Here is a 40,875-nt window from a genome sequence, read left to right as displayed (position 1 = left end):
GGCAGAAACAGCGAATGAAAGTCGCTCGTATTCATGAACGAATTAAACAGGCAAGAACGGACTATTTGCAAAAACTCTCTACTAGGATCATCAAAAACCACGATGTGATTGGGATATAAAATTTGCAAGTATCGAATATGTTACAGAATCACAACCTAGCGAAAGCGATTCAAGAAGTATCATGGTCACAATTCAAAGCGATGTTGTTGTATAAGGCACACTGGTATGGGAAACAAGTGATTGTAGTGTCGAAAACATTCGCTAGTTCCCAAACTTGTTCGCATTGCGACTACAAAAATAAAGACGTGAAAAGCCTGAACCTGCGTGAATGGAAGTGTCCTTCTTGTGGTATGTATCATGATAGAGATGTGAACGCAGCGGAAAATCTGAGAAAAAAGGCCGTAAGGCTCCTAACCGTAGGGATTACGGGGATCGCCTACTCATAAAACTGAGGGATACCTTGGTGTTCGTAGGAATCCCCCACTTCAAACAGCTCGTTAGAATGTTAAGTGGGGGTAGTTCAAAAATAAAGATCTCTACAGGCTGTTTTTGAGCAATCGTAATTTTTTTAAAAGGGATTAATCTATCAGATTTATTAAATGAATAAATCATGATGTCTCCTTTCATGATTATATTTTGAGAAATCTTATCTAGTAGGCTGTTATATATTTTAGTGTATGCAGTTTATTAAAATGTGTATATAACTAGATAAGTTTTTTTATTGTATTGATGCATAAAAAAGAACTTCGTCGAAATGACGAAGTTTTTTTGATTTCAGTTGAAGGACTATTTTTCACCACAATTTATTGTTTTCATATAATCATATGAAGACCTCTCTATTTTAAAACAATTTTATTTGAAAGTTGGTGTCATAATGGATTAGAACCATTTGCTGTTAATATCAATGAAGCAACAAAGCAAAGCAAAATAATACGTATCGTACTCTTAAAAGACTATATGGCATTTGAAGAACAGCTTAGAACAGAGGGAGGATAAAATATGGCTCAAACTTATTGGGGATCTGAGGTAGCCAAGAAATTAGGGATTGGCTCAAGTACTTTGCGTAAATATTGCCTTGCCCTGGAGGAAGTTGGGTATTTTTTTGAGCGTAGCAACAATAATTCTAGAATTTTTTATCATAAAGATATAGCAACTATAGAACGGTTGGTAGCAGCTACGAACAAGAAAAACATAACGCTAGAACAGGCTATAAATCTAGTAATAACGAGTGTTACAGAAAATGGGGTAGCAGCTGCTGTTACGGATAGCGTAGCAGATTCAGAACACATAAAAGCATTAAGAGAACGTATAGAACGATTAGAACAATTTAATTTAGAGTTAATTCAAAGGTTGGATCGACAAAGTGAAATTTTACAGGAAACCAATAATCAAAGAATAATGAAAGAAGAACAAAGAGATGTTCAATTAATGCAGGTATTAAAAGAAATACAAGATAGCAAGCGCTTAATAGTAGCTTCAGAACAGAAGAAATCATTTTGGATTCGTTTGTTTGGTAAATAAATTTAAACTTAATATGTTATTTGAATTAATAATGTTGTATGTTGGTAAATTATGATTAATTATTTTTTGAATTTTTGATAATGATAATTTTTTTGCACCAGAGTTATTGGCTAAGCAAATATTGTAATATTGAAATAGATTTCACTCACTTATTTCATGTTATCAATGATTTACCCTGTTAAGAGATAAGAGACTTTTCAGTTGAAAATCTTGCTTTTATCTCGCTATTAAAAGTATCTCAGTCTATTCTGGTAAAAATAAATAAAGTTCCATAAACGATTATTTTTAGTTTTTATGTTGAAATCCTTTTTGTATCAAAGGTTACAGTCTTAGCGTACAGAATCCGTGAAATATTGGTGTTACTCTAATAATAAAAAATGACAGCTATTTTAGATGTCATTTTTTATTGGCATCTTTTTTTTGTTATTTTACATTTTTTTGGGTGTTCTCTTTTAGGTACACCCTATATCTTATAAACCCTGACTATTACTGACTTTCTTCACTTTGCTACATCCGTGCAAAACTTTTTTCGGCTCGAGTTTTGGCTGCACCAAGCCGACACATCCAAAAGCAACTATCTAGGTTCATCGGCTTGAATTTATTATTATACGAGTCGAACCGCTAGTGCTCTCGAATGATAATTTCATTTACCGTATGGATAGATACATAGTACGTGGGATTTCGCTCCCACACGACGAACCAGCCTCTACTTCAAAAGTCAACGAAAACCCTTGGAAGATAAATCTAGTTTATGTTAAATTGGATATAGATTTGCTTTTCTTTTTTTATTTCGTTTAAACATTCAAGAGCCGTTTCGCGGTTCAGATTCAGACGCTTGTTTTGTGTCTATGACTCTGAGTCCAAAATGGCTCTTTTTATATATAATTATTTGTTTGTATTGAGATCATGAAAATGAATCAATGTATTTTGGGATTGAAAAATATGAAAAGGGAGTGAGGACCGAAAGGTATGGGGAAGCGCGGCGAAAATATGGGAAGACGGCGAGGATCTTCGAAAGTATCTTTTGTAAGGCAAATTGAAAATGTGCGGACTATGGGATTGGCCAAGAATTTAAAGCTATATATCAGCAAGTACAGGGTGTAATGAATATAGTTCATGAAGAATTTGGGCATGGAAAAGGAAGATTAGATTTAGCACGGGTATATTTAAAATAGATTTTTATGGATTTATTTGATTTTTTAGGTGGATAGGTGAATACTAATCTTAGTGAATTAGGTTAATAAAAACCTAGGTTTTTTATCCAGGTATTAAGGTGGATATTTTTCGAAATAACCATAGGTATTTCGAAAATCTTGGTTTTTATCTAGCTTTTAAAATTAAATAACTTTATTGTCATTTTACAACAGCTAGTTCAACGGTTAAGATATTTCATATTTTCAAATACAAAACGTAACAAAAACGAACATTTATGTTACACTTTTTTGCTAAGAAAGGCTTTTTATATAGTTCTTAACATTTCCCAAACAGCAACTTCCTTGAGGATTGTCTATCTCGCACCCACATCGGCTTTCTTTTATATTTTCACGAATGAATTCAATAGGTTTAGGAGTAAGGTCTTGTTTTACATATTTCTCAATTTTCACTTTTGTCCAACCAAAACAATAGCACACAGGCACAATGGTACAATTAAAGTCATGGAGGGATATTATGGCGTATATTGTATTTTATTATGGGGTACTGTTTCTTATAATTGGTACTGCAATATTTGTATTTATTAAGGCTGGGTCACCAAAAATTAAGGCTAAAAATCTGCCATTCGTAATGGTCGGTTTAGGGATAAATATACTTGCAAGCCCATTGGCACTTTTTATAGGTGTGATGGCAACAGATTCTCCTGACAGTACTGTACTTGATTTTTGGAAAGGCTTTCTCTTTATTCAGGGAATACCACTTATCATACTACTTGTATCTTTGGTATGGTGGGTTATTCGCAAGAACAAAGAAAAAGTCCACATGTAGAATTTTAAAATGACTTCCGCTAACGATAATTATGTAAATAAGCTGCCCATATGGGCAGCTTATTGTATTTTTTGCTTAGCGTGGTTTTTTCTAAAATGCTGGCGGTACCCCATGCCCATCAACTTAAGAAATCTCTTGTTCTCCAAAATGAAAAAATGAACTGAATTTTCGTAGACAACTATGCATTGTATGAAAGTTTGTTATCCCTATTAAGTAGAAACTTGCTATATAGAATAATTTTTTTATATGATAAAGTAGGCTTATACTTAAATGAAAAAAGGAGAGTGCCCCAGATGACAAACCAAAATGAAACGAACGCTTTACCACCAAAAACATGTACGATTGAACGTCTCATCACGATTCAGGAGGACATTGAAAAAGTGCTTGCAGGACAGAAAATGGCTACTCGCCGCAACGGGAGATATGCGGATGTCGGGGAAGTGATGGAGCTTCAAGGTCACCGGTATGTTGTGGAGAAGGTCTATTCGCAGTCACTTGGCGAATTGACTGATGAGCATGCCCGTCAAGAAGGCTATGCGAATGTGGGGGAATATAAGCAATCTATCCTGTCTCTTCACCCTGGCATGCCGTGGCTGCCAAATATGAGAGTTTGGGTTCATGAGTTCCGTCCCATTGAAGGTTAATGTGATATAAGGATGGACATGTTGTATCGACTGCTTCTGTATGTACATATTTTCAGTGTAATCTTATCCATCGGCCCGTTTTTTGTATTGCTTCCGCTCATCAAAAAACTGCGGGCTTCAGAGGCCCGAACACAGCAGGCTTATCTGGATGTATTCCGATTTTCGGTCAGGCTGGCCAAACATGCCGGACATGTGCTGGTTGCATCCGGGGTTCTGCTTGTACTGGCGGGCCCTTGGACTTGGAAGACCCCTTGGATAGTGATGACCCTTATTCTCATGGCGAGTTCATTATTTTTCCTGGCCCGCGCCTTTTCGCCGACCATTCGGAAATTCAGCGAAACGGGCCAAGACAAGGACGCCTTGATTCAATTGTTGCGGCGTTCTGTTTGGATTTATATTGTTCTTTTAATGGGGATGTTATGGTTCATGGTGACAAAGCCTGCGTTGTGGCAGGGATGATAGATCTAGGGCGAATAGCGGCTTTGTGTGATTGCCGTTTGAATTCGCCGGGCGGCATGGAACAAGGACAAGCCAAAACTGGCTTGTCCTTATTGTAGTTACGCTTTGAAGATGTGATGGAATAGCCTTTTACGATCTGGGCCTATTACCCCAAAGCAAGGTTTTTGCCTGAGTTGCTCAGTTTTATCATTTTGAGGTAGTTTATTTTTGTTAGGTTGATGGGCATGTGGTACCGCCACATACTCATCAACCTAGAAAATCAAAATTCCCCCATAACGAAAATTCTATCCATTGTTGACTACTGATAATGTCATCTTATGTTAATTAGAGCTGTATGGAATATCCTTCATCTTGTGCAACTAACGAACAGGTTAGTTGCACAAGATGAAGGATATTTGTTAATGTTTATCCAATATTGAACAATATAAGTAAAACCATTCATGTAAAGGAAAACATAGTAAAAAATTTATAAAGACAAAGGTGAGATTATTGAATATTTCAGTTCTTGGTTGTGGACGTTGGGGTACTTTTATAGCTTGGTATGCTAACAAAGTTGGTCATAATGTAATGTTGTGGGGGAGAGAAACCTCAAGAAATTACATTGAATTAAATGAAACAAGAAAGAATGATTATCTTAAGCTCTCAGAAGATATCGAGCTAAGTAATTCTCTACATAAAGCAACTTCATTTGCGGAGATTATTATTATATCGATTAGTGCACAGGAATTACGTTCATTTGCTAATCAATTAAACTTAATTAATGAAATACAAGGAAAAACCTTCGTCTTATGTATGAAAGGACTTGAAGCAACAAGTGGAAAGAGGCTTTCTCGAGTATTTGGTGAAATCGTTGGAAAAAATACCAATATAGCTGTTTGGGTAGGACCTGGGCATGTACAGGATTTTGTGAATGATATTCCGAATTGTATGGTGATTGGATCTGAGAATATTGGTATCACTAAGAAGATTGTACAAGAGTTTAATAGTGATTTAATAAGGTTTTACTACGGACAAGATTTGATTGGCAATGAAATAGGAGCTGCTACAAAAAATGTTATGGGAATCGCCGCAGGAATGTTGGATGGATTGAATTACAGCAGTTTGAAAGGTTCACTAATGGCTAGAGGGACCAGGGAACTTTCACGTTTGGTTACAGCTATGGGAGGAAATGATTTAACGATATATGGATTGAGTCATTTAGGAGATTATGAGGCAACATTGTTCTCATTACATAGTCATAATCGAAAATTCGGAGAAGCGTTTGTCTTAGGTCAAAAGTTTGAAAAATTGGCAGAAGGAGTTTCAACAGTAAAAGCATTGAAAGAACTATCTAAACAATATGATGTTGAACTTCCAATTAGTAACGCTTTATATGAGATTTTGTTTGAAAGTAAAGATGCAAAAGATACATTAGAAGAGCTTTTTTTAAGACCTGTTAAATTTGAATTCTAATGATAAGATGTTTTTTATTGAAAATCACTTCTTCAATAAACGAGTGCTTATATTAAACAAATCAAATTGATTTACTTCCGCTAACGATAATTATGTAAATGGGCTGTCCATATGGGCAGCTTATTGTATTTTTTTGCTTAGCGTGGTTTTTTTCCAAAATGTTCTACAGAGAGAATAACGTTTTTTCATTTTGGGATATTTGCTTTTCTTAGGTTGATGGGCATGGGCTGCCAAGCCTGCTTTGTCCTCGCCAAAATTCCCTATTTCTCCCTAATTTTAATAACAAAAATTCACCATCTTTCTTCAAAAAGATCTAACAACCACATGTGTAAGTTTACACTTATGTTGACGTTTTTACACTATAAGTGTTTTAACGAAAAACAAAATCTACATTTGGAATTCGAAAGGGAAAATATGTTGAAGAAACTACTTACAGTCAAAACAATTACAGCAATAATAATAATTTTATTACTAGTATTAATTTTCGATAGTGTAAAAAGCGAAATGATTTATACCGGTGTAGCTGAAAATCCTAGCTTTATGGATGTAATAAAACATAGTTATCATGGATTATTTTAATAACACACAATGTCTATTTAATACAACTTTTCTTTAAAAAAGGAGAGGACTAATGGATAAACAAGAATTCATCGCATCAGTAAGTACAAAATTAAAACTAGTCCGTATAGAAAATGACTTATCACAAGATAAAATGTCTGAAATCATTGGTTTATCAAAAAAACATTAATAGAAATTGAAAAAGGTAGACGCCTCCTCACATGGACGAATGCCGTTTGTCTTGTAACAATTTTCGAGCATAGTGAAACGATCCAAATGACATTTGGCAATGATGTAAATGAAATTGTTAAAATCCTCGCTTTTACAAATCAAAAAAACAATTCGCAAAAAACTTTAGGAGGAAAAGTCTGGTGGAAACAGATTCAAGAAAAAGGGGACTGTCGCTTACAACAAAATCTGATTAGTCAGCATTATCGTATCTTAGACAAACATGATTACCGTTGGTTTAATTCGTTTGATATAGAAGAAGCACTAGATCAACTTTATAAATTAACAGGGGATCCGGAAAATTAAATCATTTCTTAGAACTAAAGAAAGGGGGAAGAAATAGGTAAAAGATTAGAAATGCTCCCCAAATAGAATTATGTAAAAATAAATAAGTACATTCCTAATATACTATATTAGAATGGTTTTCCCTTTCTATGAGCGTACAGTAACGATTACATGTAGCATAAATTTGTCACTCAATTAATCTGCTGTACGTTAGAAGGTGTGGAAACACCACTCTTGCTCTTAAACGGAATATGTTATGCAATTAAAAAGTCCCATTGTTCCTATGAAGTAGGATGCATGGTTTTTTTCCATTATTATGTTTCATTTAACAATTGTTGAAATACAACTTATCAACTAGGAGGAAATTATATATGATCATCTTGAGCCTTCTTTGGATTTACTTTATGCCCATTTTCTTGCTATGTGGATTTATTGGTGGGATTTATTTAATTATTGCAGGGATTGAAAATCGTAAATTACTCGTAAGTGTAATGGGATTACTTAGCCTTTCCCTTGTCGTGCTACCTTTTGTGTGTTGGGGTATGGGGATTGATGCAGAATATCTTCTTTCACCCGTTCCATACTTTATCCTATACCCTTTAAGTGGGTTATTAGCAGGATTCAATGGACTACAAGCAAAAATTAAAAGTATACGAAATATGGGATTTATTATTTTTACTACTGGAATACTAGGGGCTTTTTTCTATTATTTAATGTCTGTACCTGATTCATTCTATATCAGATAGTTTTTTTCTAAACTCATATCATCTACTATTTAACAAATATAATTGAAGGAAGTTGTCACTTTATAAATACAAATATATTATACGTGTCATAAGGTTATATTAATAATAGGTTTAAACACTTTTGCTACATTGATCCCCTCGATAGATTCTTGTAATTTTATCTAAGTCGAATTTTATGGAAAAAAATATAGCTTATTACTGTGATATAGGTACATTAAAGTAAAAGAACCTATTTTGATGATTAAAATAGGCTCTTTCATTTTGAATTTTTATTAAGGCTACTTATATGACATTGGTAAAATTTAAATCTTTTTATAGGATTACTTTTTACTGTTATTATCTATGATTAAAGGTCCCTTCTTCCGCATTGTAAAATAAATAGGGAGACCAATTAAGGTTAAACCTATTCCTGACAGTGCTAGAAGTGTTTGAGTAAATAATGTATTAATAACGATGAATAGCCCACCGATAATGGCAATTATTGGTATTATCGGATATAGTGGAACTTTATAAGGTCGTACAAGTTCTGGCTCTCTTTTTCGTAAAATAAAGACAGCAAGGAATGTCATTGTGTAGAATATCCATATTACAAAGACTAGCATATCTGTCAAAGTGTTAAATCCACCAATGACCATCATGATAATAGATACAAATAACATAAATAAACCAGAGTTATAAGGGACTTTGCTATGTTTAGTTAATGTAGCAAACCATTTGCTAAATGGTAATTTATTTTCAACTGCCATAGCGTATGGAATTCTCATCCCAGTCATAATGTAACCATTGATTGTTCCAAATACGGAAATTAAAATACCGATTGTAACTAATTTACCACCCATTGCGCCAAAAATAATTGTTGCTACCTCAGAAGCAGGAGTATCAGTCGCTGCAAGTGATGTTGCGGACATGACCATAAGAAACGCAATGTTTATAAGTAAGTATATAACCATAACAGCTGATAACCCTAATACAATTGCTTTTGGTAAGTCCGTTTTAGGGTTTTTCATTTCTCCAGCGATATTTCCTACATGAATCCAGCCATCATATGCAAACATTGTTGCAAGTAAACCAGATCCAAGTGCAGATATAAACGATTTGTCTGGTCCAGCTTCAATAGGTAAGAGTTGAAAAGTAACATCGCCTTTGTGTAGTAATCCAAAAATGATAATAAGAGCTAGTGGAAGTAACTTACATATAGTAGATGCCATTTGGATTCCACCGGCGGCTTTTGCTCCTAAGAAATTCATAAGAGTTACAAATGTTGCAGTCGCTACAGAAATTCCGATAATCAACATTTTGTGTTCACTAATGTCTAAACCAAATAAACTAACTGTTTGTGTTCCGAAGATGATCGCAAGTGCTGCGATATTAGCAGGAAAGTAGATTACAGTTTGTGCCCATCCAAGTAGGAAAGCTGTTAAGTTTCCATAAGTACGCTTTAAATATGCCATCATTCCACCTGTTTCAGGGATGGCTGCAGATAGTTCAGCAGCGGTCAGACCCGCACATACTGTTAATACCCCACCAATGATCCAGGCAAGTAAGCCTAAACTGGCTGTACCAGTTACCCCATAAAGTGCTGTAGGTTTAAAAAATACCCCGGCTCCAATAACAGTACCAATAACAGTGGTTAATGCTGCAAAGAAACCAATATCCTTTTTTAGTTGTTGCTGTGACATTAAAATCACTCCTAGTTGAAAGAATGTATACTTATTTACAAATTTAACATTATGGTATGTGAAATGTTTCACAAAAGAAGAATATCATAAGGGGACCCTAGATTCAATTTTATTTGTTACATAAAAATAGAATTTTGAATAAAAAAGTCTACTTTGTGAACTTTTTCACAAATTGATTGACTCATAATTTTGAGTGGTGTTATCTTGTAGGTGCAACAGCAAGACGCAAAATGAATTATATTGCCATAACATTTTTATTGGTTTTTGCTACTTTAATGTTTATCAAATCATAGACAATATAATTTATATCTGAATCTAATAAAGGATGTGTTGTTATGAAAATTGGTGTAGTGAAAGAGATAAAAAAAGGAGAAGCTCGCGTAGGGATGACTCCAGAAAATGTTCAAAGATTAGTTGCAGATGGAAATGAAGTTTTAGTACAAAAAGATGCCGGATTAGGATCTGGTTATACAAATGATGAATATAAAAACGCTGGTGCAAGTATCGTGACGCAAGGAGAAGCATGGGATGTTGATATGGTAGTCAAGGTGAAAGAACCACTACCTGCAGAATATCATTACTTTAAAAAGGATCTTATTGTATGGGGATTCTTACATCTGGCCGCTTCTAAAGAGTGTGTAGAGGCAATGAGAAATGCTGGCACAACTGCAATTGCAGGGGAGACGATTAGTGAAAATGGAAATCTAGCATTATTAAAACCTATGAGCGCAATTGCTGGTAGACGTGCAGTATTTATGGGTGCTTATTACTTAGAAAAGCAGCATCAAGGAGAAGGCATTTTATTATCTGGAATTGAGGGAATCCCTGCCGGAAATGTTGTGATTCTGGGTGGAGGAAATGCTGCGATTAACGCTTGTGATATGGCAATTGGAATTGGTTGTAAAGTTACAATATTAGAAATAAATCAAGAAAGAATTTCTCATTTAAGAGAGAAATATGCGAAAGAAAATGTTGAAATCATTGAATCAAACACTGAAAACTTGGAGCGAATGATTCAGGAAGCCGATTTATTTATTTCAACAATTTTAATTCCAGGGTCTAGACCTCCAAAAATCGTAAAAGAGTACATGGTTCAATCTATGAAACCTGGAAGTGTTATTGTAGATATCGCAATAGATCAAGGTGGAACAGTTGAAACAATTGATAAGTATACAACACATGATGATCCGGTATTCATTAAACATGACGTAATACACTATGCAGTGCCAAATATGCCTGGTGCCACCCCACGTACCGCTACAATCGCGTTAGCGAATGGAAATATTGAATATTTACTAGCAATCGCTAAAGAAGGATTAGAATCCGCTATGCAGCATAAAGTATCATTAGCATCTGGGGTAAATATCTATAAAGGGGTCATTACTTACGCAAATTTAGGAATGACGCTAGGGTTAGATTATAAACAATTGAAAGAAGTGTTAGTATGATAACCAAAAAAATGCCATTAGATATTGTTGACATCAAAAAAGCCCAAAAGGTTCTTGATAAAAATGCTAGAAAAACGCCATTAGTTAAATCTTTCTATTTGACTAGTAAAACAGGTGGAGAAATTTATTTGAAATTAGAAAATATGCAATTAACGGGTTCTTTTAAATTCCGTGGTGCCTTTAATAAAATGTCACATTTGACAGATCAAGAAAAAGAACGAGGTGTTATTGCTTGTTCGGCAGGAAACCATGCACAAGGTGTTGCTTTATCCGCTCATTTACTTGGAATTAAGAGTAAAATTGTTATGCCAGTTTCTGCACCTCAAGCGAAAGTAGAGGCAACTAGAGGGTATGGATCAGAAGTTATTTTATATGGTGAAACTTTTGATGACGCCAAAGCGAAGTGTGAGGAAATTATACAAGAAACAGGAGAGACATACTTACATCCATATGATGATGTAGAAGTAATGGCTGGACAAGGAACAATTGGTTTAGATATTCTTGATGATTTGTGGGATGTTGATACTATAATTGTACCTATTGGTGGAGGAGGAATTATTTCTGGAATTGCTGTTGCATTAAAATCTTTTAATCCATCAATTAATGTGATAGGTGTTCAAGCGGATAATGTTCATGGAATGAAAGCCTCTTATGATAATGGAGGAATCGTGGAGCATTATCATGCACCGACTATAGCGGATGGTTGTGCAGTTAAAATACCAGGCAGCTTAACTTTCGAAGTTGTAAAGGAACTAGTAGATGATATTGTAACAGTATCGGAAGAAGAGCTAGAAGTGGCGATGAAAGATTTATTACAACGCGGGAAAGCTGTTGTAGAAGGGGCTGGAGCATTAGCTACCGCTGCGCTTCTTTCAGGAAAAGTTGATAAATATACAAAAGGAAAAAAAGTAGTTGCCGTTATATCCGGTGGAAATGTGGACTTGCAACGTATATCAAATGTATGTGAACACTTTTTTGTGGCTAATGAAGTGAAATAATGATTGAAGAATTGTAAAAATAAATCGATTTTACCAAGAAGGAGCTAAGGGCAAACATCTTAGCTCTTTTTTGGTAAAAGGGGATGGAATCTATGGACAATCTGTTAAAAAGGAATCGGTAACGCGGTGATTAAGAGAAAGTGAAGGGAGAAATTAGGGTTCTGTTGCAAAGTTTTCTAGAGTGTAGCTTCATGTAGAAAACTTTGCAACAGAACCAAGATAATTTATAAAAAGAAGGTTGCCGACAAAGTCAGTAAAACTGATTTTATCAGCAACCTTTTAATTATGTACCGGGCAGATTAATCATGTTTATATTCAATATAAATAATGAAAACTATGAATGCAGAAGTATTAAATGAATTGAAATTTTTCTTATCAGACATAATAACTTTTAAGAAATTCCATTGAGTGGGAAAGTTTCTATATTATATGTTGTTATAGGATGATTAAAATGTGGGAAACAATTGTTTTTTATATTCCAGAGTGGAAAGTTTTTATACAAGCCTTTATCGTACTTGTAATTCCATATATGATTTCAAGATTTTTTAGTTGGATTCGTACATTAGAAAAAGAATAATACAGCGAACTAATTGAGGGATTAATATTGTATTCAATCGAAGGGGGAATATGGATACTCAAAGAAGGGACGTACTAGGAAAAAAGTTAATAGCTCTAATGTACTGGAAGCTTTTTAGAGAAAGAGTGATGAAGGTGAAAGCAATGGATTCAATGGCTAATCAAACACAAGGACAGGGTAATACATATGAGGATAAGCCTACTAAAGTTTCTAAAGACTACTTTACAGGTGATTTTAACTTAGATTTGGAGACTATAAAAAAAGAAGCACTTGATAACTCGGACGTTTATTGTCGAGAGTTTAACATAGGTGGGACTAACATTCGAGCAGTTCTTGTTTTTATAGAAGGGCTGTCAAATAAAGATCTTATTGATATGCACATTATGAAATCATTAATGTGTAATTTTCCTGATGAGTATAAAGATGAATCATCTAATATGAAAGATAGTGTTTCAAAAGAGTTTATTAAAAACCGAGTTCTTCCTATTAGTGGGGTGGAAGAAGGGCAATCTGTGCAAAAAATGATGTCAAAAGTGTTAATGGGTTCAACGGCGCTATTAATTGAGGGAGTATCAGATGTATTAATACTTAATACAAAAAAAGGAAAAACACGCAATGTTGAAGAGCCGATATCAGAGGGGACGGTCAGAGGTCCACGGGTAGGTTTTACAGAAGTTTTGTCGGATAATACTGCTTTGCTACGGTTACATGGTGAAAACGAAGGGTTATCTTTAATAAAGTTTCATGTGGGAGAACGAGCAAAAAAAGAATTGGTTGTTGCCTTTATGAAAGAGATTGCTGATTCGGAATTAGTAGAAGAAGTTAAGAAGAGAATTCAGAAAATTAATATTGATAATGTGCCAGAGTCAGGTTATGTAGAACAATTAATTGAAGATAATTATCTTAGTCCTTTCCCGCAAGTACAGAGTACGGAACGTCCTGATAAAGTTATTGCTGCATTAATGGAAGGAAGGGTTGCAATTTTATTGGATGGAACACCTTTTGCATTAATTGTTCCGGTTACATTTAGTATGATGATGCAATCACCAGAAGATTATTATGAGCGTTGGATACCAGGTACGCTGATTCGGTTATTGCGCTTTGGAACAGCTATTATTTCTCTTTTTGCTCCCGCTCTGTACATTTCATTTATATCATTTCATCCTGGATTGATTCCGACTAAGTTAGCAATTTCAATTATAGGAGGTCGGGAAGGTGTTCCGTTTCCTGCAATTATAGAAGGGTTATTTATGGAAATTGCTATTGAAATTTTACGAGAAGCAGGATTACGACTACCTAAGCCGATTGGTTCAGCGATGGGAATTGTAGGAGGATTAATCATTGGCCAAGCAGCTGTATCAGCTGGAATTGTGAGTCCGATCATGGTAATTGTTGTGGCGGCCACAGCTATTTCTTCTTTTGCACTTTCTCATTATAGTACAGCAATCCCTTTACGTATTCTTCGCTTTGTAGCTATGTTTTTCGCTGCTATATTCGGATTATATGGAGTTATTCTATTTTTCCTATTTATATGCAGTCATATTGCAAGGCTTAAAAGTTTTGGTGTACCTTATGCTAGCCCGGCTGTCTTATATCAATTTACTGATTGGAAGGATTTTATGGTTCGTATGCCAATTCAGATGATGAAGCGACGTCCGAAAATGTTGAATTTAAAAGACTATGTACGGAAAGGCAGTGAAGAGGAATGATTACGAACTCAAAGGACAAAATTCCCACTTCCCAAGCAGCTGTTATTCTTATCAATTATATACTTGCTATCGGAATTCTCACCCTGCCTAGAACCGCGGCTGATAAAGTGAATACACCTGATGTTTGGATAACTGTTATTTTAGGTGGATTAATTGCGATGGTTGCGGGTGTAATTATCGTAAAGTTAAGTCAACAATTTCCTGAAAAAACATTTTATCAATATAGTCAAGAAATTGTAGGGAAATGGTTTGGGCTGTTACTTAGTTTATTGATTATTAGTTACTTTTTTACACTTTCTTCATTTGAACTTAGAACGTTGGAAGGTATAACAAGTTTCTTTCTACTAGAAGGTACGCCTGACTTGGCTATTCTTATGCCATTCATGTGGATAAGTCTTTATTTAAATCTAGGCGGAATAAATGCGATAGCACGTTTATTTGAAATTATTTTTCCGATTACAGTTTTTATTTTTTTAGTGACATCTTTTATGAGCATTGGAATATTTGAACTCGATAATCTTCGTCCTGTATTAGGATTAGGGATTGTTCCTGTACTAAAAGGTCTAAAAACAACAACTATGGCATATTCGGGAGCAGAAATTATGTTGTTACTTTTAGCATTTATGAAGAAACCGTCTCAAGCTGTAAAAGTTGTTATAATTGGCACTACGATTCCTTTACTTTTTTATGTTATTACAGTTGTAATGGTTATAGGAGCGTTTTCTATCGATGGTGTATTGGTGAGAACATGGCCGACAATTGACCTTATGAGAAGTTTTGAAATTCAAGGCTTAATTTTTGAACGGTTTGAATCTTTGTTACTAGTGATATGGATTATGCAAATCTTTGCAACATATACAATTTGCTATTATGCAGCTGCTTTAGGGTTAGCACAGCTCTTTAATAAAAATATTCATTCCTTTTTGTATGGATTACTTCCGGTAATATATATCGTTGCTGAAATTCCGAAAAATATCAATGAGTTATTTGAATTTGGAAATATGATTAGTAACGCAGCAATAATTTTATTTGGTATATTTCCGTTTCTTCTCCTTATGATTTCGAAGGGGAGGAAAAATGGGCATGAGCCAAAGTATTAAAAATAGGAAAAATTTCATAAGATTAACGTCAATTGTTTTTCTCCTATTACTTACAGGATGCTGGAGTAGTCATGAAATCGAGGAACTAGGTTTCGCCGTAGGGTTAGCAATAGATAAAGAAAAAGAAACAAAGATTGAAAAAGAAATCGAAGAAAAGGGCGGAGGATATAAGAAAAAGAATTTAATAACAACCACCTATCAATTTGTTAAAGCACAAGCATCATCAGATGGAGGAAAAGGTGGGGTATCACAACAAAAAGCTTATATGAATGTTGCAGAAACAGGAGATTCTCTTCATCAATCAATACGTGAAGTTGCATTGAGAAGGCAAAGGCCTATCATTTTTCATCACACGAAAGTAATAGTTGTAAGTGAAAGTATCGCCCGAACATATAATTTAACGCAGTTATTGGACATCTACGTTCGTGATAATGAGATGAGACCTAGTTGCTTTATTATGGTTAGTAAAGGGCTAGCTAGTGATGCGTTAAAATCAAAAGAACCTGGGGAAATTCCAGCATTTCGCTTGATTGAAATCGAGGATAATCAATATAGATCCTCACGAATTTTACCGCCGATGCCACTTGCAAAACTACCAGGAAAGGTGAAATCTGGAGCGAGTTTTCTTTTACCAAATGTAATTTCTATAAACGGAGAAGTGAAATATGTAGGTGCTGCTGTCATTAAAGGGGGGACAAAAAAACTTCGTGGCTTTTTAAACGAGAATGAATTGGAAGGGTTAATGTGGATAACTGGAAAAGGGAAAAGTGGGTTGGTAAAAAGTTATGATAAAAAAACAAAAAAATTAGTTATGTATGAAGTGAAATCAATGAAAAGTAAAATTACGCCCCATGTTAAAGGGGATAAAATCTCTTTCGATGTTAATGTACATTCTGTGGGACGGTTATCCGAAAACTGGTCTGAGTCAGAGGAAGCATTTAAAAATACATTTCTCAAAAGAGCGGAGCAAGCTGCTCAACAAGAAGTGAAGCGATTAGTGAAACATACATTACACAAAATTCAAAAGGAATATAAAACTGATGTCGCTGGCTTTAATACTAGTTTGAAAATCGAGTATCCAAAAGTATGGAAGAAAGTTGAAAAAGATTGGGATAAAGTGTTTAGTACGACTCCAATTAAATATAATGTGAAATTAACAATTGAAGATTATGGTACAGAAGGCGCTTAATAAATGAACAATATGAAATATACAAAAGCTCTGAAGCATGAACTTATTCGTGAATATGCGTCAGAGCTTTTTATTGTGTAGGTTTATTGTATTAAGTAAATTAATAAGAAGATATATATTCCGTTTAATATTCTTTATTTTATAATTATTTATAAGTGCTGGTAAATACAATCACTAAAAATAGGAGTGGGAAAATGACAATATTGCCTATACGAAAAGATGAAGCCATAATTATTAATATGGCAAAACTATATTGTAAAGTATTTAATAAAAGTAAACGTAAAGTAACTCCAAAATATACAATAAAAGTTGATTTTAGAGTTATTTTTTATTTAATTCACTTTTCTTCGGCACTCTGTATCTAGACGGTAAATCTGTTGACTACGGCAAGACTTTATCAATTTCTTCTTTATTGTTTAAATCGATATTGGGGAGTGTTTCAAACAAATAAAGAAGATAATAATAAGGACTTAAATTGTTCTCTTTTGTGGTTTCAACCACACTATACATGATAGCACTTCCTCTAGCACCTCGCGGTGTATTTGAGAACATCCAATTTTTTCTTCTGATTACAAACGGTTTAATAGAACGTTCACTTCTGTTGTTATCGATTTCTAAACGACCGTCTAATAAGAAAGCTTCAAGATGATTCCATTGATTCAAACAATAAGTAATGGCCTTTCCTAGAGCGCTTTTGGGTAGAACACGATCTTTCTGTTCATGAAGCCATGCTGAAAAAAGGTCCAGAATGGGCCTGCTTTTTTCCAGTCTCTGCTCATATCGCTCGGTAGAGTTGACATGTTTGAGCTTCCTTTCAATCGAATAGAGTTGATTACAGAAGTGTAAACCTTCGCTCGCCTTCATTTTTTTCCCCTTCTGTGAATCAGGTAAAGCCTTTAAAGCTCCCCGTCAAGTAAACAAGAATAAAAAGAGTTTTATGCCACGCCCTATTTCCGATATTCTATCGAGGATAGGCCGTGAAGTTTTTCTTGAAAACGTTCTTGATTATAAAATGTAATGTATTCTTCAATTGCTTGATAGGCAGTTTCGTATGTTTTTGTGCGCACTAAATAAAACTTCTCCGTTTTTAAATATGAGAAGTTAGTAGAAGAAAAAAATTTCTATATTTCTTTTTTAATTGGGAGCATCTCAAATATTTTTTCGGCTAAAGATTGAAGAGACTCCCTTGACGGTCTTTTGATCCAATCAATGAAGACATTAAAGAATCCACCAGCAAAAAATAATACTTGAGTTCTGCTCATGTTATTACTGATCGGATTGTCTGTTTCAAATATAGATTTTATTGCGGAATTAACATAATCAAGAAAAAGACCAGACATATTGGAATCTATTAGGTTTTTTAATAGGATACGCTCATTGGCCATAGCACTTAATAAACCTTCTATAAAAAGTTGAAGACTATCATGAGGATCCAAATAAGTAATTTCTTCTAAAAATTTGTCGACACTTTTTTGCATACACGCATTAATAACATCGTAAATGTTACGGTAGTATTTGTAAAATGTAACTCTTGCAACTCCAGCTTTTTTGCATAGATCCGTAACTGTTATATCCTCCAATTTTTTCTCTTGCAGCAACAGGAACAAAGCTTCTGTAATGTATTCCTGGGAATATACACCATCTTGACGTGAGTTTCTCAGAGCTAACACATCCCTTCATTTTGTTAGTTTTAGCTTCTATTTAACTAAAAGTACTTGAAAGAAAAAAATCCTCTATTATACTTACAAACGTAAGTACTAATGTTAATACAAGTGCTTCGATGATGACTATGCTTATTCTATAAAAGGAATTTGATTACTGTCAATATATACAAAAATTCGTTTTTCCTGTAGGAATAAAATTTAAATAGTACATAAAGGATACAAAAAAGATCATTTGAAACCATGTACTTACTATTGTAAATAACGAAATTGGAGGAGATTAAAATAGCAAAGTATCTTTACAAATTAGGTAATTGGACAGCAAAACACGGGAAGGGGATTGTTTTTAGCACCTTAGGAATTTTATTCATCTTGGGAGTACTAGCTGGAAGTTTAGGTTCCTCTTTCAATGGTGAGTTAACGATTCCAGGCACACCAGCTGATAAAGCAAGTAAGTTGCTAGAAAAAGAATTCCCTGAATCTCAAAGTGCTGGTGCCCAAATTAAAATAGTTTTTAAAGCTCCAAAAGATCAGACATTAGATTCGGAACAGCTAGATAAAGTAATTACAAATACTTTGTCTGATATTCAAAAAGATGATTCAAATGTTGAATCAATTGCAACCCCTATTCAACTTAAAAATTTAACCGAAGATAATACCATGGGTTATGCTGTTATAAATTATAAAAATGATGCTGAAGATATAAAGGAATCATCTAAGAAGAATGTATTAAACAAAATTGAACAAACTCGTGACGAGGGAATCCAAACGGAGTTAACCGGTGATGTAAAATTTACTGTAGTCGAATCAAATGGTGAATCGGAGGCTATTGGAATCGTTATTGCCTTTATAATTTTGGCGATTACCTTCACATCTTTCCTAGCAGCTGGGATGCCTATTATCACTGCTATTATAGGATTAGGAACTGGAATGCTCGTAGTAATGATAGGCTCGAATTATATTGAATTGCAGGATCTTTCGCTTTCAGTGGCTATCATGTTAGGAATAGCCGTTGGAATTGATTATGCTTTATTTATTATGACTCGATTTAGACAACAACTTGGCGAAGGACATTCCGTCAAAGAATCTATTGCTATAGCAACTGCTACTGCAGGGAGTGCCGTTGTTTTTGCTGGTATCACTGTAATAATTGGACTTCTTGGCTTATCTGTCATGCAGATTCCTTTTTTAACCAAGATGGGAGTAGTATCATCTATTAGTATATTATGTGCTGTATTGGTTTCCATCATCGTACTTCCAGCTACACTAGGAATAGTAGGGCATAGATTTCATCCTTCTACAGGAAATAAATTCCTGGAAAAAATTACAGGTGCAAAAGAAGGAAAAGTACCTTCGAATAAATGGGGAAAGCTTGTCACAAAACATCCGTTAGTTATGTCTTTCCTGGCAATTGCATTACTTGCTGTTATTAGTATTCCCTTTTTCCATATGAACCTAGGACTGCCCGATGACGGGGATATCATGTCAAAAGATACAACGGAAAGAAAAGCATATGATCTCATGACAGAAGCATATGGAGAAGGTGTTCACTCTACTCTAGTTGTGGCAGCAAAAATAGACAGTAAAAAACAAGACCCACAAGAGACACAAAAAGCAATGGCGGAAATTACAGAAGAAATTGGTGAATTAAAGAATGTTAAGAGTGTAACGCCGGCTTTCCCTAATTCTTCTGGTGACGTTTTTATTATCACTGTGACCCCAAAAACGGGACCAAATGATATAGAAACAAAGGATCTTGTGAAGCATATTCGAGAAAAATCGAATGCAACAAAAAAAGAAAATGACATTGAGTTATTAGTTACTGGTACAACGGCGGTCAATATAGATATAACAGAAAAGCTAAATGCAGCATTACCTATATTCGCAGTGCTTGTAGTAGGACTGGCATACGTTCTTTTAGTGCTAGTATTTAGATCCATACTACTTCCTTTAAAAGCAGTAGTAGGCTTCCTACTTTCATTGGCTGCAACACTAGGATTTGCCGTGTTTGTTATTCAAGATGGAAATCTTCTTGATTTATTTGGTTTCCCTTCTTCTAGTGCAATTCTTGCCTTCTTGCCAATCCTTACAATTGGTATTCTTTTTGGATTAGCAATGGACTATGAAGTGTTTCTTGCAAGTCGTATGCGGGAAGTTTACACGCATACAGGCAATCCAAAGGAAGCTGTACTTTCAGGGATGAGAGACAGCGGAAAAGTTGTAGCTGCAGCAGGATTAATCATGATAGCTGTATTTTTTGGCTTTATGCTTATGCCAGACCCAATGGTAAAGGCTATAGGTATGAGTCTAGCATTTGGAGTTCTATTTGATGCTTTTGTGGTTAGGCTGACTATTGTTCCGGCCGTTATGACATTGATGGGGAAAGCAGCTTGGTATATGCCAAAATGGCTAGATAAGATTCTTCCAAATATAGATGTTGAAGGGGAATCTATCTTGCATAAATCAGAAAGTAAAGATTAAAGAGTGGGATAAGGGTTCTGGTGCGAAAACTTCAAGATAATTGCAAGTAATCTCTAAATCTTGGACATACTGATACTATTACTCTAAAAAAGGTGCGTAATCAGTATGGAAAAACGAAATTTATTCAAGTGGAAGCATTATCATCATGATACTATTTTGCAAACAGTAAGATAGTACCTACGGTACAACTTAAGCTTTCGTGATTTGGTGGAAATGATGGAGGAACGGGGCTTATCCGTTTCTCATACAACAATTATGCGCTGGGTTCATCAGTATGGTCCTGAATTAGACAAAAGAATCCGTCGTCATCTCAAGCAAACCAACGACTCTTGGAGAGTCGATGAAACATATATCAAAGTAAAAAGTCAATGGATGTACCTGTATCGTGCTGTCGATTCGAAAGGAAATACCATCGATTTTTACCTAAGCAAAGCAAGAAACCACGAGGCTGCAAAGCGATTCTTCAAGAAAGCTTTGCAGTCTTTTCATATTTCTGAGCCTCGTGTCGTGACAGTCGATAAGAATCGAGCATATCCTATAGCAGTTGAAGAATTGAGAAAAGAAAAAAAGATGCCATTAGGCATCCAACTAAGGCAAGTGAAATATCTCAATAACATAGTGGAACAAGATCATCGGTTTATTAAAAAGCGAGTTTGTTCGATGTTAGGATTGAAATCCTTTGGCACAGCTACATACACTATTTCTGGAATAGAAGCTATGCATATGGTAAAAAAAGGGCAACTTGTTTTACTGGACAAGCCTGTCCAAAATCAAGTGAAGTTCATCTATCAACTATTTGAAATGGCTGCTTAAGACTAGATTCCACTAGGAAACTTTTCGCCTCTTTATATCTTTCCTAAGTATTTGCACCAGAACCCTAAAAATAGTGAACAAGATATTTTAATAAATATGTGAATTAATGGAAAAAATATAAAACGATATAATAGTTTACTATAAATTAATTATGGTAAACTATTGTATTTTATATAGTCTATTATAGACAGTTTAATCTTATTCAACTTTCATTTTAATATATAGTAAGAGAGTGAAAGGTGTACTGTTTCAACCCAATGGATATTTTTAACTAATGGGGTGTTTTTTCATATCTATAAACAGCCTGACTAGAAAACCAACAATAAAAACTTAGCGGGAATCCAACAGACATTATATCTGGGTAATATTTCAAACAAAGATTATTTGCAGTTTGAGCTAAAGCATTCTTGTATTTAACTCAAATGTTGGAGGATATTACTATGAACCAAAATTCTATTTTACAAAAAGCAATGGATAAGTGGAAACGGATGAGTCAAGATGTTTCTTTTCGACAAGCCTACGAACTGAGAAAAAAAGCATTAATGGATGACGCAGAAAGGTTTGCTCATGCTCGAAATAAAGTGGGACAACAAGGGAAGGTTCAAATGATTAAAGGAATACCTATCGAAACAATTGTAAAAGCAAGTAAAATATTTTTAAATGGATTCGGACCGTCAGCTCTACCCAAACTGTAATGTTTTTAGGGTGAAGTGTTGAAAATTATTTATGTAATAATGAATTTATAAAGGAGAATCAAGACTAAATTAAGCAATTTAAAAAAGCGTAGAAAGGTTTAATTTCTACACTTTTTCTAATTGATAACATATTTATTGCTGTTCTAAATTTGTTATATAAGATTTTACAGCTTGTAACAAAAAGTCTTCCTGCCCCATACCAGCATCATTAGCCATTTTAACTACTTTTTGTTTAAATTCATGATCTGCATGAAAAGTTAATGGCTCTACATTACTTTTAAAGTAAATCCCTTCTACATGTGGAAGTATCGAACCGGATTTCATATGAGAATGTAAGTATTTAATCTCTTCTTGAAATTGCAACGGATCCACCTGTAAAACGAATGGTTTAATTTCTAGTTTGATGGTATCAGGCATAGTAGTTAATCGCATATTTGTAACACCGAGTTCTTTATAAAATAAGTTTATTAAATTGTAAGAGATGGAATGAAATAATTGAGGCTTTTTAAATGTAAAAGATAAATAACCTCGTTTCGTTATGACTGCTTGCTTTTTAAAAGGTTTAAATGAATAGCCAAGTTCTTTATATTTTGATAAAGGAAAGATTTCTTCATCCTCTGTAATAATCTTTCCATCAATACCATTTATCTCTATTATACGAGCTGATTTTTCAGTGTGTTGGTGTGTTATTAATTGATATAGATAAATATCGGTGTCATGAATCTTCGTAATAAACGTCTTTCGTTCTTTTGTTGTTGTTTTTTTATAATTAAGCTGAAAAATTTCTAGCTCTTCTTCATCAATGACATATACTTGTTTACCACGCTTTTCTACCATTGTGGCTGGTAACTTTCCAGACTTAATGTATGTAAAGATAGTGGAAGGTGCTACGTTTAGAATTTCTGCTGATTCTTTTGTACTTAATCCTTTTACTTCCTCTTTATTCATTAACCGTTCAATATCTTCTAAATAGAATATTTTGCTACCGAATTGCTTCCAATTATCTTTATATACACATTCTATTAATCCTTCTTTTTCTTTCTTTAAAATGGTTTGAACGGTAACTCCCATTAAATCCGCTGCTTCTTTTGTTGTTACTGTAGGTTTTGTAATAAACAGTAAATCTTGTGTCATGAAAGTATACCTCCTTATTTATTTTCCTTAATTTATAAACTATGTATATATCATATCAGATTCCTAATTATATATAAAATAAGATTTCTATTTTTAAAAATAGAAAATTATTATTTTATATTAAAGTCATTCTATAAGTTATTTATATGTGAAAAAAATTTTATCTTTGTTTAATACTTAAATGTTTTATAATATTTAATGAAAATATAATATGTGTACATCTATTTTATAAAAAATTATTAAAAATTATAAGTATAAATAAATAGAGAAGAATGGTACCTTATTACAGAAATAATGTGATTTTTAATTTGTATAATTGATGTAAGTGATATGTAAATCATAGTATACTTAATAAATATATTAAGATTAAAAATCTATACAAGAAGAGGTGTAGTAGAAGTATGGATGATAAAAATCAAAAAGAATTATTACCTATTACAAACAATCAACAGGAATTTATAGATACATATTTAGAAGATATAAGAGGTATAGGTTCATTTCTGCATAATAATCGTTATATGAATGATGTGGAACAAAAGATGGAGGCAGCAGAAAAAGAAGGTAAGGGGAAATATGATTTTTTAAACGATCTTGAAGTGATTTATCATTTTGTACATTTGCCAAAAGATATGGATGAGAAAAAAAATAGAAAGAAGGATACAAAAAAGGGTTATGTGTCTGAAATCTTATCATTTTGCCAATGTATGGTGCAGCATGCAGAAGAGTTTGAAGTAAATGGGGAAGAGGTACAGCAAAATGCTTCCTTATTAAAAACATTGCGGCCTTGGCACATTCGTAAATTTAATTTCTGGTTGAAAAATGTACAAAATGGTCGGAATGGTAATACCTATGCAGTCGCAACACTCGCGAAGAAAACAGTATTAATTCGTTCTTTTTTTAAACACCTTCATGCATTTGGCTATATCGAAAAACCGCTTCATGAAGAACTGCAGCGAGCAAATGTAAATGAACAAGATCGGCCAAATCGTGATTTATCCTATGAGGAAGTTATGAAAATATTAGGATTTTATAAAGAGAGAGGACATTTAGTAAACTATACAATAATACTTGCATTGGCTAGTACTGGTGCACGTATTCAGGAGTTGTGTACTGCAAGTGTAAAAGATTTACACTATGACGGGAAGTATTGGTTAAAAGTTAGAGGAAAAGGGGACAAGGTACGTGAACTTTTCGTTTCAGAACATTTATATCAATGTATTTGTGAAATGAGGAGAAGAAGAGGTTTCCAAACGGTATTGGAAAAAGGGGATGAGAGTCCGTTATTTATAAATCAAAGAGGAAATGCTTATAACTCTAAAACACTATCTAATCAGGTAACAGATATGATAAAAAAGACAAACTTAGAGTTCTTACAATACCGTGAAAATCCAGTAACCGCACATACATTTCGACATGCCTTTGCAATTATGGCAGTAGAGCAAGGAAATGCAGATTTATATCATTTAATGCAAACACTTGGCCATGAAAATATTCAAACAACAAAGATCTATTTAGAGAAGCATATGAAGCGTAAAAATAATGTAGGATCCACTTTCGCTGATATGTTGATATAGAATTTATGACGTTAATACCAACAAATAATTATGTGTTTTTTACATAATTATTTGTTGGTATTTTTGGTATATCATACGTATAATCTCAGGATGATGTGAAAGTTGTGTGAGCAGAAACTGAATGGAAAAACTTACAAAAACAATGGGGAGTCAAGTAGACGTGTTAGATCCAATCTCTATTAATTAAAAATAATGAAGATATGTTTAATAAAGAAAAATCAATATGATTTTAGGAAGTTATCCTGGTTTTTTATTTTAGGTATTAATTTTCGAAAACATTTTTAGGTATTTTAGATAAATATAATTTCTTTAAGGAAAGTGGACTGAATCAATTCAAAAAGAATAGTGCGAAAAATTAAAAGTATGCTAGATTACTAAAATTAGAACGGGTATAATAATTTTGACGGATAATGAAACCGTTTTCGTAAATATTGAAGGGTGTGAACTTATTGAAAAGAGTAATAGCAGTATGTTTGTTATTTGCTTTATTTTCCCCTAATATATATGGAGAAAATAAAGCAAATGCAGCTACAGTGAACAATGGAACTTTAATGCAGTATTTCGAGTGGTACGTGCCAAATGATGGGGAACATTGGAATCGTTTGCGTACTGATGCTGAAAATTTAGCTCATAAAGGAATTACATCTGTATGGATACCACCCGCATATAAAGGAACTTCACAAAATGATGTAGGGTATGGAGTGTATGATGTATATGATTTGGGAGAATTCAATCAAAAAGGAACGGTACGGACAAAATATGGGACAAAAGCACAATTGAAATCTGCAATTGAGGCTTTACATAATCAAAATATCGATGTATACGGTGATATTGTTATGAACCATAAAGGTGGGGCAGATTATACTGAGGTTGTAACAGCCGTTGAGGTAGACCGTAATAATCGAAATATTGAAACATCGGGTGATTATCAAATAAATGCGTGGACGGGATTTGATTTTCCAGGACGCGGGGATTCATATTCTAATTTTAAATGGAGATGGTATCATTTTGATGGAACGGATTGGGATGAAGGAAGGAAATTAAATAGAATTTATAAATTTAGGGGCATAGGTAAAGCTTGGGACTGGGAAGTGTCTAGTGAGAATGGCAACTATGATTATTTAATGTATGCAGATCTTGATTTCGATCATCCTGATGTTGCAAATGAAATGAAAAATTGGGGAACCTGGTATGCGGACGAATTAAATTTAGATGGCTTTCGTTTAGACGCAGTTAAACATATTGACCATGAATATCTCCGCGATTGGGTAAATCATGTTAGAAAGCAAACGGGGAAGGAAATGTTTACAGTAGCTGAATATTGGCAAAATGATATTCGTGCTTTAAACAATTATTTAGGGAAAGTAAATTATAATCAATCTGTGTTCGATGCGCCCCTTCATTATAATTTTCATTATGCTTCAACAGGAAATGGAAATTATGATATGAGGAACATTTTAAAGGGTACGGTAGTAGAAAGTCATCCTACACTATCTGTTACTCTCGTTGAGAATCATGATTCTCAGCCTGGCCAGTCATTGGAATCTGTTGTGAGTCCTTGGTTTAAGCCGTTGGCCTATGCATTTATTTTAACACGTGCAGAGGGATATCCTTCTGTTTTTTATGGAGATTACTATGGTACAAATGGAAATAGTAGTCATGAAATTCCAACGTTAAAGGATAAAATTGATCCAATTCTGATGGCACGAAAAAACTTTGCATATGGTACGCAACATGATTATTTAGACCATCCAGATGTGATTGGCTGGACAAGAGAAGGGGACAGTATACATGCTAATTCTGGTTTAGCAACATTAATCTCTGATGGATCAGGAGGATCAAAATGGATGAATGTTGGAAGGAACAACGCAGGGGAAATATGGTACGATATTACGGGCAATCAAATAAATACCGTAACGATTAATAAAGATGGATGGGGGCAGTTCCATGTAAATGGGGGATCTGTTTCAATATATGTTCAGAAGTAAACTAGATATGGAGACAAAGAAGCAAACTTGAAAATAAGTCAGCTTCTTTGTTTTATTCTGTTCATTTAGAGGTATATTTTATCATATATAGTTCTTAAATCAAAAATATAATTACATTCTGGTAAACGCTTCTGAAAACTTCATATTAAACACATATCAATTCCATGAATAGCACATATTCAAATTATATAATTCACTTAAGGAATTATATAATTAATATCTAAACATAAGGATATTATGTAATTTAAAGATTTACAGTAAAACAAATAGTAAAAGGAGAGGAATTACTATGACGATATTTGTAGATCATGAAATGGAGTACATGAATTTAGAGGAAGATGCTGAACTTTTAAAATTAATGGCACATCCTATGCGTTTAAAACTAATTAATGAACTTTATAAACATAAAACATTAAATGTAACACAAATAACCCAAATCTTAAAACTCCCACAATCAACTGTATCCCAGCATTTATCTAAAATGAGAGGGAAAGTTTTAAAAGGAGATCGACAAGGTCTAGAGATTTACTACAGCATTAAAAATCCAAAAGCTGAAGAAATTATTAAGTTATTAGGCCCTATCCAATAGACTCTATATAATTGCATCCTATTTTCTAAAGTAAAATACAAAATATATATTCAATACGATAAAAGGACTTATGTTTTCATTTAATGTACGGAAGTGAAAAAGTAGTAAAAGTCCTTATAAAAAAGACGCTTTTTTAGCGTCTTTTTTATCTTTTAAGATACTTTACTTGAGTTCATTAGGTAGTTAGGGATTGAAAATCTGACTTTAAAGAAAAATGTTGAGCAGTTCTCTATTATTATTATACATAAATATTAAAGTAATAATTATGTAATTTTGCATAGATATATCTAAATCCTCTAATAAAATTTTGTTTCTATATTCCCACGGACAGCTATGAATGGATAAAACTTTTATTTTTTAATAATGATCCATTATATATAACCAGCATATCATCAGTAATATTAAAATAGTGTTATTTTGGTGGAAATAGGCTATTAAACCTGTGTATTATTAATTTCTCTTTCAGAATGCAATCTAGTTAAAGAAAAAATAGCACAAATCAGAGAGAGGACAATAATACTGCTACCAACCCAAGCCATTTGGGATATGTTTTGTACTTGATTTAAGCTAAAACCACCCACTGCAGACCCTAGAGCGATTCCAATTTGGAGAGCTGAATTATTAAAACTTTGTTGAATATCTGAGGTTTTTGGAGCGCTTTGAATTAAATAGCTTTGCTGTGGTGGTGCTATTCCCCAACTTAGTGCTGCCCAAATTATCATTACCGGAATAAATACAATAAGAGAAACTGTTGTAAAAGGCAATAAGAAAAGTGTTAAAGCAAACATTGTAATTATTATAATAATGCTTTTAGGAGCGCCTATTTTGTCTGATACGACACCACTGATGGCTCCTCCACTTACCGCAGCTAACCCGAAAATCAAATAGCATATACTAATCCAGTAAGGATTCATCTGGAAATTTGTTTCTAAAAAAGGGGTGAAATAAGCATATAAGGTGTAATGTCCAGCTAGCATAAACAATGTTGCTAAATGTGCAGATCCTAATTTTAGGCTACATACGGCTTTTAATTGAACAAGTAGTGGAATTTTATTTTCTTCACCTGGAATTTTTTCTAAAAATATTGAGATTAAAATGATTGAACCGACAGATAGAACTGTAATACATAAAAATATAATTCTCCAGCCAAAAACGTTAGAAATTAATATTCCTAATGGTACACCTAAAACAAGTGATGAGCTAATCCCCATATAGATTAGTCCTAAAGCTTTTGCTTGATGAGAAGGTGTAACAATTTTTACTGCAATAGTAAGTGAAAGTACTACAACTAAAGCTGTACTCATAGCAGTTATTACCCTTGATAACATCATGAAAGAAAAAGTAGGGCTAAAATAAGTAAGTACATTTCCAATTAAGAATACATAGAGGGAGAAAAGATATAATTTCTTTCTTTCAATTCTACTTGTTAAAATCAGTAAGATAGGTCCAGTTATTGCATAAATAAATGCAAAAATTGTTATTAATTGCCCAGCAGAGCTTAAAGAAATATTAAAGTCTTGGGCGATGTCTGGTAAAATACCACCGACAACAAGTTCGACAAGACCTACTGCAACGGTTGCTAAAGCTAAGATAAAAACTTTAAAATTCATTTTATCGTTTCCTTTCTGTTTAGAGTATTTTTATAAACAAAAAACTCCTGACTACAAAGCAGTTATTATGCTTTTTGTAGTCAGGAGTTTTAGGTTCCCGGTAGAGACCCCCTAGCCATATTCTTGGGGTTATACAAATATTTTCTAGTTATGTATTTAATTAATAATAAAACATATTCTACTAGAATACTTTTTTGTTTGCAATAACTATTTTTAATAAACTATTTATCTGTTTTCCGACAAAAGACTTCTTCCTAAAAAATGTGAAGGTGTGAAACACTCATTTTAGGTGGGAGATGAATGTCGGTAGGCTTAACCGGTTCTGGTGCAAACACTCCAAAACGCTTGTAAGTAACCTCCTAAACTTGGACATATTGATACTAGTACTCTAAAAAAGGATGTGATTGGTATGGAAAAGCAAAATCTATTCAAGTGGAAACATTATCAACCGGATATTATTTTATTAACCGTGAGATGGTACCTACGATACAACCTCAGTTTTCGTGATTTAGTCGAAGTGATGGAAGAACGCAGGCTATGCCTTGCTCATACAACTATCATGCGATGGGTTCATCAATATGGTCCCGAATAAGATAATCAAGTACGACGTCATCTTAAGTCAACCAACGATTCTTGGCGAGTCGATGAGACGTATGTGAAAGTCAAAGGTCAATGGATGTACCTATATCGTGCTGTTGATTCAAAAGGAAATACAATTGATTTGCATTTAAGCAAAACAAGAGATCATAGAGCTGCAAAGCGTTTTTTCAAGAAAGCTTTGCGGTCTTTTCATGTTTCAAAGCCCCGTGTGATTACAGTAGACAAAAATCCGGCCTATCCTATAGCGATTGAAGAGTTGAAGACAGAGAAAAAGATGCCTGTAGGCATCCAAATAAGGCAGGTAAAATACCTTAATAACATTGTAGAGCAAGATCATCGTTTTATTAAAAAGAGAGTTCGTTCAATGTTAGGATTGAAATCTTTTCGTACAGCTAAATCTATTCTTTCAGGAATAGAAGCGATGCATATCATTAAAAAAGGCCAACTTATTTTATGGGACAAGTCTGTCCAAAATGAAATGAAGTTTATTCATCAACTATTCGGAATGGCTGCATAAGGATAGATTCCATTAGGAATCTATATACCTCTTTCAAATAAATGCAATCTTTGCACCAGAACCAATAATATCTCGTTTGAACTGTTTCTCTTTAAAATATCGCATTTGTGATTCTCCTCGTTCCTTTTTTTTTAGAGTGTAGTTCCATTTAGAAAACTTTGCACCAGAACCTTTTGATTGTATATGATATTTTTATTCCCTACACATAATACCTACTACTAACAATATCGAATCTATTCTGTTATAATATGAATTAGCAACATAAAGGAAAGGAATTAGAAAAAATGACCTTACAAAATACTAAAAACCTGAAAAAACAAGTTGCTCCTTTTGAAAAATCAACGACGAAAAAAAGTATTTGGCAAATCATCAACACAATAGTGCCATTTATTATATTATGGTACCTTGCTTATAAAAGCCTGTCCGTTTCTTATTGGTTAACATTAGTTCCATCTGTGATAGCCGCTGGGTTTTTGACACGGATTTTCATTATTTTTCATGATTGTACCCATCATTCTTTTTTTAAAAGTCGTCGTGTAAATAGAATAGTTGGGACATTTATGGGTGTTTTAACTTTATTCCCGTTTGATCAATGGGGGCATGAGCATTCCATTCATCACGCTACAAGTGGTAATTTGGATAAGCGAGGTACAGGAGATATTTGGACCCTTACAGTGAATGAATATTTGGCAGCGCCACTTAGACACCGTTTAGCATATCGTTTTTATCGTAACCCATTGGTTATGTTTGGATTAGGTCCGATTTATGTTTTCCTGCTTAAAAATAGATTTAACCGAAAAGGTGCCAGAAAGAAGGAACGCATGAACACCTACTTGACGAATGTTTTAATCGTTGCTTTAGTAGGGTTACTCTGCTGGGCACTCGGATGGCAATCGTTTCTTTTAGTACAAGGTTCCATATTCTTAATATCAGGTTCAGTAGGTATTTGGCTGTTTTACGTACAGCACACATTTGAGGATTCTTATTTTGAAGAAGATAAAGAGTGGGAATATGTGAAAGCAGCAGTGGAAGGAAGTTCTTTTTATAAACTTCCAAAACTCTTGCAATTTCTTACTGGTAATATTGGATTTCATCATGTTCACCATTTAAGTCCAAGAGTACCTAACTATAAACTAGAAGAGGCACACAATAATACGCTTCCTTTAAAAAATGTACCAACGATTACTCTTGCTACAAGCCTGCGGTCAATCCGCTTCCGTCTATGGGATGAGCAAAACAACAATTTTGTTAGCTTTAAAGACGTTAAATATTTAGCGGAAAACAATGTTTCTATTCAAGTGAAATCCGAACTATAACTTCATCATTTATGGCTGACTCCCCTTAATAATCCTTGATTTAAGGGGAGTCTTTGTTTAAGTAGTAGATGCCCGATAAGGAGAAAACTTAAATGATTCAAATTGTAATTGAGGAGGATTAGGAAATGCTGTTAGGGACAATAGGTTTCCTACTGAATTCAAATGAAAATGATGAAGAAAAAATAATAGAATCTGCTGTAAATGTACTGTCTAAATGTTTATCTCTTAAGAAACTTCGCAACAAAAACCTTTTTTATTTATCACCTTTTTGCACCAGAACCGGATACATCGGAACACCTTATGAATTATATTGAACCGAAGGGGCTTACGTTGATAATCGACTTTTTAATAGGTAAAAGCGTGTTTATACGCTTGAATCTGAAGAAGAAACCAAATTTTCGTTGAATACATGTAAACAATGTGAGAACCATTGATAATCCAATAGTTCTCACATTGAGATTAAGATAAGTCCGAATTTTATACGCTAAGACAATTTCTAAAGTGAAATCTCATCTTTACTACTGGGGTGTTTCTTTTTGTTAGCTTGATGAGCATCGGTCTGTATCCCTTTTAACACAAAACAATGATTTTATATGGTGTAGTTTGAGCTGGTATACTCATTGTTGTAAGACCATAAATAGCTATTAAATTTCGATTCACAAGATTCCCTGTAAAAAATTGACCGTTTGTTAATAAAATTTGAGTAGAAGGAGAAATATTTAATTTTAATTTTCCATCACTACTCTCCAACTGTTCATTAAAATAGTCTACTTTTACATTTTGATGCGGTGTATTCTTAGCCATAACAATTGCTTGAAATTGTGGTGGGAAAATGAGAGGAACAGGAGCGTTAGCATCGTAAAATCCACTTATTTTATCTCCTATTACTACTGTTGCGTAGTCAATAAAATAAGTATTTGGTTTCACTACAAAATTTATTAGAGTTCCATAACCATTATTTACGGATATTAACTTATTACATCCTATTTCTTCATTTGATCCTGTTACAAAATCGTTAATCATAGTTATTGTACCCTCAAATGATTGAAAGTTTGTCATTCTAATACCTCTTTTGTTTATATAATTAAACCTTTATCGCTACTCTATAATTTTTAAAAACATGTAAATGAACTAATCCTTCTTGTATCAATTCCAAAAATCATCCAAAACCTACCGTTCCATCTGAAACCAGTAACAGATCTTGGTCCTACAAAAATCGGATAATACCAAAACTGTTCACCATTTGTAAGCCATATATAGGTGTTTCGAAATAAACAGAATGAAATTGCTCCTGGATCAACAGCAAATGGTGAAGCTGTTGATTGCTGAGGAATAAATGATGGGGGAGGAGATGTTGGGGCTTGTGAACTTTGTTCTCCTGGAAAACCTGGTCCACCCGGAAAACCTGGTCCACCCGGAAAACCTGGTCCACCCGGAAAACCTGGTCCACCTGGAAAACCTGGTCCACCTGGAAAACCTGATGTCCCTGGTAAACCAGGAATTTGAAGACCAGGGAATTGACGATCGAAGTATTGATCATAATTTATATAAGGATAACATATTGACTCATTATACATTTAAAAGTCACCTCTTTATTTTATAACTTCCTAAAGTATTAATATGTAATATTGCCTATACATGAAGCTTATCCGCTTCATGTATAGACAATATTTTTATAAGGCAGATATATTTGTTTTTGGATGTGAGCGTAGTGGCTGGGGTGAAGCGAAGCTAGGGGTAAGAGGAAGGAGAATTCTTTCGGATAATTTATTTCTCTATATTACGTTATACATCTTATAACGAAAAATAATAAATAACGACATGTTTTTTAGGAATATTGTTATTTATTGCTTATTTGTCTTTTATTTGTTGTTTATTTATCTTTTGTTTGTTGTTTATTTGTTGCTTTTTGTTATAGAGAAATATGTAATTATGCATATGTAAATAAAGGGGATCGATATGCAGAGTGTGATTAAATTATATTAAACAAAACTAAAATTATATTAGCTATTTTTCATATGTTAAAATGATGCCTTTTTAACTAAGTATATCAAGTTGTAACTGCTATAATTACTTAAAATATATTAAAAAATCATTTTATAAGTATAATATTTTCGTTTGCATTAATACTTAATAGTTAAATTATTGAATATAATCGACAAAATTCTACTATTTACGTATTAAAAATTTAATGTTTTAATAAAGGTGCAATTGGTATGACCACTCAAGGGGGGAGAAGATTGCACTAATAAATGTGTAGTAAAGTTACAAGTAACATTATGTCGAAGTTAATCAACTTAATATTCAGTTATTTTTAAAAAGGTCTAGAATCTCAGAAGTATCACATTTGAAAAAAAGTGTTTTAAGTTTCTACATAGCAAAAGTGATTTTATTCCGCAATAAAAGTATAAGAAATGTACAGTATAATTTCATCTTTTGTAATCTTGTAGGGCCTTGTCGACAAAATTAGGCGAGATATTATGAAATTATTATATTATTTAAAAAAGTCATGGCAGGGATAGCTGTAAGAGCAATGGGTTTATCTATCTGGGTTCTTGTAAGTCAAACAGCAACTCAAGAGAAAAATAAATATTATACTATTCATTGGGCAGTTAATTCAAATATAGGTGATGAAATTTTATTGTTTACTTTCAGAAAACTTAATATTCAAATGAATAGTAAGTAATTTCCTTACATTCTATGAGAAGTAAATAATAACGAGGTTTAACACTCTATCTGAAAGATTTCTCCTTCCTCGAGCATGTGAAAAAAAGAGCCTAGCGTTAGGTCATTCAAGATGTATGTATAAGATTCTAAATAGACAATAGTAAAGGGGTGTACGGAATGAAAAATAAAATAATTACAGGACTTTTTATAACATCAATTGTAACTGGGGCGACTATTCCTATCAATACTCTTGCAACACCAATCGTTCATGCAGAAACTCAACAGGAAAGCATGGATATATCCTCATCATTACGAAAATTAGGTGCACAATCTAAATTAATCCAAACATATATTGATCAAGGTTTAATGAGCCCTAATGTACAGCTAGCAGAAGTCCCAGCTTTAAATACAAATCAATCCCTAATCAAGCAAGATATGAAGGAATGGTCATCAGAACTTTATCCAAATTTAATTCTAGTAAATTCAAAAAGTAAAGGGTTTGTAACTAAATTTAATAGCTATTATCCAACATTAAAAGCGTTTGTAGACAATAAAGAAGATAAAGAAGGCTTTGTGGATAGACTTGAAGTTCTTCAAGATATGACTATGACGAACCAAGAAAACGTACAAAGACAGATTAATGAATTAACAGATCTTAAATTACAGCTGGATAAAAAACTTCAAGATCTCGATATGGATGTAACAAAAGCACAGGGTGTACTAAGTTCAGATGGAACAGGGAAAATAGATCAGCTAAAAAATGAATTACAAAATACCCAAAAATCAATTCAAAATGATTTACAACAAATAGCATTATTACCAGGAGCTTTAAACGAACAAGGATTTGTTATATTCAAAGAAGTCTATAACCTTTCAAAAGATATCATTGAACCGGCTGCTCAAACAGCGGTAGCAGCGTATAACAAAGGAAAAGAAATTAACAACTCTATTTTAGAAGCAGAGAAAAAAGCAGAACAAGAAGCGAAAGAAAAGGGTAAATCTGCTCTAGAGATTGAAGCGGCCAAAAAAGAAGCCCGTGAAGCAATTGAGAAAAGCAAACAAGCTGAAATAGCTGCAGCTGCAGTTACAAAAACAAAAGAGTATGACCTTACGAAAGTAATTGATCCTGAAAAAATTAAAAAAACATATAGTGCTTTCGCTGAAGTAAATAAACTAACAGCAGAACAGCGAACACATTTAGCAGATTTAGAGACACAAAACCAAAAATTTTATGATTTAACTAAGAACCTAAAAATAGCAGATTTACAAAAATCAATGCTTCTTATTATGCAAAATGATTTACATACATTTGCAAATCAAGTAGATGTAGAACTTGACCTACTAAAGCGCTATAAGGAAGATTTGGGTGTAATAAAAAATAGCATTACAAAATTATCTACTAATGTTGATACAACTAACCAGCAGTCTCAAAAAGATACATTAAGACAATTAAAAAATGTAATAAGTTACCTTGAAGAGCAGGTCTATAAATTTTAATATTATGTTTTTAAAAATCTAAAAAGATTATAAGAATCTAGCGAAAGAATGAGAAGGAGAATAGTTATGAAAAAATTTCCATTTAAAGTGTTGACTTTAGCTACTCTGGCAACGGTTATAACTGCTACTACCGGTAACACTATTCATGCATTTGCACAAGAAACGACTGGTCAAGAACAAAAAGTAGGGAATTATGCATTAGGGCCTGAAGGACTGAAGAAAGCATTGGCTGAAACAGGATCTCATATTCTTGTAATGGATTTATACGCAAAAACAATGATTAAACAACCAAATGTAAATCTGTCCAATATTGATTTAGGTTCAGAAGGAGGAGAATTAATCAAAAACATTCACCTTAATCAGGAACTGTCGCGAATCAATGCGAATTATTGGCTAGATACAGCGAAACCAAAGATTCAAAAAACAGCACGTAATATTGTAAATTACGATGAACAATTTCAAAATTATTATGACACATTAGTAGATACTGCACAAAAGAAAGATAAGGCAGGCTTAAAAGAGGGTATAAATGATTTAATCACTACAATTAATACAAATTCAAAAGAGGTTACAGAAGTAATTAAGATGTTACAGGACTTCAAAACAAAACTATATACAAATTCTACAGATTTTAAAAATAATGTAGGCGGCCCAGATGGAAAAGGTGGATTAACGGCACTATTAGCGGGGCAACAAGCGCTAATTCCACAACTTCAAGCTGAAATTGAGAAGCTGCATTCTACTCAGAAAGAACATTTTGACAATGTATTAGCATGGTCAATTGGCGGTGGATTAGGAGCAGCCATTTTAGTTATTGGAGCTATTGCAGGAGCTGTAGTAATTGTTGTGACTGGCGGTACAGCAACACCTGCTGTTGTTGGTGGCCTTACAGCTCTTGGTGCAGCTGGAATTGGTTTAGGAACAGCAGCTGGTGTCACGGCATCTAAGCATATGGACTCCTATAACGAAATTTCTAACAAAATTGGACAATTAAGTACAAAAGCTGATCTTGCTAGCCAAGCTGTTATTTCGCTTACTAACGCGAAAGACACTTTAGCATATCTGTATCAGACAGTGGATCAAGCGATACTGTCTCTAACGAATATTCAACAACAATGGAATAAAATGGGGGCTAATTATACAGATTTGTATGATAATATCGACCAAATGCAAGAGCATAAACTCTCGTTGATACCTGATGATTTAAAGGCTGCTAAACAAAGTTGGAATGATATTCATAAAGATGCAGAATTCATTTCGAAAGATATTGCTTTTAAACAAGATTAGAAATTAAAAATCATAACCTATATTGGAGGAATATAAAATGATGAAAAATATCCCGTACAAACTAATCGTTGCATCGGCTCTTTTAACTATGACAGCAACTTCTGTAGTCTCACCAGTAGCAACTTATGCAAGTGAAATTGAACAAACTAATAATGGAGATACAGCACTTTCAGCAAATGAAGCGAGGATGAAAGAAACCTTGCAAAAGGCCGGATTATTTGCAAAATCTATGAATGCCTATTCTTATATGTTAATTAAAAATCCAGATGTGAACTTTGAAGGAATTACTATTAATGGATATGTGGATTTACCTGGTAGAATTGTACAAGATCAAAAGAATGCAAGGGCACATGCTGTTACATGGGATACGAAGGTGAAAAAACAGCTTTTAGATACATTGACGGGTATTATTGAATACGATACAACTTTTGACAATTATTATGACACAATGGTAGATGCGATTAATACAGGAGATGGAGATACTTTAAAAGAAGGGATTACAGATTTACGAGGTGAAATTCAACAAAATCAAAAGTATGCACAACAATTAATAGAAGAATTAACTAAATTAAGAGATTCTATTGGACAAGATGTTAGAGCATTTGGAAGTAATAAAGATCTCTTGCAGTCGATTTTAAAAAACCAAGGTGTAGATGTTGAGGCTGATCAAAAACGTCTAGATGAAGTTTTAGGATCAGTAAACTATTATAAACAATTAGAATCTGATGGGTTTAATGTAATGAAGGGTGCCATTTTAGGTCTACCAATAATCGGCGGTATCATAGTGGGTGTAGCAAGAGATAATTTAGGTAAGTTAGAGCCTTTATTAGCACAATTACGTCAGACCGTAGATTATAAAGTAACATTAAATCGTGTAGTTGGAGTTGCTTACAATAATATTAGTGAAATGCATAAGGCGCTTGATGATGCTATTACTGCACTTACTTATATGTCTACCCAATGGCATGATTTAGATTCTCAATATTCAGGAGTACTGGGACATATTGAGACTGCATCACAAAAAGCAGATCAAAATAAATATAAATTCTTAAAACCTAACTTGAATGCAGCTAAAGACAGTTGGAAAACATTACGAACAGATGCGGTCACATTAAAAGAAGGGATAAAAGAATTAAAAGTGGAATCTGTTACGCCACAAAAATAGGGAAATATTAATTCTGTTGCATAGTGGCCCAAAACATAGAGAGTCTATGATTACATTATTAAACAGTAAGGCAACAATTAATAAATCCTTATATACCAGAAAGGCGGAGTCTCATTAAAGACTTCGCCTTTCACTTATATATAATTTTCATTCAAATAAAAAGATAACCATGCAGTTTTACTTGTTTTTTAAAACTTTGCAACAGAACCGATTAATATGGGACAGATTATAAAGATTTGCTTGATAATATCGACTCTATGCAACAACATAGATTCTTTTTAATACTTGATGATTTAAAGGCTGCTAAAGAATGTAAGGATGATACTTATAAAAGATGTATAACCCATTTCGAAAGACATCGTTTTTAAAGAAGGATAGAACTTGAAATCAAATCCTATATTGGAGGAATATGAAATGATGAAAAAAATTCCGTATAAAATACTCGCTGTATCAGCGTTTTTAACTATGACAACTACTTATGCAGTCACACCAGTAGCAGCCTTTGCAAGTGAAATTGAACAAACTAACAATGGAGATATGTCTCTTTCAGCAAATGAAGAACAGATGAAAAAAACTGTGCAAGATGCTGGGTTATTTGTAAAATCTATGAATGAATATTCTTATTTGCTAATTAATAATCCAGATGTGAGTTTTGAAGGAATTACTATTAATGGGTATGCAGATTTACCTAGTAAAATTGTACAAGATCAAAAGAATGCAAGAGAACATGCAGTTTCATGGAATACGAAAGTAAAAAAACAGCTTTTAGATACATTGACAGGTATTATTGAATACGATACAAAATTTGAAAATCATTATGAAACATTAGTAGAGGCAATCAATACTGGGAATGGAGATACTTTAAAAAAAGGGATTACAGATTTACGGGGGGAAATTCAACAAAATCAAAAGTCTGCAAAAGTATTAATAGAAGAATTAACAAAATTTAAAAATGCTATTGGAGAAGATGTTAGAGTATTTGGAAGCCATAAAGAGACCTTGCAGTCTATTTTAAAAAGCCAAGGAGCTGCGGTTGAGGATGATCAAAAGCGTCTAGAGGACCTTTTAGGGCAAGTAAACTATCAGAAAGATATAGAATCTAAGGGATTGGACATGGTGAAAATCCCCTTTCTTCCCACATTGATTGCTGGTGGGATAATGATAGGTGATGCAAGAGGTAAGTTAGGCTGGTTAGAGCCGGAATTAGCAAAATTACGTCAGAATGTAGATTATAAAATAACATTAAATCGTGTAGTAGGAGTTGCATTTCATAATATTAGTGATATGCATAGTGCGATTGATAATGCTATTACTGCTCTTACTTATATGTCCACGCAATGGGATGATTTAGACTCTCGATATGCGGGCGTACTGGGACATATTGATAAAGCGGATCAAAAAGTTGATCAAAATAGATATAAATTCTTAATCCCTAACTTGAATGCAGCGAAAGACAGTTGGAAAACATTACGAACAGATGTTGTCACATTACAAGAAGGGATAAAAATTGCAGAGAAAAAAGAACAGGATTTTATGAATCAGCTTCGTCCATCAAACGTTTTCTACTTTTATAAAAAAATTCATAACGCATATACATTTGAAATAAAGACTGGATCAAATGCACCAAATGCGTCTTATAAAGTTATGAATTTAACTAAAAACACTGTTCATAATATGTGGGGCGGAGGGCCAAATACAAACATGTGGGCTGACTGGCTTTCATTCAATCCAAAAGATGAATTAGCGGTGGTAGCAGTAGTAGATGGGAAAGAGTATGTTGTATATAAAGACAAAGTAGAAAATATAATGAACTGAACCCGCAAAGTTAGACAGAAAAATTACGCAGCAATTGGAGATGGTACACTAAACTGGACACTAAGTTAAGTGAAAAAGATGATTCAGAGAGTTCTCTTTCCCTTTATTTCTCACAAGCATGGTTAGTTTAGTCATATCTCGTCCTATATACATACTTTCATCTCCATAATATGTAGTTTGAATGAATACTGAAATAATATACGGAAGTTTAAAAATAAAATTAAGGATAGCTATTAAATGGATTGGTTATATTATTGGTTGTGGAGGTGAGAAAGATGAACAAAAAACAACAAGGTTACAATAAGGCAACTTCTGGCGCTAGCATCCAAAGCACAAATGCTAGCTATGGTACAGAATTCGCAACTGAAACAAATGTACAAGCAGTAAAACAAGCAAATGCACAAGCAGAGGCAAAGAAAGCACAAGCTTCAAGTGCACAAAGTGCAAACGCTAGTTATGGTACAGAATTCGCAACTGAAACAAATGTACAAGCAGTAAAACAAGCAAATGCACAAGCAGAGGCAAAGAAAGCACAAGCTTCAGGTGCACAAAGTGCAAATGCTAGTTATGGTACAGAATTTGCAACTGAAACGGATGTGCATGCAGTGAAAAAACAAAATGCACAATCAGCTGCAAAAAAATCACAATCATCTAGCTCTAATCAATAATGAAGGAAAAACACTTCTCTATCTTAAGAGAAGTGTTTTCTCAGGCTGTGGAGAAAGTCTTCTCCACAGCCTATTTTTGTGTTTGGACCTCTTTTTATGTGTCAACACTAATAACAAAGAGGAAAGGGAAAGATTTTTTATCATTTTAGCCAAGAAGACTCCTTCCTCAAGGAACGTGAAGGGTCGCAGCCCAGTGAGTAGGTGGGAGATGAATTGGCTTCGGAC

Annotated in this window: 28 protein-coding genes, 9 pseudogenes and 1 riboswitch; of the genes and pseudogenes, 28 read left to right on the top strand and 9 right to left on the bottom strand. The window is 33.7% G+C overall.

The annotated features are described in order from the left end of the window. Positions 1–446, top strand: a pseudogene (locus MR109_RS26180) (RNA-guided endonuclease TnpB family protein); the annotation flags it as partial. 553 nt (positions 447–999) lie between these two features. Further along, complete coding sequence (locus MR109_RS26175; protein ID WP_242274426.1) at positions 1,000–1,521, top strand: DUF3967 domain-containing protein; 522 nt, start codon at positions 1,000–1,002, stop codon at positions 1,519–1,521. Between the two features lie 1,445 nt (positions 1,522–2,966). On the opposite strand, the pseudogene MR109_RS26170 reads toward MR109_RS26175, so the two are convergent. Continuing rightward, positions 2,967–3,155, bottom strand: a pseudogene (locus MR109_RS26170) (putative iron-sulfur cluster-binding metallochaperone); the annotation flags it as partial. A 34-nt stretch (positions 3,156–3,189) separates the two neighbouring features. On the opposite strand from MR109_RS26170, the gene MR109_RS26165 reads away from it, so the two are divergent. The 6 genes and pseudogenes from MR109_RS26165 to MR109_RS26140 all read left to right on the top strand — a co-directional run bounded on the left by MR109_RS26165 (position 3,190) and on the right by MR109_RS26140 (position 7,873). Next, positions 3,190–3,501 carry a hypothetical protein gene (locus tag MR109_RS26165; protein WP_002174968.1) on the top strand — a complete coding sequence of 104 codons (312 nt, stop codon included), beginning with the start codon at positions 3,190–3,192 and terminating at the stop codon, positions 3,499–3,501. Positions 3,502–3,794: 293 nt separating this feature from the next. After that, entirely contained in the window at positions 3,795–4,145 is a 351-nt protein-coding gene (locus MR109_RS26160) for an ASCH domain-containing protein (protein WP_242274425.1), read from the top strand. Positions 4,146–4,163: 18 nt separating this feature from the next. Next, positions 4,164–4,604 carry a DUF2269 family protein gene (locus MR109_RS26155; RefSeq protein WP_002174966.1) on the top strand — a complete coding sequence of 147 codons (441 nt, stop codon included), beginning with the start codon at positions 4,164–4,166 and terminating at the stop codon, positions 4,602–4,604. Between the two features lie 480 nt (positions 4,605–5,084). Further along, entirely contained in the window at positions 5,085–6,056 is a 972-nt protein-coding gene (locus tag MR109_RS26150) for an NAD(P)H-dependent glycerol-3-phosphate dehydrogenase (RefSeq protein ID WP_242274424.1), read from the top strand. A 631-nt stretch (positions 6,057–6,687) separates the two neighbouring features. Further along, a pseudogene (locus MR109_RS26145) lies at positions 6,688–7,148 on the top strand (helix-turn-helix transcriptional regulator). Positions 7,149–7,498: 350 nt separating this feature from the next. Next, complete coding sequence (locus tag MR109_RS26140; protein ID WP_242274423.1) at positions 7,499–7,873, top strand: ammonia permease; 375 nt, start codon at positions 7,499–7,501, stop codon at positions 7,871–7,873. 320 nt (positions 7,874–8,193) lie between these two features. Here the strand turns inward: MR109_RS26140 and MR109_RS26135 are convergent, their stop codons facing one another. After that, the gene (locus MR109_RS26135) at positions 8,194–9,552 is read right to left on the bottom strand and encodes an APC family permease (protein WP_048371961.1); all 1,359 of its coding nucleotides are present in this window, start codon (positions 9,550–9,552) and stop codon (positions 8,194–8,196) included. Between the two features lie 335 nt (positions 9,553–9,887). Here MR109_RS26135 and ald point away from each other — a divergent pair, with 335 nt between their 5' ends. The 6 genes from ald (at position 9,888) to MR109_RS26110 (ending at position 16,573) form a co-directional block, all read left to right on the top strand. After that, complete coding sequence (gene ald, locus MR109_RS26130; RefSeq protein ID WP_098305172.1) at positions 9,888–11,000, top strand: alanine dehydrogenase; 1,113 nt, start codon at positions 9,888–9,890, stop codon at positions 10,998–11,000. Beyond that, entirely contained in the window at positions 10,997–11,998 is a 1,002-nt protein-coding gene (tdcB, locus tag MR109_RS26125) for a bifunctional threonine ammonia-lyase/L-serine ammonia-lyase TdcB (RefSeq protein WP_002174956.1), read from the top strand. The genes ald and tdcB overlap by 4 nt, the downstream gene beginning before the upstream one ends. A gap of 451 nt (positions 11,999–12,449) precedes the next feature. After that, positions 12,450–12,575, top strand: coding sequence for a hypothetical protein (locus MR109_RS30135; protein ID WP_277931110.1), 126 nt, complete (start codon positions 12,450–12,452; stop codon positions 12,573–12,575). Positions 12,576–12,703: 128 nt separating this feature from the next. Then, positions 12,704–14,284: a spore germination protein gene (locus tag MR109_RS26120; RefSeq protein ID WP_242274427.1), complete on the top strand. Its 1,581-nt coding sequence runs from the start codon at positions 12,704–12,706 to the stop codon at positions 14,282–14,284. Continuing rightward, positions 14,281–15,384 (top strand): spore germination protein, encoded by a 1,104-nt coding sequence (locus tag MR109_RS26115; protein WP_242274422.1) that lies wholly within the window; start codon positions 14,281–14,283, stop codon positions 15,382–15,384. The genes MR109_RS26120 and MR109_RS26115 overlap by 4 nt, the downstream gene beginning before the upstream one ends. Beyond that, a complete protein-coding gene (locus tag MR109_RS26110; RefSeq protein ID WP_242274421.1) occupies positions 15,368–16,573 on the top strand; it encodes a Ger(x)C family spore germination protein in 1,206 nt (401 codons plus the stop codon). Before MR109_RS26115 ends, MR109_RS26110 begins: the two co-directional genes overlap by 17 nt. Before the next feature lie 381 nt (positions 16,574–16,954). Here the strand turns inward: MR109_RS26110 and MR109_RS26105 are convergent. The 3 genes and pseudogenes from MR109_RS26105 to MR109_RS26095 all read right to left on the bottom strand — a co-directional run. Then, a pseudogene (locus MR109_RS26105) lies at positions 16,955–17,476 on the bottom strand (IS66 family transposase); the annotation flags it as partial. A 44-nt stretch (positions 17,477–17,520) separates the two neighbouring features. Then, a pseudogene (locus tag MR109_RS26100) lies at positions 17,521–17,673 on the bottom strand (IS3 family transposase); the annotation flags it as partial. Positions 17,674–17,694: 21 nt separating this feature from the next. After that, entirely contained in the window at positions 17,695–18,243 is a 549-nt protein-coding gene (locus MR109_RS26095; protein ID WP_242274420.1) for a TetR/AcrR family transcriptional regulator, read from the bottom strand. A gap of 276 nt (positions 18,244–18,519) precedes the next feature. Here MR109_RS26095 and MR109_RS26090 point away from each other — a divergent pair, with 276 nt between their 5' ends. The 3 genes and pseudogenes from MR109_RS26090 to MR109_RS26080 all read left to right on the top strand — a co-directional run. Continuing rightward, entirely contained in the window at positions 18,520–20,715 is a 2,196-nt protein-coding gene (locus MR109_RS26090) for an MMPL family transporter (protein WP_374202584.1), read from the top strand. A gap of 105 nt (positions 20,716–20,820) precedes the next feature. Next, positions 20,821–21,528: pseudogene (locus MR109_RS26085) on the top strand (IS6 family transposase). A 410-nt stretch (positions 21,529–21,938) separates the two neighbouring features. Then, positions 21,939–22,223, top strand: a pseudogene (locus MR109_RS26080) (hypothetical protein); the annotation flags it as partial. Positions 22,224–22,355: 132 nt separating this feature from the next. Here the strand turns inward: MR109_RS26080 and MR109_RS26075 are convergent. Further along, on the bottom strand, positions 22,356–23,357 hold the full coding sequence (locus MR109_RS26075) for a helix-turn-helix domain-containing protein (protein WP_242274418.1): 1,002 nt from the start codon (positions 23,355–23,357) through the stop codon (positions 22,356–22,358). Positions 23,358–23,758: 401 nt separating this feature from the next. Between MR109_RS26075 and MR109_RS26070 the strand changes: the two genes are divergently transcribed. The 4 genes and pseudogenes from MR109_RS26070 to pagR all read left to right on the top strand — a co-directional run bounded on the left by MR109_RS26070 (position 23,759) and on the right by pagR (position 27,508). Next, positions 23,759–24,931, top strand: coding sequence for a tyrosine-type recombinase/integrase (locus tag MR109_RS26070; RefSeq protein WP_242274417.1), 1,173 nt, complete (start codon positions 23,759–23,761; stop codon positions 24,929–24,931). A gap of 110 nt (positions 24,932–25,041) precedes the next feature. Then, positions 25,042–25,118 (top strand): annotated as a pseudogene (locus MR109_RS30580) (lipoprotein BA_5634 family protein); the annotation flags it as partial. A 253-nt stretch (positions 25,119–25,371) separates the two neighbouring features. Beyond that, on the top strand, positions 25,372–26,919 hold the full coding sequence (amyS, locus tag MR109_RS26065) for an alpha-amylase (protein ID WP_374202583.1): 1,548 nt from the start codon (positions 25,372–25,374) through the stop codon (positions 26,917–26,919). 289 nt (positions 26,920–27,208) lie between these two features. Then, positions 27,209–27,508, top strand: coding sequence for a transcriptional repressor PagR (pagR, locus tag MR109_RS26060; RefSeq protein WP_048371942.1), 300 nt, complete (start codon positions 27,209–27,211; stop codon positions 27,506–27,508). Positions 27,509–27,942: 434 nt separating this feature from the next. Here pagR and MR109_RS26055 read toward each other — a convergent pair whose 3' ends face one another. Beyond that, positions 27,943–29,118, bottom strand: coding sequence for an MFS transporter (locus MR109_RS26055; protein ID WP_048371940.1), 1,176 nt, complete (start codon positions 29,116–29,118; stop codon positions 27,943–27,945). A 57-nt stretch (positions 29,119–29,175) separates the two neighbouring features. Beyond that, positions 29,176–29,275: riboswitch (purine riboswitch) on the bottom strand. Positions 29,276–29,527: 252 nt separating this feature from the next. On the opposite strand from MR109_RS26055, the pseudogene MR109_RS26050 reads away from it, so the two are divergent. After that, positions 29,528–30,235 (top strand): annotated as a pseudogene (locus MR109_RS26050) (IS6 family transposase). A 284-nt stretch (positions 30,236–30,519) separates the two neighbouring features. Further along, positions 30,520–31,551: a Delta(5) desaturase DesA gene (gene desA, locus MR109_RS26045; protein WP_242274415.1), complete on the top strand. Its 1,032-nt coding sequence runs from the start codon at positions 30,520–30,522 to the stop codon at positions 31,549–31,551. Positions 31,552–32,121: 570 nt separating this feature from the next. Here desA and MR109_RS26040 read toward each other — a convergent pair. Both MR109_RS26040 and MR109_RS26035 read right to left on the bottom strand, forming a co-directional pair. After that, on the bottom strand, positions 32,122–32,610 hold the full coding sequence (locus MR109_RS26040; RefSeq protein WP_242274414.1) for a hypothetical protein: 489 nt from the start codon (positions 32,608–32,610) through the stop codon (positions 32,122–32,124). Positions 32,611–32,663: 53 nt separating this feature from the next. Next, the gene (locus MR109_RS26035) at positions 32,664–33,128 is read right to left on the bottom strand and encodes a collagen-like protein (protein ID WP_242274413.1); all 465 of its coding nucleotides are present in this window, start codon (positions 33,126–33,128) and stop codon (positions 32,664–32,666) included. Between the two features lie 1,267 nt (positions 33,129–34,395). Between MR109_RS26035 and hblC the strand changes: the two genes are divergently transcribed. The 5 genes from hblC to MR109_RS26010 all read left to right on the top strand — a co-directional run bounded on the left by hblC (position 34,396) and on the right by MR109_RS26010 (position 40,650). After that, the gene (gene hblC / locus MR109_RS26030; RefSeq protein ID WP_098789872.1) at positions 34,396–35,715 is read left to right on the top strand and encodes a hemolysin BL lytic component L2; all 1,320 of its coding nucleotides are present in this window, start codon (positions 34,396–34,398) and stop codon (positions 35,713–35,715) included. A 66-nt stretch (positions 35,716–35,781) separates the two neighbouring features. Continuing rightward, entirely contained in the window at positions 35,782–37,002 is a 1,221-nt protein-coding gene (gene hblD / locus MR109_RS26025; RefSeq protein WP_025147143.1) for a hemolysin BL lytic component L1, read from the top strand. 37 nt (positions 37,003–37,039) lie between these two features. Beyond that, positions 37,040–38,167, top strand: coding sequence for a hemolysin BL binding component B (gene hblA / locus MR109_RS26020; protein ID WP_048371928.1), 1,128 nt, complete (start codon positions 37,040–37,042; stop codon positions 38,165–38,167). 414 nt (positions 38,168–38,581) lie between these two features. Beyond that, on the top strand, positions 38,582–39,982 hold the full coding sequence (gene hblB, locus MR109_RS26015) for a hemolysin BL regulatory component HblB (RefSeq protein ID WP_242274412.1): 1,401 nt from the start codon (positions 38,582–38,584) through the stop codon (positions 39,980–39,982). Between the two features lie 275 nt (positions 39,983–40,257). Beyond that, positions 40,258–40,650 carry a gamma-type small acid-soluble spore protein gene (locus tag MR109_RS26010; protein ID WP_048371924.1) on the top strand — a complete coding sequence of 131 codons (393 nt, stop codon included), beginning with the start codon at positions 40,258–40,260 and terminating at the stop codon, positions 40,648–40,650. Positions 40,651–40,875 lie beyond the last annotated feature (225 nt).

The sequence above is a fragment of the Bacillus cereus group sp. BfR-BA-01310 genome (assembly GCF_022664325.1).
GTDB classification, from domain to species: Bacteria; Bacillota; Bacilli; order Bacillales; family Bacillaceae_G; genus Bacillus_A; species Bacillus_A paramycoides.
Note: the sequence above shows the minus strand (reverse complement) of the source record. Positions and strands in the feature narration are given on the sequence as shown.

Bases quoted from the DNA above. Each gene is read 5' to 3' on its own strand.
- MR109_RS26175 (WP_242274426.1), top strand. From the start codon at position 1,000: ATGGCTCAAACTTATTGGGGATCTGAGGTAGCCAAGAAATTAGGGATT.
- MR109_RS26165 (WP_002174968.1), top strand. From the start codon at position 3,190: ATGGCGTATATTGTATTTTATTATGGGGTACTGTTTCTTATAATTGGT.
- MR109_RS26160 (WP_242274425.1), top strand. From the start codon at position 3,795: ATGACAAACCAAAATGAAACGAACGCTTTACCACCAAAAACATGTACG.
- MR109_RS26155 (WP_002174966.1), top strand. From the start codon at position 4,164: ATGTTGTATCGACTGCTTCTGTATGTACATATTTTCAGTGTAATCTTA.
- MR109_RS26140 (WP_242274423.1), top strand. From the start codon at position 7,499: ATGATCATCTTGAGCCTTCTTTGGATTTACTTTATGCCCATTTTCTTG.
- MR109_RS26135 (WP_048371961.1), bottom strand. From the start codon at position 9,552: ATGTCACAGCAACAACTAAAAAAGGATATTGGTTTCTTTGCAGCATTA.
- ald (WP_098305172.1), top strand. From the start codon at position 9,888: ATGAAAATTGGTGTAGTGAAAGAGATAAAAAAAGGAGAAGCTCGCGTA.
- tdcB (WP_002174956.1), top strand. From the start codon at position 10,997: ATGATAACCAAAAAAATGCCATTAGATATTGTTGACATCAAAAAAGCC.
- MR109_RS30135 (WP_277931110.1), top strand. From the start codon at position 12,450: ATGTGGGAAACAATTGTTTTTTATATTCCAGAGTGGAAAGTTTTTATA.
- MR109_RS26120 (WP_242274427.1), top strand. From the start codon at position 12,704: ATGAAGGTGAAAGCAATGGATTCAATGGCTAATCAAACACAAGGACAG.
- MR109_RS26115 (WP_242274422.1), top strand. From the start codon at position 14,281: ATGATTACGAACTCAAAGGACAAAATTCCCACTTCCCAAGCAGCTGTT.
- MR109_RS26110 (WP_242274421.1), top strand. From the start codon at position 15,368: ATGAGCCAAAGTATTAAAAATAGGAAAAATTTCATAAGATTAACGTCA.
- MR109_RS26075 (WP_242274418.1), bottom strand. From the start codon at position 23,357: ATGACACAAGATTTACTGTTTATTACAAAACCTACAGTAACAACAAAA.
- MR109_RS26070 (WP_242274417.1), top strand. From the start codon at position 23,759: ATGGATGATAAAAATCAAAAAGAATTATTACCTATTACAAACAATCAA.
- pagR (WP_048371942.1), top strand. From the start codon at position 27,209: ATGACGATATTTGTAGATCATGAAATGGAGTACATGAATTTAGAGGAA.
- MR109_RS26055 (WP_048371940.1), bottom strand. From the start codon at position 29,118: ATGAATTTTAAAGTTTTTATCTTAGCTTTAGCAACCGTTGCAGTAGGT.
- desA (WP_242274415.1), top strand. From the start codon at position 30,520: ATGACCTTACAAAATACTAAAAACCTGAAAAAACAAGTTGCTCCTTTT.
- MR109_RS26040 (WP_242274414.1), bottom strand. From the start codon at position 32,610: ATGACAAACTTTCAATCATTTGAGGGTACAATAACTATGATTAACGAT.
- MR109_RS26035 (WP_242274413.1), bottom strand. From the start codon at position 33,128: ATGTATAATGAGTCAATATGTTATCCTTATATAAATTATGATCAATAC.
- hblC (WP_098789872.1), top strand. From the start codon at position 34,396: ATGAAAAATAAAATAATTACAGGACTTTTTATAACATCAATTGTAACT.
- hblD (WP_025147143.1), top strand. From the start codon at position 35,782: ATGAAAAAATTTCCATTTAAAGTGTTGACTTTAGCTACTCTGGCAACG.
- hblA (WP_048371928.1), top strand. From the start codon at position 37,040: ATGATGAAAAATATCCCGTACAAACTAATCGTTGCATCGGCTCTTTTA.
- hblB (WP_242274412.1), top strand. From the start codon at position 38,582: ATGATGAAAAAAATTCCGTATAAAATACTCGCTGTATCAGCGTTTTTA.
- MR109_RS26010 (WP_048371924.1), top strand. From the start codon at position 40,258: ATGAACAAAAAACAACAAGGTTACAATAAGGCAACTTCTGGCGCTAGC.